At 70.9% G+C, this 48252-nt stretch carries 37 protein-coding genes (1 of these 37 cut by a window edge); 22 read left to right on the top strand and 15 right to left on the bottom strand.

Annotation, left to right across the window (positions count from 1 at the left end; translation table 11 throughout):
* The coding region (locus AB0J90_RS30910) for a S8 family serine peptidase (protein ID WP_363601905.1) at window positions 1–1322 on the bottom strand (1322 nt) is incomplete at its 3' end.
* Window positions 1323–1478: 156 nt separating this feature from the next.
* Here AB0J90_RS30910 and AB0J90_RS30905 point away from each other — a divergent pair.
* Both AB0J90_RS30905 and AB0J90_RS30900 read left to right on the top strand, forming a co-directional pair.
* Entirely contained in the window at window positions 1479–1640 is a 162-nt protein-coding gene (locus AB0J90_RS30905) for a hypothetical protein (protein ID WP_363601903.1), read from the top strand.
* Between the two features lie 81 nt (window positions 1641–1721).
* Window positions 1722–4715: a BTAD domain-containing putative transcriptional regulator gene (locus AB0J90_RS30900; RefSeq protein ID WP_363601901.1), complete on the top strand. Its 2994-nt coding sequence runs from the start codon at window positions 1722–1724 to the stop codon at window positions 4713–4715.
* Between the two features lie 329 nt (window positions 4716–5044).
* On the opposite strand, the gene AB0J90_RS30895 is transcribed toward AB0J90_RS30900, so the two are convergent.
* The gene (locus AB0J90_RS30895) at window positions 5045–5833 is read right to left on the bottom strand and encodes a maleylpyruvate isomerase N-terminal domain-containing protein (protein WP_363601899.1); all 789 of its coding nucleotides are present in this window, start codon (window positions 5831–5833) and stop codon (window positions 5045–5047) included.
* Window positions 5834–6040: 207 nt separating this feature from the next.
* Between AB0J90_RS30895 and AB0J90_RS30890 the strand changes: the two genes are divergently transcribed.
* Window positions 6041–6781: a phosphotransferase gene (locus tag AB0J90_RS30890; protein WP_363601897.1), complete on the top strand. Its 741-nt coding sequence runs from the start codon at window positions 6041–6043 to the stop codon at window positions 6779–6781.
* Between the two features lie 103 nt (window positions 6782–6884).
* On the opposite strand, the gene AB0J90_RS30885 is transcribed toward AB0J90_RS30890, so the two are convergent.
* From AB0J90_RS30885 to AB0J90_RS30855, 7 genes are all read right to left on the bottom strand, one after another.
* The gene (locus AB0J90_RS30885; RefSeq protein ID WP_363601895.1) at window positions 6885–8138 is read right to left on the bottom strand and encodes an MFS transporter; all 1254 of its coding nucleotides are present in this window, start codon (window positions 8136–8138) and stop codon (window positions 6885–6887) included.
* Between the two features lie 490 nt (window positions 8139–8628).
* Entirely contained in the window at window positions 8629–9777 is a 1149-nt protein-coding gene (locus AB0J90_RS30880) for a VWA domain-containing protein (protein ID WP_363601893.1), read from the bottom strand.
* Window positions 9777–10760 carry a VWA domain-containing protein gene (locus tag AB0J90_RS30875; RefSeq protein WP_363601891.1) on the bottom strand — a complete coding sequence of 328 codons (984 nt, stop codon included), beginning with the start codon at window positions 10758–10760 and terminating at the stop codon, window positions 9777–9779. Before AB0J90_RS30875 ends, AB0J90_RS30880 begins: the two co-directional genes overlap by 1 nt.
* A complete protein-coding gene (locus tag AB0J90_RS30870) occupies window positions 10757–11647 on the bottom strand; it encodes a DUF58 domain-containing protein (RefSeq protein WP_363601889.1) in 891 nt (296 codons plus the stop codon). The genes AB0J90_RS30875 and AB0J90_RS30870 overlap by 4 nt, the downstream gene beginning before the upstream one ends.
* Window positions 11648–11650: 3 nt before the next feature.
* On the bottom strand, window positions 11651–12643 hold the full coding sequence (locus AB0J90_RS30865) for a MoxR family ATPase (RefSeq protein WP_363601887.1): 993 nt from the start codon (window positions 12641–12643) through the stop codon (window positions 11651–11653).
* 14 nt (window positions 12644–12657) lie between these two features.
* Window positions 12658–13740, bottom strand: a complete 1083-nt coding sequence (locus AB0J90_RS30860; RefSeq protein WP_363601885.1) for a trypsin-like peptidase domain-containing protein — start codon at window positions 13738–13740, stop codon at window positions 12658–12660.
* 368 nt (window positions 13741–14108) lie between these two features.
* The gene (locus tag AB0J90_RS30855) at window positions 14109–14870 is read right to left on the bottom strand and encodes a sulfite exporter TauE/SafE family protein (protein ID WP_363601883.1); all 762 of its coding nucleotides are present in this window, start codon (window positions 14868–14870) and stop codon (window positions 14109–14111) included.
* Window positions 14871–14953: 83 nt separating this feature from the next.
* On the opposite strand from AB0J90_RS30855, the gene AB0J90_RS30850 reads away from it, so the two are divergent.
* From AB0J90_RS30850 to AB0J90_RS30795, 12 genes are all read left to right on the top strand, one after another.
* Window positions 14954–15862 carry a LysR family transcriptional regulator gene (locus AB0J90_RS30850; protein ID WP_363601881.1) on the top strand — a complete coding sequence of 303 codons (909 nt, stop codon included), beginning with the start codon at window positions 14954–14956 and terminating at the stop codon, window positions 15860–15862.
* Window positions 15863–16008: 146 nt separating this feature from the next.
* Window positions 16009–16506 carry a SigE family RNA polymerase sigma factor gene (locus AB0J90_RS30845; protein ID WP_363601879.1) on the top strand — a complete coding sequence of 166 codons (498 nt, stop codon included), beginning with the start codon at window positions 16009–16011 and terminating at the stop codon, window positions 16504–16506.
* On the top strand, window positions 16499–17344 hold the full coding sequence (locus AB0J90_RS30840; RefSeq protein WP_363601877.1) for a hypothetical protein: 846 nt from the start codon (window positions 16499–16501) through the stop codon (window positions 17342–17344). The genes AB0J90_RS30845 and AB0J90_RS30840 overlap by 8 nt, the downstream gene beginning before the upstream one ends.
* A 201-nt stretch (window positions 17345–17545) precedes the next feature.
* On the top strand, window positions 17546–20146 hold the full coding sequence (locus AB0J90_RS30835; RefSeq protein ID WP_363601875.1) for a carboxypeptidase-like regulatory domain-containing protein: 2601 nt from the start codon (window positions 17546–17548) through the stop codon (window positions 20144–20146).
* Between the two features lie 201 nt (window positions 20147–20347).
* Window positions 20348–21274, top strand: a complete 927-nt coding sequence (locus AB0J90_RS30830) for a hypothetical protein (protein WP_363601873.1) — start codon at window positions 20348–20350, stop codon at window positions 21272–21274.
* 76 nt (window positions 21275–21350) lie between these two features.
* The gene (locus tag AB0J90_RS30825) at window positions 21351–21755 is read left to right on the top strand and encodes a hypothetical protein (RefSeq protein ID WP_363601871.1); all 405 of its coding nucleotides are present in this window, start codon (window positions 21351–21353) and stop codon (window positions 21753–21755) included.
* A gap of 176 nt (window positions 21756–21931) precedes the next feature.
* Entirely contained in the window at window positions 21932–22717 is a 786-nt protein-coding gene (locus AB0J90_RS30820) for an MBL fold metallo-hydrolase (protein WP_363601869.1), read from the top strand.
* A gap of 72 nt (window positions 22718–22789) precedes the next feature.
* Window positions 22790–23596 carry an alpha/beta hydrolase gene (locus tag AB0J90_RS30815; RefSeq protein ID WP_363601867.1) on the top strand — a complete coding sequence of 269 codons (807 nt, stop codon included), beginning with the start codon at window positions 22790–22792 and terminating at the stop codon, window positions 23594–23596.
* Between the two features lie 14 nt (window positions 23597–23610).
* Window positions 23611–24426 carry an alpha/beta hydrolase gene (locus tag AB0J90_RS30810; protein ID WP_363601865.1) on the top strand — a complete coding sequence of 272 codons (816 nt, stop codon included), beginning with the start codon at window positions 23611–23613 and terminating at the stop codon, window positions 24424–24426.
* Window positions 24423–25217, top strand: a complete 795-nt coding sequence (locus AB0J90_RS30805) for an alpha/beta hydrolase (RefSeq protein ID WP_363601863.1) — start codon at window positions 24423–24425, stop codon at window positions 25215–25217. Before AB0J90_RS30810 ends, AB0J90_RS30805 begins: the two co-directional genes overlap by 4 nt.
* A 118-nt stretch (window positions 25218–25335) precedes the next feature.
* Window positions 25336–27744: a LuxR C-terminal-related transcriptional regulator gene (locus AB0J90_RS30800; RefSeq protein WP_363601861.1), complete on the top strand. Its 2409-nt coding sequence runs from the start codon at window positions 25336–25338 to the stop codon at window positions 27742–27744.
* Window positions 27741–30446: an AAA family ATPase gene (locus tag AB0J90_RS30795; RefSeq protein ID WP_363601859.1), complete on the top strand. Its 2706-nt coding sequence runs from the start codon at window positions 27741–27743 to the stop codon at window positions 30444–30446. The genes AB0J90_RS30800 and AB0J90_RS30795 overlap by 4 nt, the downstream gene beginning before the upstream one ends.
* A 229-nt stretch (window positions 30447–30675) precedes the next feature.
* On the opposite strand, the gene AB0J90_RS30790 is transcribed toward AB0J90_RS30795, so the two are convergent.
* Genes AB0J90_RS30790 through AB0J90_RS30780 form a run of 3 tightly spaced genes read right to left on the bottom strand, consistent with a single transcriptional unit; the run spans window position 30676 to window position 35509 of the window.
* Complete coding sequence (locus tag AB0J90_RS30790; protein ID WP_363601857.1) at window positions 30676–31674, bottom strand: NUDIX hydrolase; 999 nt, start codon at window positions 31672–31674, stop codon at window positions 30676–30678.
* 42 nt (window positions 31675–31716) lie between these two features.
* Window positions 31717–34653 carry a CHAT domain-containing protein gene (locus AB0J90_RS30785; RefSeq protein WP_363601855.1) on the bottom strand — a complete coding sequence of 979 codons (2937 nt, stop codon included), beginning with the start codon at window positions 34651–34653 and terminating at the stop codon, window positions 31717–31719.
* A 19-nt stretch (window positions 34654–34672) separates the two neighbouring features.
* Window positions 34673–35509 carry a PHP domain-containing protein gene (locus AB0J90_RS30780; RefSeq protein ID WP_363601853.1) on the bottom strand — a complete coding sequence of 279 codons (837 nt, stop codon included), beginning with the start codon at window positions 35507–35509 and terminating at the stop codon, window positions 34673–34675.
* Window positions 35510–35693: 184 nt separating this feature from the next.
* Here AB0J90_RS30780 and AB0J90_RS30775 point away from each other — a divergent pair, with 184 nt between their 5' ends.
* On the top strand, window positions 35694–36548 hold the full coding sequence (locus tag AB0J90_RS30775; protein WP_363601851.1) for a macrolide 2'-phosphotransferase: 855 nt from the start codon (window positions 35694–35696) through the stop codon (window positions 36546–36548).
* On the opposite strand, the gene AB0J90_RS30770 is transcribed toward AB0J90_RS30775, so the two are convergent.
* The 3 genes from AB0J90_RS30770 to AB0J90_RS30760 all read right to left on the bottom strand — a co-directional run bounded on the left by AB0J90_RS30770 (window position 36545) and on the right by AB0J90_RS30760 (window position 42087).
* Entirely contained in the window at window positions 36545–37267 is a 723-nt protein-coding gene (locus AB0J90_RS30770) for a hypothetical protein (protein ID WP_363601849.1), read from the bottom strand. The genes AB0J90_RS30775 and AB0J90_RS30770 overlap by 4 nt on opposite strands.
* Before the next feature lie 46 nt (window positions 37268–37313).
* Window positions 37314–38924: a hypothetical protein gene (locus tag AB0J90_RS30765; protein WP_363601847.1), complete on the bottom strand. Its 1611-nt coding sequence runs from the start codon at window positions 38922–38924 to the stop codon at window positions 37314–37316.
* A gap of 94 nt (window positions 38925–39018) precedes the next feature.
* On the bottom strand, window positions 39019–42087 hold the full coding sequence (locus AB0J90_RS30760) for a CHAT domain-containing protein (RefSeq protein ID WP_363601845.1): 3069 nt from the start codon (window positions 42085–42087) through the stop codon (window positions 39019–39021).
* A 146-nt stretch (window positions 42088–42233) separates the two neighbouring features.
* Between AB0J90_RS30760 and AB0J90_RS30755 the strand changes: the two genes are divergently transcribed.
* The 6 genes in view from AB0J90_RS30755 to AB0J90_RS30730 are tightly spaced (each overlapping or abutting the next) and all read left to right on the top strand, a layout consistent with a single transcriptional unit that may run on beyond the window.
* Complete coding sequence (locus AB0J90_RS30755; protein ID WP_363601843.1) at window positions 42234–43298, top strand: lysine-2,3-aminomutase-like protein; 1065 nt, start codon at window positions 42234–42236, stop codon at window positions 43296–43298.
* Window positions 43295–44437, top strand: coding sequence for a hypothetical protein (locus AB0J90_RS30750; RefSeq protein WP_363601841.1), 1143 nt, complete (start codon window positions 43295–43297; stop codon window positions 44435–44437). The genes AB0J90_RS30755 and AB0J90_RS30750 overlap by 4 nt, the downstream gene beginning before the upstream one ends.
* Entirely contained in the window at window positions 44434–45171 is a 738-nt protein-coding gene (locus AB0J90_RS30745; protein ID WP_363601839.1) for a class I SAM-dependent methyltransferase, read from the top strand. Before AB0J90_RS30750 ends, AB0J90_RS30745 begins: the two co-directional genes overlap by 4 nt.
* Window positions 45171–46421 (top strand): hypothetical protein, encoded by a 1251-nt coding sequence (locus tag AB0J90_RS30740; protein WP_363601837.1) that lies wholly within the window; start codon window positions 45171–45173, stop codon window positions 46419–46421. Before AB0J90_RS30745 ends, AB0J90_RS30740 begins: the two co-directional genes overlap by 1 nt.
* A complete protein-coding gene (locus tag AB0J90_RS30735; RefSeq protein WP_363601835.1) occupies window positions 46421–46984 on the top strand; it encodes an SET domain-containing protein-lysine N-methyltransferase in 564 nt (187 codons plus the stop codon). The genes AB0J90_RS30740 and AB0J90_RS30735 overlap by 1 nt, the downstream gene beginning before the upstream one ends.
* On the top strand, window positions 46974–48252 hold the 5' portion of the coding sequence (locus AB0J90_RS30730) for a hypothetical protein (protein WP_363601833.1). It continues 527 nt past the right edge of the window; the window shows 1279 of its 1806 coding nt (coding positions 1–1279); its start codon is at window positions 46974–46976; its stop codon lies beyond the right edge, outside the window. The genes AB0J90_RS30735 and AB0J90_RS30730 overlap by 11 nt, the downstream gene beginning before the upstream one ends.

Raw genomic sequence — 48252 nt, 5'->3', positions numbered from 1 at the left:
AGGGTCACGTAGTGCTCGCCGACCGGGGCGCCGAGTTCGGTGCCGGCGCCCTTGGCCGCGACGATCTCGACGCCGGGGGCGGTGATGTCCGGCTTGACGGCGTCGTCGCCGACCCGGGGGCCGCGGCTGGAGAAGTCGGCGAGTTTGTCGTCGCGGTCCACCGCGCCGACGGTCAGGGCGGCGTCGGCGCTGCCCGGCGAGCCGACCGAGGCGTCCGAGTAGTTGTTCCCCGCGGCGACCACGAAGAGCGTGCCGGTCTGCGCGGTGAGGACGTTCACCGCCTCCTCGAGCGGATCGATCCCCGGCTGGTCGGTGCCGCTGAGGCTGACGTTCACCACGTCGGCCCGCTTCTCCACAGCCGCCCATTGCAAACCGGCCAGGATCGCCGACTCGCTGCAGCCGGAGTCCTCGCAGACCTTGCCGGAGACCAGGGTGGCGTCGGGCGCGACGCCCCGGTACTTGCCCCCGGAGGCGGCGCCGCTGCCGGCGATGATCGAGGCGACGTGCGTACCGTGCCCGATCAGGTCCTCGGCATCGGCCGCCTCGCTGAAGTTCCGCGCCTCGGCAACCCGTCCGACCAGGTCGGGATGGTTCACGTCGACCCCGGTGTCGAGCACCGCGACGGTGACCCCGTTGCCGGTGTAACCCGCCTGGTACGCGGCGGGCGCGCCGATCTGCGGCACGCTGTGGTCCAGGGTCAGTTGCCGCTTGCCGTCCAGCCAGATCTTCTCGATCCCACCGGCAGTGGCGGTACGGACACCGTCCCGGCCGGTCGTGACGCTGGCCCAGAAGGCGCCGGCGTGGTCCTTGGCGGCGGTGACCGCGGCTCCGCCGATCGCCGGCAGTTCCCGGGTGACCCGCGCACCCGCGCCCCGCAGCGTGCCGGTGGTCGAGGCGACCGCGCCGGGACGGTGGGTCACGATCAGCGGCAGGTTGTCGCGTGCGGAATCGTGGTAGCGGGCCTGCACCAGCCCGGTGACGTTGAACAGTCGCCGGTCGAGTTGCCCGGACCGGATCAGCGGGGCGGCGTCCCGTGGGATCACGTACAGCCCGTCCGACTCACGGCTGGTGGCGAACTGGATCTTCTCGCGCCCCTTGCCCGGCTGCACCGAAGCGGTCCGCTCGTCGGCCGAGGCGAGCGTGATCCGGTCACCGGTCCGCAGAGTGACCGTGATCGGCCCGGTCTGTGCGGGTCGGGCCGGCTCTGCGGTCGGCGGCTGGCCCGCCGCCGGAACGGGTGCGGCCGCACCGGCCGAGCCGGTGCCCAGCACCAACCCGACCCCCAGTACGACTGCGGTCAGTCTCCTTGTCAGCAGCAACACAAACCTCCCCGTGTCGACATCCGGTGGATGTCAGGTCCTGGTTGGACATCGGCCAGCATTGCATACCGAGTATGCGTCGGATGCCCGTCAAGCTGCCCAAATCGGACCACTCATCGGCTTATCTGGCGGTCACCGTGGGTGATCTACGTTTTCGGCGTGGAGACGTCGGCTGCGGTGGCGTACGCCGGTCAGCGTCGGAAGGGCGAACTCGCCGCTGGCGTCTCCGGTCTGCTCGCGAGGACGCGTAGGAGACGACGCAGGTTCTGGTACGGCCAGCTCGACCTCGACGACACAGACCAATTCCCGCAACGGTTCTAGACCAAATCAGTAGACTCGGTGCTCCGGCCGGAGAAGGTCGCAAACGGACAGTGTGTATAGGTCATCCGGGAGGCGGCAGACGTGGCCGAGCCAGCGCACCCCGTTTGGCGTGACGACGATGACCTGCGGGCCGAAGCCGGTTCGCTGCGCGTACAGATCCTTGGTCCGTTGCGCCTCTGGCGCGGCGGCGTCGAGCTGGACGCCGGCCCCAGACAACAGGCGCAGGTGTTGGCGCTGCTGGTGGCTCGCGTGGGCGAGCCGGTCAGCACGGGCGAACTGATCGACCTGATCTGGGCAGACGACGCCCCCGCAAGCGCGCTGAACGTGATCCAGAAGTACATCGGGACGCTGCGGCGGTTGCTTGAACCCACGGTGCCCGTACGGTCACCCGGTAGGTACCTGCACCGCCGCGGTAACGCGTACGTGTTCACCGCCGGTCCCGACGTGCTGGACCTCGTGTCGTTCCGGAAGCTCCTCGATGCCGCCCACGCCGCTCTCGCCCGGCAGGCTCGCGACCTGGCGCTCGACTGTTATGTCGAGGCGCTCGGTCTTTGGAAGGGCCACGCAGGAGCCGGGTTTGTCGACGGCTCGGCGACTCCGGTACTGGCCGCCCTCGACGACGAGTTCCACACCGTATGCACGGCGGCTGCCGAACTGGCCGTGTCGTTACGCCAACCGGAGCGGGTGATCCTGCCGCTTCAGTTGGCCGCGTCGATGGCACTGTTCCACGAGCCCGTACAGGCCAGCCTCATCACCGCCCTGGGCGCCGCTGGACGGCTGGCGGAGGCATTGTCGGTGTTCCACGCGGTCCGTGACCGCCTCGCCGAGGAGCTCGGCATCGACCCTAGTGCGCCGCTACAGGCCGCGCACCTACGAGTACTGACCCAAACCCCGACGGCGCCGACCATTGCCAGCACGGAGCGTGGGGCCGACCCCACGCTGGCGCGGCAGACAGAACTGGTCGGGCTAGGCGACGAAACGCGCGAGGAACCCGACGTCCTGCTGCACGCCCCCGGCCCCGACATCGTCGAGCCCGTGGCGCCGAGCGTCGTGGCAGCCCGGGTCCGACCCGGCGGGGTACCACGTCAGCTGCCGACCGACGTGAGCCGGTTCGTCGGTCGGGCCCTTCCGCTCAAGCAGCTGGATGGGCTGCTCGCCGACGTGACGGGCGCCTCGGCGGCGGTGGCAACCATTGTGGGAACAGCGGGCGTGGGCAAGACCTCCCTGGCTGTGCACTGGGCTCATTCGGTGGCGGCGAGATTCCCGGACGGCCAGCTCTACGCCAATCTCCGGGGCTTCGATCCCACCGGAGCGGTGGCGCGGCCCGACGAGGTCCTGCGTGGGTTCCTGACAGCCCTGGGCGTACCCGCGCAGAGTCTGTCCGCGACAGTGGAAAGCCTCGTCGTCCAGTATCGCAGTGAGCTGGCCGGCCGGCGGGTGCTGGTCGTCCTCGACAACGCCCGGGACGCCAGCCAGGTCCGGCCGTTGTTGCCAAGCGCCTCGGGCAGCTTCGTCCTGGTGACCAGCCGGGACCAGCTCACCGGCTTGGTCGCCCTGGACGGCGCAGAGCCGATCGCCATCGACGTGCTCGACCCGGACGAGGCTTACGACCTTCTGACGCGCCGGCTCGGACCAGCACGGCTCTCGGCGGAGCCAGAGGCTGTCACGGAGATCATCACCCGCTGCGCGCGTCTCCCGCTCGCGCTCGCGGTCACCGCGGCTCGGGCGGCGGTACGGCCCGAACTCCCACTGGCCGGGCTGGTCGAGGAGATGCGCGAGGCACAGACACCGCTCGACGCCCTCGGTGGGACCGACGCGGCCAGCGATGTGCGGTCCGTGTTCGACTGCTCGTACGCCGCGTTGCGCGAACCCACGGCGACTCTGTTCCGGCGGCTCGGCCTGCACCTGGGACCGGATCTGACCGTGCCAGCCGCCGCCAGTGTCTGCGGGCTAACGGTCGCCCAGGTCCGGCCACTGCTGGCCGAGCTTGCCGGGGCGAACCTCATCGGCGAGCATCGGCCGGGCCGGTTCGCGTTCCACGACCTGCTCCGTGCCTACGCCGCCGACCTAGCCGGGCGCCTCGACACCGCCGACGACCGTCGCCGCGCCACCCGGCGCCTCATCGACCACCACGTGCACAGCGCCGATACGGCGAACCGGCAGTTCGGCAAGGCCAAACACTCGCCGGTCGAGCCGCCGCCGGCCGGGCCGGGCGTGTCCGTCGTCGCGCCGGCCGACGAGCAACTAGCGCTGGCCTGGTTCGATGCGGAGGTGGCCAACCTCATCGCCGTCGCGAGACAGGTCGAGGCCGCCGAACTCGACCGTCACACCATCGCGTACGCGGCGATCCTGGAGAACTACCTGCGGCGGCGGGGCCTCATACGGCTATGGGTGGGCCTGCAGGAGACGGCTGTTCGAGCCGCTGGGCGTCTCGGCGAGCCGGATGCCCTGCGCGCTGCCTTCTCGTGCCTCGGCGGCGCCCTGACGCAGATGGGTGACCATGACGGGGCGATCCAGCTCTATCAGCGCGCCATCGACCTGGGCCCCGACCCCGACCCCGTCCGCCAGGGAGGGATCCACCTCGGTCTTGCCGCCGTGTTGAACAACCTCGACCGCGGTGCCGCGGCGATGGCCGAGATCGAGCGCGCGCTGGCGCTGTTCCGGGCTGGGAACGATCGTGACCGTGAGGCGGCGGCACTCAACGACATCGGCTGGAACCACTACCTCACCGGCGATTACGACCAGGCGCTGGCCGCCTGCACGCAGGCGTTGGCACTGTTCGAGGCGGTCGGCAACCGGTCCGGTCAGGCGTACACCTGGGACAGCCTGGGCCAGGCCCACCACAAGCTCGGGCACGAAGATGAGGCCAGCGCCTGCCATCAACGCTCGTTGGCCATGCTGCGTGAACTTGGCCATCGCTACGCGGAGGCGATAATCCTCCTCCACATCGGCGACTGTCACGAGGCGGGCGGCCGGGGGACCGAGGCGCGGCTCGCCTGGCAGGAGGCGCTGGCCGTCCTCGACGCGCTCGACCATCCCGACGCCGAGGACGCCCGAGCGAGGCTGACCAGGTAGCAGCCCGACCCCGCTGGTTTCGCGCCGCGGGGCCTGGTCCGGGGCCGCGCGCTCTCGTAGCGGCGTGCTCGGCGACGGATCGTCGGGGTGCATCCGGGATGGCGCCGCGGGCCACGGTCGTGGTCATGGTGTGCTTTCCGGTGGACGACGTCGCCCGTACGGTGGAGGCGCTGCCGACGCGGCCGACCGCTCGGCCCTGACCTCCGTCGGGTCACATCGGCCAGTGTCGCAGTCCTCATGGCACCCTCCTTACCAGGCACAACGCCCAGTAGGTCAGGCCGGAAACATCCTTGCGTCCACAGAGCCGCACGGGATGAAAGGGATCGTTGTTACACCGACGGGTCCCAGGCGATGAGCTGGTCGAAGATGTGGCGGTCGCCTTCCAACTTCAGGGAATCCAGCGGTATGCGGTTGTAGAAGACCAGGACCAGGTCGCTGGCCGTGCCCTCGGCGGAGGCGTCGGGGGTGTCCGGGTCCTCGTCGGCAGCGGGCCTGGGGAGGCGGGCGGCCCGTGCGCCGTCGTGGGAAAGCCAAAGGCGCCAGGACCGGCCCTCGGTGGCGTGGTAATCGACGACGGCGGGTTCGTGCGGCCAGGCGACCGTTGTCGAGCAGAGGGTGAACTGGCAGTCGTCAAAACCGTCGAGGGCGACCTCGTCCGGTAGCGGCTGCGGGACACCCACGGTGAGCTGGGCGTCGTAGGTGTGCACCGCGATCTCGTGAAGTTGGCGCCGCGCCCAGGCGCCAGAGGTTTGCGGCGACTGCGAGTCGCCCCACCAGGTCCAACAATCGCGATCCGGGCCGGCCTCGCGCAGCGTGCTCGCTAGTTGCTCGATGGACTCGGTCCACCAGGCGAGTAGGGCGTCGCGTTCCCGAGGCGCACCCGTGCTACCCTCCCACGCAGACTTCTCTGGGGGACCGTCTGCGGGCCCTGCAGCGACGACGGCGGTTGCTTTGCGGCGGCCCATGCCCACGTGTTGCACGAGATCGAACAGCGTCCGCTCGGGATGGGTCGGCACCTGCATGTCGAGGCTGGGCGCTGCGGCGACCGCGACGCGGAAGGCGTTCGACCGTTCGTCGATGAGCCGCAGCTGCTCAGAGAACGTCAAAGTCTTTTGCACTCCGGCTTTCTACCAGTGCGCCCCGACAACCGGACAGCGATTTTTCGCAGCCGACACGACGGGCCCGCGGCACTGGCACCCACCATCCATTCAGCAGGTCGTGCTACCAGCTTTTGAGCCTTGAACCGACTTTCCCGTACGCCGGTGGTGGGCGCCCGGGTGACAAAGCGCGCGCCGCCGCGCGGACTTTCCGCGATACTGGCCCGCGTGGACGAGGTTCAGGTGGTGGTTGCTCACTCCGAGCGGGTGACGCTGCGCGTCGGCGACGTCTTCCTCAAGGTGGACGCCGACCCGGCACGCCTGGACGCCGAGGCCGAGTCGATGGCCCTGGCGCCGATCCCGACGGCCCCGATCCTGTGGCGCAAACCGTCGGTGATAGCGCTCGGCGCCCTCCCCGGCAAGGCCCTCGGCTGCCTCGGCGAGCCGTCGCCCGCCCCGCCTGCCGCCTGGGCCGCCGCGGGTGCCGCCGTCCGCACCCTGCACGATGCGCCGCTACCCGCGCGCTCCGGCCGCAGCGCCGACCCGCTGGTCCGGGCGGAGCTGGAATCCGAGTGTGAACTGCTCGTCGCGAACGGCGTACTCCCCGCCGGGCTGGTCGCGCGAAACCGTGAGGTCGCCGAGGCCGCTTTCCGACCTTTCACCCCGGTGTTCTCCCACGGTGACCTCCAGATCACCCACGTCTTCACCGACGGCGATCGGGTTACCGGGGTGCTCGACTGGTCCGAGGCCGGCCATGGCGACCCGATGTTCGACCTCGCCACGCTGACGCTGGGCCACGAGGACCGCCTCGCCGACGTCCTCGCCGGCTACGGCCCTGCCGCCGACCCTGCCGCCATCCGCGCCTGGTGGTCCCTCCGCAGCCTCCTCAACGTCCGCTGGCTCGCCGAACACGGCTTCGACCCGTTCGCCCCGGGCTGCGAGGTCGACGTCCTCAAATCTCGCATGTGAAAGTGCCCAGCCGGGTGTGGGCTGCTCGACCAGGTCCACCAGATAGTTTGCAGAACACCCGATACGGCTGGTCGACGCCGCGGTGGTCGCCGCACCGGCGTTGTCAGGACTGGTGCGGCACCAGCCCGGCTGGGGACGACGGAGCGACGTCGCTTTCTGCGCGGCGCCAAAGCACAACGGGCAGCACGGCGAAGAGAATGCTCGCAAGCCCGAGAAGGCTGATGGCCGCCGCGACGCCGGTCAGGTCGGCGATCAGCCCGGCGAGGGCGGCGCCGAGTCCGTGTGCGGTGAGGTTCGTGGACGCCGCGATGCCCAGCCCCCGGGCCCGCTGGTCGGCGGCAAGCAGCTCCGCGAACGTGGACACCGAGATGACGATGAGCACCGCCCACGCCGCGCCGCTGAGACCGAAGACCAGCATGATCAGGTACGGGTTTTCCAGCGCCGCGACGGCTAACAGCGGCAGACCGGGCGCGATGCACGCGACCGGGAACGCCTTCGGGTAGTGGGCCGCGGCGACGTACGTGGCGAAGAGCCACAGGACCACCACGGCGAACAGCCCGGCCGAGGCCATGAACAGTCCGACCCACCGCGGGCTGAGGCCCACCTCGGCGGCGAGCGCCACAGCGAGCGCCTCCGGGGCGATGAGGAACAGGGCCGAGAAGGTCATCAGGAAGATCGCGCGCAGGGCCGGCGATCGCCAGATGAGGCGGAACGTCGATGTGACGGCCGTCGGCTGACCGGCCGCTGCGGCAGCCGGGCGGCGTCGGACGAACAGCAGGACAACGAGCGCCGACACGGCGAAGGTGATGCCATCGACGATCAGACAGGTGGTGGGGGCGAAGGCGGTGGCAAGGAAACCACCGGAGGCGAATCCGGCCAGCGTCGCGCCCTGGTTCAACGACTGCCGCAGCGCCATCCCGGCGCCGTACTGCTCCTGCGGCAGGATGTCGCGCAGCAGCGCTAGGCGAGCCGCCTGGTAGGGGCCGCTCAGCAACGCCGACGTTGCCACCAGGCCGCACAGCAACGGCAGCGGGGTTCCGGGAACCGCCATGGAAAGGACGACCACTGCCCGGATTCCGTCGATCACCACCAGGACCTCACGACGGGGCCTACGGTCGGCCACCGACGAGAGCAGGATGCCGCCCGCGACGGTCGGCAGGTACGTCAGCGCGTAGGTCAGGCCGCTGAGCCCGGCGGATCCGGTACGTCCGAAGACCAGCAGGGCCAGCGCCACCCGGGCGAGTTGATCGCCGAGCACCGACAGCAGCTCGGTAACGGCGATGGCGCGGAACTCTCGATTGCGCAGCAGCGTCCGCATGGCGTGGCGTTCCTCCCGGTCCCGGTCTCGGTTCGACACGATGTCGCCCAGACACTGCCACCGCCCACTGAAGAGCCTCTTCCTTCGCGGAGGGCGCCGAGTTCAGTAGCTGTCAACTCGCCGATGGTTGGCTCTGGCTCAGCGCCGATGACCGCGAGGAGGTGGCCGCCATGAAGAAGTTCACGCCGTACTGGTGATCCCAGGTGCTGGCAGGCTGCCCGAGTGACAGGCCTAGGACGGGCAGCCGTGATGACGGCCGGCGGAAGTCTCTTCGGGGGACTCCGCCGGCCGGGTCCTGCGGGGGCAAACGCCGTCGACTCCTCGGTCTTTCGAGGCGCGGCGGCGTTTGGAACCTACTCCGTCGCGGGCCCGTGCATCGCCCGCACGTTGACCGTTTCGGGCACCGCAGACGGTTCGAGGCCGCCGTCGCGATCAGCACGCTCTGCTCGACTATCCGGGTGCTGTTTCGTTGAGCACGCGTACCGGTCAAACCTATCGGCGAGCCGTGGATCGGTGTGCCAGGCGACCGTCACCGCGGCGGATGCCACGGGGCCGGCGCGGCCGCAGCCTGCCCACCTGCTGATGGGGACGCCTCGTCCGGTCGTCGGATCCTCGGCGGCTGTCCCCGGTTCCACCACAGGGAGAGACCGGCGCCAGCGAACACCAGCATCGTTCCGGCGAGAACGAACCAGACCGTGGTCTCGGTCTGCTGCCGGTGCAGGCCGATCGCGCTGGGCAGGCCGGAGAGCACCTCGGAGAGCTGGTCGGCGTCCTCGGCCCGGAAGTACCTGCCGCCGGTGGTATCGGCGACCTCGGTCAGCGCCTGCTCGTCCATCTGGAGGGACTGGCGGAAGCCGGACGGGTCGCGGTATCCGCCGCGCCCGGAGAATCCCGGGTCCGGACCGCCGCGGAACGCGTCGCCGGTGACCTGATCGGGTCTGCACACCATGCGTGTCGGGCTGGTCGTGCCGAAGCCGATGGTGAAGACCCGCAGGTGGCGGGCGGCGGCCTGCTGAGCGGCAGTGACCGGGTCGACACCGGTGGTGTTGGAACCGTCGGTGAGCACGACGATGGTGTCCGGTCGGAAGTCGGTCGGGGCGGCGGGGTCGAGGTCCACGCCGGTCTTCGCGACGTCCGGGTTGTCCTCGGCGATCGCGTCGATCGAGGTGAGTATTGCCTGACCGATGGCCGTCCCACGAGACGTACGGAAGCCGTCGATCGCGTCGGTCAGCCGCTGCTTCTCGGTGGTGGGCGCGACGATCAGAGCGGCGATGCCGGAGAACGCGACCAGCCCGATCCGGGTGTCGTCGTCGCTGTCCTCGATGAACGCGCGGGCGGCGTCGCTGGCGGCCGACAGCCGGTTGGGTGCGACGTCGGTGGCACACATCGACCCGGACACGTCGATGGCCAGCAGGATCGAGGAGTCGGCGCGAGGTACGGCAACCTGCGCGTGGGGGCGAGCCAGGCCCGCGGCGAGGACGAGCAGGCCAGCGAGGAAGAGCGCGACGGGAATCCTGCGTCGCCACGCACTGCGGCCCGGAACGGCGGCGCGGATCAACGCGATGCTGGAGACGGTGACCGCGGTGCGCTTACGACGCCGGTTGAGCCACCAACGCGCCGCGAGCAGTAACGGCACGACCAGTAGCGTGAGCAGCGCCCACGGCCAGCTGAGCGACATCAGACAATCCTTCCGTGCCAGCGGGTGTTCAGGAGGCTGCCGATCACCAGTAACAGCAGTGCGGCCGCGGCGAACGGCGCGGTCAGCTCGATCGGTTCCGTCCTGGTGGTCAGCCGCAGGTCGATCGACCTGGTGGTGTCGATCAGCGCCTCCGTGTTGCCGGCCTGCTGGTACGCGCCGCCGGTGGTCTGCGCGACCGCGGTCAGCAACGACTCGTCCAGGGCGGTGCCGAGCTGATAGCCGTCCACCTCCACGGTCGCACCCTCGGCGGTGCCGACGCCGACGGTCTGTACGCGTACGCCGGCTCCCGCCGCGAGTTCCGCGGCCTGCGTCACGTCGGGGCCGCCGGTTTCCTGCCCGTCGGAGAAGATCACGATGGTGGCGGACGGCCAGTAGCCGAGTTCGTTGGCCGGGGCCGCGGTGTCCGGGTCGGCGTCTGCATCGGCGGGCAGGCTGACCGGCTTGCCGGTGATGGCACCCAGTCCGACCAGGATGGCTTGGCCGAGGGAGGTGCCGCCGCTGGCCGTGGCCCGGTCGATCGCTGCCTGCGTGGCGAGTCGGTCGTCGGTGGGAGCCTGGGTGAGCAGCGCCTGTTCGCCGAAGAGGAGTACGCCGATGTCGACCGACTCGGGTTGCCCGTCGACGAACTGCTTCGCGGCCGTCTGCGCGGCGCCGAGCCGGCTGGGGGTGACGTCGGTGGCTTTCATGCTGTTGGACACGTCGAAGGCGAGGATGACGGTGCCGGAGACATGCGGCACGGAGAGCTCGGCCGCCGGTCGGGCCAGGCCGGTGAGCAGGATCGGCAGGGCGGCGAGCAGCAGGACGTACGGGAGGTGGCGTCGTGTACCGCCGCCCGCGAGCCGGCCGAACCCCGCCGCGGCGAGTGCGGCCGTGCGCCGCCGCTGGAGCACGACGTAGCCGGCGACCGCCGCCGCGGTGACCAGAACGGCCGGGATCAGCACGAGGGGATGGCCGAAGCTCACCGGGACCTCCTTCCGGATCGACGGACCAGGTCGAGCAGCGTCGCGGGCAGGTCCTGGTCGGTGGTGATCCGATGGGCGTCGACGCCGGCTTGGCGCATCCGTTCGGCCAGATCGGTCTCGCGCGCCGCGACCTGCTCGGTGAGGCGGCCGCGCAGCAGCGGGTCGCTGGTGTCGACCAGGAGCTGCTCGCCGGTCTCGGCGTCCTCGACCAGTATCAGGCCCAGGTCGGGCAGGTCCAGCTCGGCGAGGTCGGCGATGCGGAGCACCACAACCTCATGCCGGTGCGAGAGCAAGCCCAGGGGGTGTTCCCAGCCCGCGTCGCCGAAAAAGTCGGAGATCACGAAAATCAGGCTGCGCCGCTTGGCGGTGGTGGCCGCGGCCAGGCGCAGCATCGCCGACAGATCGGTGGTGGATCCGTCGCCGCCGACCTGCGGCGACGGCTCCAACAGGTCGCGCGCGATGCGCAGCACCTGGTTCCTCCCGGTACGCGCGGGCACGACCCGGTGCACATGATTGTCGAAGAGGATCGCGCCGATCCGGTTGCCACCCGTGGTGATCAGCCGGGCCAGACTCACCGCGAGTTCGGTGGCGGTGCCGGCCTTTCCGGTGTCGCGCCCGGTGCGCATCGAGGCGGATCGGTCGACGACCAGCCAGGTGGTCATCTCCCGGTCCTCGGTGTACTGCCGGACGAAGGGCTCGTCGAGGCGCGCGGTGACGTTCCAGTCGATGTGCCGGACGTCGTCCTGCGGGGTGTACACCCGCAGGTCGGTGAAGTCGATCCCGGCACCGTGCCAAACCGTACGATAGTTGCCCTGTAGTCGTCCGTCGAGACGACGGCTGAGCCGCCATTCCAGACGCCGCAGCAGGCGTTCGGGAGCCCCGGGCATGGGTCAGCGACCTCGACCGGCCGGCTCGGGTACCGGCGTGTTCGCCAGGATCTTCGCCAGGATGTCGTCCGGGGTGAGGTCGTCCGACAGCGCCTCGTAGGAGAGGACCAGCCGGTGCCGTAGCACGTCCAGGGCGAGGTCGGTCAGGTCTTCCGGGACCGCGTACTCCCGGCCGCGGACGTACGCGAGGGCGCGTGCGGCGAGCACCAGGCTGATCGACGAGCGCGGGCTGGCACCGAACGTGATGTAGCGCGTCAGGTCGCTCAGGCCGACCCGGGCGGGGTCACGGGTGGCGTGGGCCAGACTCACCGCGAACTCGATCAGTGACGGGTCCACGTACACCCGGTCGGCGGCCTGCTGGAGGCCGGACAGCGTTTCCGGGTCGATGATCCGCTGCAGCGCCGCGCCCGGGGCGAGTGCCCGCTGGACGACCACGAACTCCTCGCTCTGCGTCGGGTAGCCGACCAGCACCTTCATCATGAACCGGTCGACCTGCGCCTCGGGCAGTGGGTAGACGCCTTCGTTCTCGATCGGGTTCTGGGTCGCCATGACCAGGAAGGGGTTGGGCACCCTGTGGGTCTCGCGGCCGATGGTGACCTGGCGCTCCTGCATCACCTCCAGGAGGGCGCTCTGTACTTTGGCCGGTGCCCGGTTGATCTCGTCCGCGAGCAGCAGGTTGGTGAAGACGGGCCCGACTTGGACCTGGAACTCGCCGGTCGGCTGGTGATAGATGCGGGTGCCGACGATGTCCGCGGGCACGAGATCGGGAGTGAACTGGACCCGATGGAACTGCCCGCCGATCGCCTCGGCGAGGGATTTCACCGCGAGCGTCTTGGCGAGGCCGGGTACGCCCTCGACCAGGATGTGCCCGCGCGCCAGCAGAGCCACGATCATCCGCTCGAGCAGCAGGTCCTGGCCCACGACGGTCTTCTTGACCTCGTACAGCACCTTCTCGATCGGGCCGGCCGAAGCAGGTAGGGCGTCATTGCCGTTCATCCGAGCATCCTTTTCTACAACGGTGGGCCGGCAGGGCCGTTGCCCTCTCGGCCAGCGGCGATTGCGGTGCCGATCGGAACGGCGAAGCCGATGCCGATGAACGTGCCGGCGTCTGTCGGGTTCGCCAGGGAGACGACGATGCCGATGACCTGACCACGGTTGCTGATCAGCGGCCCGCCGGAACTGCCCGGGTTGACCGCCGCATCGAACTGGATGAGGCCGGGTGTGTCGCCCACCTGCCGGTTCAGGCCGGAGACGACACCGGCGCTGGTGCTCATGGACAGCCCGAGCGGATTGCCAATCGCGACCACCTCGTCACCGACGGTCGTTGCGCCACCGAGTACGGCGGGTACCAACGTCTCGGGAAGCTCCCGTGGCGTGAGCGTGGCAATGTCGGTCGCCTCGTCCGCGTCCGCCACCACCGCGGTCGTCCGGCTGCCGTCGGCGTAGCTGATCTGGATGGTGGTGGCGGAGGCGACGACGTGCGCCGCGGTCAATATGGTCCCGTCCGCGTTGGCGATCACCCCGGTACCGACGGCCGACTCCGTCATCCGCGACCCACTGGACGCGCTCGGCTGGCGGGTGGTTTCGATCCGTACGACCGACGGCAGTAACGTCTGGTAGATGTCAGCGCTGCTCAGCGGCGCGTCCGACCGGGACGGGGAGGCCGAGGGCGCCCCGACGGGTGGCGGTGACTCATTGACACCGCCGCGCCACAGCACCACGATGGTGATCGCCACGGCCCAGAGCACTCCGGTCGCGACGAATGCATGGCGCCGCGTACGTTCCCGTCGTTTGCGTGGCTGATCAGCCGTGCTGCCTCCGCGGACCGGCTCTGCCGCCGCAGAGCCGGTGACCTCGAGGTCGATCATGCTTCCGACCCTACCGAAAGCATCGAGAAAGAAAACCGAGAGCGCCGGCCCGTAAAGGGGCATCCCGGGCGGTCGCACAGACGACATCAAGGCGAGATCGACCACAAGGGGCTGCGAGCGCGACGCGGACCGTAAGGGTTCGCTCGCGATGTGTGCCGGCAGATCAAGGCGGGCCTGGCCTGGCGACACCGCCAGCGGGCCGGTCTGTGAACGGATCTGGTCCACTTTCGGCAGTGACGCTCCGTAGCGACAGCCCAGGTGAGGGTATGCCGCTGGCCCCGGCACTTCGGTGCCTTCCGGCCGTCGCCACGGAAGCCTGTCCTTCAGATTGCTGCGCCTTTGCCCCAACTGCAGCAATCTGGACAGCGAGGCCGCCCAGCCGGATGATCCGCCACTCCTGCGACCACCGCAACTGAGCCAAGCCATTGTTCTGGCCGTCCCGCTCCGGGACCCGACCATCCGCGGCGAGCCGCGCTGACGATGCGATGTCGGGCGCGCGTGCACCTGTCTCCCGGATCAGCGCGTGGCGGACGACGGCTCAAGCGACCTGTTGCCGAGAGCTCCTCGGCGGCAAGACGGTCCCGGTCCGGCGATCAGCCGCGCAGGAAGTAGAGGACGGTCATCGTCGCGGCGGTGGTCAGCACGACACCGCGCAACAGCGGCGCGGGAAGGCGGCGTGCGAGGTGGGCGCCGGCGAAGCCGCCGACCACCGCGCCGACCAGCATGGTGAGGAGGGGAAGCGGGGTGTCTAGGACGTCCGAGGCGAACAGGAAGAGCGCGGTCGCGGTGAGGTAGATCGCGGCGACCTGGGTGATCCGCATCGGGTTGCTGATCGCGGTGTCCAGGCCGAGCCCGATGGTCCAGAGCGCCAGCATGAGTATGCCTACGGCTCCGCCGAAGTAACCGCCGTAGACCGCGAGGAGAAACTGACCGATCAGTACGGCGGGTGGGTGCAGGATTACCGACCGGCGCAGCGCCGTACTCAGGGCTCGGGAGATGCCGCGCCCGAACGCGAGCACCACCGTGCCGAACGCGAGCAGCCATGGCAGCGCGGCGTCGAACGAGGCCCCCGGTAGCGCCAGCAGCAGGCCGGCGCCGAGCCCGCCGCCCAGCACGCTCGTCACGGTGAGCGCCGTCGTGGACGTGGCCTCCAACGGAGTGAGCTCGCGTCGGTAGACCCAGGCGCTGGCCACCGAGCCGGGTACGAGAGCGACGGTCGCCGTCGCGTTCGCGGTTACGGTCGGCAGGCCGACGGCGACCAGGGCAGGCAGTGCCACGAAGGTGCCACCACCGCCGACGGCGTTCAGCGCTCCGGCGGCAAGCCCGGCCAGCAGTACGATCATGATCTCCGGCACGCGTCGAGCATGGTGGGCCGAGCACTGGCCCACAATGCGCGGTAGCCGTAGCCAGCCTATTGCTGGGGCATAGGCTGGACCGGGTGCGGTACGACTTGGACGACCTGCGGCTTTTCCTGCACATCGTGGCGGAGGGCTCCATCACGGCGGGCGCCCGCCGGATGCACCTGAGCCTGCCCTCGGCCAGCGCCCGGGTGCGCTCCCTGGAGCACCAGGCCAAAGTGGCGCTGCTGGTCCGCGGGCGCCGGGGAGTACGCCCCACCCCGGCGGGAGCGACCCTGGCCCGCCATGCCCGCGAGATCCTCACCGGGACGGCTCGGCTGGACAGCGCCGTGGCAAGCTACAGCCGGTCCCCGACTGCTCCGCTGATCCTGCTCGCCGGGGGCTCCGCGATGCACCGACTCGTGCCGCAGGCCCTGATCTCGTTCCTCCGCGAGCACCCCGACGTCGACGTCACCGTTTCCGAGCGCCGTACCCCGCAGATCGTGCGGATGCTCGCCGACGGCGACGCGGACCTGGGAATCGTCCTCGACGACGAAGGGCTCGACCGGGGCCTGGAGACCGAACCCCTCGGCGACGACTCTCTCGTGGTGATCGGCCAGGCCGACGGGATTCTCGCGGGGCGAACGGCGTTGACCTACCGCGAGGTCGCCGAACACCCTCTCGTCGGGCTGGACGCCGAGTCCTCGCTGCGACGCTGGATCGAGAAGCACGTCGACCCCCAGACTCCGGTTCCCCGGTACCGCACCAGCGTCGCCAACCTCAACATCCTGATCGCCCTGGTGGCCGCCGGCGTGGGACTCGCCGTCGTACCGCGTCGGGCTGTCGACCCGGGCCAGCCGCTCGACGTCTGCGACCTCCAGGACCCCTGGGCCCGCCGCCACCACCTGCTGGGCTGGGGCTCCCGAGCCCAACAAGCCTCCCTGGCCGCTGCGGCGCTCGCCGACCACCTGCATCGCGCGGCCCGGCTCGGAGTGACGGCCGCGGAGTGACGGCCACGCACGGCAGACGGAACTGCCGGCTCTGACGGCCCCTAAAGCCAGCGGCCGGTCGGTCAGGGGTTTGGTGTGCGTTGCCCGGCAACCTGTTCCCGGCGCCGTGCGTGTCCCCTTGTATCGACCGAGCGGAGGTAGGTGCGTTGGCGGACGGCGCCGGGTTCGACGAGTTCTACCAGGGGAGCCGGCAGCGGCTGCTCGGGTACGTCTTTCTGCTCACCGGCGACCTGGCAGAGGCGCAGGACGTGGTCCAGGAGGCGTACATGCGGGCCTGGCAGCGCTGGTCGACCATCCGTGGGTACGACGATCCGGAGGCCTGGATGCGGACGGTGGCCCGCCGGATCGCGGTCTCGCAGTGGCGGCGGATCCGCGGCCGGGCGCGGGCGTATCTCCTGCACGGGGCGGCCGACCCCGTACCCGCGCCCAGCCTCAGCACGGTCGCGGTGGTCCAGGCGCTGAGCCGGCTCCCGGCCGAGCAGCGGGTGGCGATCGCGATGCACTACCTGCTCGGCATGCCGGTCGTCGACGTCGCGCGGGAGACCGGCGCGCCGGTCGGCACCGTCAAGGCCCGGCTGCACCGCGGCCGAGCCGCGCTGGCCGAACTGCTGGCCATCGATTCCGGGGAGCCCGCCGATGCCTGAGCTGCATGACCTCATGGACCACGTACGGGACGACCTGACCGTCGTGCGCTGGCCGGCCGGCGACGAGCTGCGCCGCCGAGTCGGTCGCCGACGGCAGCGTGTGATCGCCGCCGCCGCGGCGCTGGTGACCGCGATGACGGTCGGTGCGGCTAGCCTGGGCCGGCCCGACCGGGAGGCTCCGTCGCCGACCGCGACCTCGCCGACGGTGGACGCCCGCCCGGTGGAGATCCGCCGGTCCGCCCTGCTGCGGCCGGAGGACGTCGGTGCCGGGCCGGACACCCAGGCCGACGGGGAGAGCGCGTTCCAACCGATCCGGTTCGACGTCATGCTCGACCTCTGCTTCGGCCAGCGCGCCCCCGAACTGCTCGCCCTCCGTTCGCTCTATTCTCACCGCCAGACCCTTCTGCTGGGAACGGAGAGCGACCGCCCGGCCCGGCCTTTCCTCCTCGGTCAGGCGGCGTACCGCCTCACCGCACCGGAGGCCGCGGCCTTCCTCCGCGACCTGCGCTCGGCGATGGAGTCCTGCGACGGCTTCACCCAGACCGGTGAGATCGAGCGTTCGGACGGCAAGGTCAAGACGACCGGTCGGTACAGCTGGCCGATCGCGGCGAGCGGCTTCGCGGGCGACGAGTCGATCCTGGTACGGCACGACGCCCTCATCCGGAACGCGGCGACCGGCGAGGTGATCGGGGAGTCGAGTGAGCTCTCGGCGTACCTGCGAATCGGTGACCTGGTCACGGTGCTGAGCCCCAGGGCCGGCACCTCCGCCGACGACCTGCGGCAAATCGCCATCACCGCTGCCGAGCGGCTGTGCCCGAGCGCGAATCCCCCATGCTGACTGACGAACCGCTCTCCGCACTGACGGATGGTGGCCGCCGGTGGTGGCCCACGGCCCGGGTGCAGTCGTGGCCTCGGTGTTTTTCCGGGAATGCCCGCACCCGCGATCGTCTTCCGTTCACCCACAGACTCTCCCGGCAGGCCCGATCTCCGCATAGGCTCGCGTCCTCAGTGGATCAACACTCAGCGGGGTTTGACACGCATGCTCAGAAGACTCTTGCCCGCCGGCCTCCTCGCCGTCGGTCTGATCCTCGTCGTCCCGGCCACACCGGCGTCGGCCGCCCAGATCTCCGGCCCACTCGAGCCGCAGACCGGCACGGTCCGCGGCGTCTTCACCGACCGCTCCGGCAACCCGATCGTCCACGCATCGGTCTCCACCAGCAGCCTGACCTACAACCACTGGCAGCGTTCGGCCTACACCGACGCGCAGGGGCGCTACGAGATGGACGACGTGCCGGCCGGCCCGGTCACGGTCCATTTCTCGGACGGCACCATCTCGCAGTACGCCCCCGGCAAGCCGAACGCGGACGGAGCCCAGCGCTACACCGTGGTGCCGGGCCTGGCCACGGTGGTCGACGAGCGTCAGGTCCCGACCGGCACGGTCCAGGGCCGACTCACCGACCAAGCCGGCAACCCGGTCGCGCAGGCGTCGGTCTATCTCGACACCGAGCCGTACTCCTATTTCGCGCCGGGCGCCACGACCGACGCCGACGGCCGCTACTCCATCACGCATGTGCCGGCCGGCGAGGTCACCCTGCAGTTCGTGAAGTTCCCGTTCCGGGTGTGGGCACACCAGGAGCACGGCCAGGCCGCCGCCAAGAGGTTCACCCTGCGCGGCAACCAGACGCTGACCGTGGATGAAAGCCTCCTGCCGACCGGCACCCTGACCGGGCTGATCACCGACGCGGAGGGCAACCCGGCCCGCGCCAGCGTCGTGGCACACGAGGTCGACGGCGACGGCAACTACGACACCAGCACCGGGGCGGACGGCCGGTTCTCGCTCACCCTGCCCGCCGGGCGCTGGCGGGTCGCGCTCAATGCCCGCCAGTGGGTGCCCGGAAAGATCGACGAGGCGGCGGGCAAGATCTTCCGGGTCGCTTCCGGAGAGTCCGTCGAGGTGGACGACTCGCTTCGGCCCACTGGCGCGTTGCGCGTCGAGCTTCGGGACGGCAGCAGCAGGGTCGACCAGTACTCGTTCGCTCTCTGGCACGGCGGCACGAAGGTCGCGTTCGCGAACGGCACCAACGTCGGCTTCCGTACCTTCGAGGACCTCCTGCCGGGCGACTACCTGTTCAGCTACGACGAGTACTTCGCCCCTGGCACGCTCCGGATCGAGGACGCCGTCCCGGTCACGGTCCGGGCCGGACGGACCAGGACGCTGGAGGTGACGCACCCGGCGCGGTCCACGCTCTCGGGCCGGGTGACCCTGCCCACCGGCGAGCCGGCGCCCGCGCTCTCCGTGCAGGCCGACGTGATCGCCGACGGTGTGCACCAGCACCACACCGTCCAGACGGGTACGGACGGCGAGTGGCAGATGACCGGCGTGTTCCCGGAGTCGTACCGGATCACGCTCATCAACTCGACCCGTGAGCTCACCCAGGACGGTGGTGAGGTGACCGTGGCAGCGGGCGGTTCGGCGTCGGTGAACTCGACGTGGCACACCGGTGGCTCGCTCGTCGTCACCGCGGTGGACGCGACCACCGGCGCCCCGGTCGGCAATTACTGCGTCGCGGTGGTCGCGAAGTTCGACGACTTCTGCACCGAGGGCTCGACGGTGACCGTAGCGGGACTGGCCGCGGGCCCGACCTCGGTCACGCTCAACATGCCGGACGGCAGTGACTACCTCGGAAAGAAGGACGTGCCGGTCACCATCCCGGCCGACGGGCGGGCCACGCTGACCATCCCGGTCGAGATCGGCGGCCGGTTCAACGCGCGAGTGGTCGACCGTGCCACGGGGACGACGGCGGGTGAGCGTGTGTGCTTCTACGCCGTGCTTCCAGGCACGGGTGGCACCAGCGAGCGCGCATCCGCCTGCACCAACAAGCAGGGCATGGGCACCAGCGGCACCTTGCCGCCGGGCACCTACCAACTGTTCGTCGAGCCGCCGGACGGCAGCGCGTACGGGGCGCAGTGGTTCACGCCGCAGGGCGGTACCGGAGACCAGAGGCAGGCCGCCAAGATCAAGATCAAGCCGGGCAAGACCACTCGGCTCGGCACGATCCAGTTGGACCCTGCCGGGTCGGTCACCGGTGTGGTGCGCGACCCGGCCGGCCAGCCGGTGGAGCACGTCGAGGTCGGTGCCACGGCCTTCGAGATCCCCCGGTCGGAACTCTTTCCCGAGGGCACGGACGAAGGGGGCAGATACACGGTCAGGAACCTCGGGCCGTACGCGTGGCCCCTGCTCTTCACACCGATCGCCGATCTGCCGCGACAATGGTCCGGCGCGACCGGCAGCCGGTTCCAGGCCGAGACGGTGCCGGTCACCAGCGGCGCGACCAACACCTATGACATCACGCTGTCGGCGGGTGCCAAGGTCACCGGTACGGTCACTATCACACCCGGCGACACCGCCTGGAGCGGCGGCCGGCTGAAGGCACGCGACGTGACCAGCGGCGACCTGCTCGCCGTCGGTGACGTTTCCGGACAGGGCGGCGCCTACGAATTCCGGGTGGTCGGCGGTGGCCCGGTGAACCTGGAGTGGTACCTGGCCGATCCGGTGACCAAGTCGACCGGCTGGTACGACGGCAACCCGGTACGGGTACCCGCGAACGGCCGCAAGCAGCTCGACCTGACCATCGGCTGAGTCGCGGGGCGGGCCGGCGACGGAGCTCGCCGGCCCGCCCCCGCCCTGGACCATCACCCGCCGGCCATCGTGCATACCGAGGCAACCCGTGGACCTCGCGCGGTCAGCGCTGCCGCGGCCCGGCGTGTTCCACCGAGGCCGAACCCCTGATTGACTGCTCAGTGGTGTCGAGAAGGGCCAGCGAATCAGATGACGTGGCAGATGCAGCTCCAGTTGAGTGTCGAACGGGCGGCGGACGATCGTCACACCGCTCGGCTCCTACGGTCGTGGTTCGGCGGGGCGTTCGAGGCGATGGGTGGCCGGCTTCGCGAGTCGCTGCTGGTCGCCGAGCCGCTCTCCGATGACGTCCTACGTCGGCGTCCGCGACATGACCCGTATGGGCGTCCCGGGGAGGTCTGGGGACACAGCATGACCGGCGTTCGAGGTCCTCGCGGGCTGCGACACGATGCCAAGGCCTTCTCGCTGAGATCCTGGACCGCGTTCCTGCAGGGTTTGGATGACGTCCCCTTCACCGCCGACCTCAACGTGGTGACGCTCGATCGCGAGGGATTTCCCAATGCGCTGCCGATGTTCACCGTGACGTCCGCACTCAACGAGGAGTTCGCCCCGCAGATGCGGGAGCACGACGGGCGCTGGCTGTTCCTCAACGTTGGATTCGACCCGAACTGGCTCGCCGATCCGGCGTACCAAAAGGCGACGCTGGCCTTCGTCCGTACGGTCGCCGACGACTGTAATCCGGCGTACGGCGAGATATCCTACGACCGGGGAAGTGGTCGAACGGCGTTCGAGAATGTCTTTGACGGCCGGCCGAGCAGAACCGTCCTGGAGAGTCGGCGGACGTTGCGGGGCTATGCCTGGTTGACGATTTGCCCGGAAGAGGTCGGTGACCGGCTCGGTGGTGTGGACGGCCTGCGAGCCGGTGGGGCGTTCGTCGAGGTGGACAAGCTTGCCGGTGGCGGTTATTGGCTCCTGGCCACCGAGGATTTCCGGGACTTCGATCAGGAGGCGGCGGAACGGATCTTTCCGGTGTTGGCGCCGGCGCTGCGGGCCGGTGATGCGTACGCCGACATCCCTGGGGACCCCCCGTATTACGTCTCTCGTCGCAACGCGGCGGAATTGAAGGGTTAGCCGAATGGGGTACACCGGGCGGATCGTGGTCGCACGTTCGGTTCGGCCGCTGTCGGAGTTGGCAGCGGTCCAGGGGGTGGACACCCTGGAGGAGGGGGTGTTCGCAGGCGGCTGGCGGTCCGCCACCCTGGACGGCGATGCCCGAGGTGCGCTTCGGGAATTGGTGACCGAAACCGGGGCGCCTGCGCTGTCGGCCTATGTCCTGGACAGCGACCTGGCGGATGTAGCGGCGCTCACGCCGGCCGGAGTCTCGTGGCGCGCATATCTCCACGAGCAGACGGCGATTGGATACGGCGCACCGCCGATCGCGCAGCCGCTCGACGAGGTGGTCCGGAGGGCGCTTGCCTGGTCCGCCGAAGCGCATCTCACCGCATCCGAGAGTGCCATCGGCGGGGCGTTCGTCGCGCAGAACGTGTTCGTGGAGGACACCCTGGACGAACTGCTCGACGCCCTCGGTATCACGCCGGCTCCATCCGTCTGACTGGCGGAGTCGGGGCCGCGCCGCCACCGGTGCTTTCGCCGACGTCCCTGCGCGCCTGGGACGGGCGAACTACGACGACGCAGTCGTCCAACGGAAGCGAGCCATCGTGTGTGCGTGCACCGTCGGTGGCATCGCCCCGCGGACCGCGGGCCTGACGTACACGAGGACACACACCGATGCACGACGTGCGAGTGACACACATCGGGGGACCGACCGCCCTCATCGAGGTAGCCGGCTGGCGGATCCTCACCGACCCGACGTTCGATCCGCCGGGCCGCCGGTACGCGTTCGGCTGGGGAACCAGCTCGCGGAAGGTCGCCGGCCCCGTACTGCGACCCGAGCAGGTCGGGCCCGTCGACGCCGTACTGCTGAGCCATGAGCACCACGCGGACAACCTCGACGAAAGCGGACGGGAACTGCTCAGCGGCGTTCCCGTCATCGTCACCACCCGCGCCGGTGCGCGCCGTCTCGGCGGCCGGGCGCGGGGCCTGCGACCATGGGACGAGACCGTCCTCGCGGCTCCCGGTCGGCCCTCGATCACGGTCACCGCGACGCCGTGCCGGCACGGGCCGCCGCTCAGCCTCCCCATCGCGGGGCCGGTCGTCGGGTTCGCGTTGCGGTGGGACGGCCAGGAGCACGGCGTGCTGTGGGTCACCGGTGACACCGTCATGTTCCGCGGCCTGCGGGAGGTGGCTCGGCGGCTGACCGTCGGCACCGTCCTGCTGCACCTGGGCGCCGTCAGGTTCCCGCTGACCGGTCGCCTGCACTACAGCCTCACCGGACACGAGGCCGTCGAACTCTGCCGGCTCGTCCGGCCACACACCATCATCCCGGTGCACTACGAGGGCTGGTCGCACTTCAGCCAGGGCCGGGCGGCGGTCGAACAGGCGTTCGCGGCCGCACCGGACGGGCTCGGCGACCGATTGCGGTGGCTGCCGCGGCAACCACCGTCAACTCACTGAAGCACCGTCGGGGCGGCATCCCGCAGCGTGGTGGGGCAGCACATGCAGCCAACGCCGAAAGGGTTCCATGACATGCCGACCACCCGACGTACCCTGATCGCCGGCTCCGCCGCGGTCGCCACCGGAGCCCTCATCGCGGCGCCGGCGGCGACCGCACACACCAGGCCGGCCAGGCCGAAACCGACCGTCGTGCTGGTGCACGGCGCTTTCGCCGACGCGTCCGGCTGGACCGAGACCGCCCGCATCCTGCAGCGCGACGGCTACCCGGTCCTCGCACCGGCGAACCCGCTGCGCAGCGTCTCCGCCGACGCCGCCTACCTGGTCAGCATCCTGGCCGCCGTGCCCGGACCGCTGGTCCTGGTCGCGCACTCGTACGGCGGCATGGTCATCACCAACGCGGCCCTGGGCAACCCGAACGTCAAAGCCCTCGTCTACGTCGCCGCGTTCGCCCCCGAACAGGGCGAGACGCTGCAGGGTCTGCAGCTCAAGTTCCCGGGTAGCAAGCTCGGCGAGGCGGCGCTGGACTTCCGCCCGTACCCGACCGCCGACGGAGCCGGCAGTGTCGACGGCTACGTCAAGACCAGCGTCTTCCGCGACGTGTTCGCCGCCGACCTGCCCCGCGCCACGACCGACGTCATGGCCGCCACGCAGCGGCCCGGCGACGTGCACACCCTCCTGGAGCCGTCCGGCGCCCCGGCCTGGAAGCACATCCCCACCTGGTACCTCGTGGCCCGCAACGACAACCTCATCCCGGCCGCGGCGCAACGTTTCATGGCACAGCGGGCCGGCGCCCGGATCACCGAGGTCAACGCCTCGCACGTGGCGATGATCTCGCAGCCACGGGTCACCGCCGACGTCATCAAGCACGCTGCCCGCTGAGAGGACCCACCATCATGTACGTCACCACCGCCGACGGCGCGTCGATCTTCTACAAGGAGTGGGGTGCCGGCCGCCCGGTCGTGCTGTCGCACGGCTGGCCGTTGAACGCCGACAGCTGGGAGGCACAGGCGCTCTTCCTCGCCGAGCACGGGTTCCGGGTCATCGCCCACGACCGGCGCGGGCACGGCCGGTCGACGCAGACGTGGCACGGCAACGAGATGGACACCTACGCCGATGATCTCGCCACGCTCCTGGACACCCTGGACGTGCGCGAGGCGACCCTGGTCGGGTTCTCCACCGGCGGCGGTGAGGTCGCCCGGTACATCGGGCGGCATGGCACCGGTCGGGTCGCGCAGGCTGTGCTGGTCTCGGCGGTGCCGCCGTTCATGCTGCAGACACCGGACAACCCCGGCGGGGTTCCGGTCCAGGTGTTCGACGCGATCCGGGCCGGATCCCTCGCGGACCGCTCGCAGACGTACAAGGATCTCGCGGCCGGGCCGTTCTTCGGTGGGGCAGTGTCGCAGGGCGTGCAGGACGCGTTCTGGCTGCAGTCGATGGCAGCCGGCCACCGCAACGCCTTCGAGTGCATCGCCGCGTTTTCCGCCACCGACTTCCGGCCCGACCTCGCCGCGATCGACGTACCGACCCTGGTCATCCACGGCGACGCCGACCAGGTCGTGCCGTTCGAGGTCGGCGGCATGGCCTCCTCGGCGCTGATCAAGGACGCCCGGCTCGTCGTCTACGCCGGTGCACCGCACGGCATCACCGACACCCACAAGCAGCAGCTCGGCAGCGACCTGCTCGCGTTCCTGAAGGAGTACGACGCATGAGCACCATCGTCCTCATCCACGGCCTGTGGGTCACCCCGCGCAGCTGGGAACACTGGATCCCGTACTACGAGGCCCAGGGTCACACCGTCGTCGCGCCCGCCTACCCCGGCTTCGAGGTAGACGTCGAAGCGCTGCGCGTCGACCCGACCCCGATCGCCACGGCCACCGTGCCGGGGACCCTCGCGCACCTGGAGAAGGTCATCACGGCGCTGCCCGAGCCGCCGATCCTCATCGGGCACTCGTTCGGCGGCACGCTGACGCAGCTATTGATGGACCGCGGGTACGGCGCCGCGGGTGTGGTCATCGACTCCGCCCCGCCGGAGGGTATCCGGGTCACCCCGCCGTCGCAGATCCGCTCCCTGTTCCCGATCCTGAACAACCCCGCGAAGCGGCACCAGGCGGCCGGGTTCACCCCGGCGCAGTTCCACTACGCGTTCACCAACACACTGCCCGAGGAGGAGGCGCTCGCCGCGTACGAGCGGTACGCGATCCCCGCCCCGGGCAGCTGGGTGTGGGCCTACGGGCTCACCGCCAACTTCACGCCCGGGCATCAGGAGACCTGGGTCGACTTCCGCAACGAGCGGCGGGCCCCGCTGTTGTTCATCGCCGGCGGCGCCGACCACATCATGCCGCCGTCGGTGAACAAGTCCAACGCCCACCACTACAAGGCAGCCGGCACCGTCACCGACTACCACGAGTTCCCGGGCCGCTCGCACTGGACGTGCGCCGAACCTGGCTGGGAGCAGGTCGCCGACTACGCCCTGAACTGGGCGTCACAGCACCTCCGGTAGGAGCACGGCGGCGGGCGGGCGAGCCGGAGCCCGACCGCCGCCGGCGGCTGGTGCGTCCGAGGCTCTCGGGCGATACTGGCGTCCCGGGGCATGGACGAGCACGACAAGAACGGAACCGATGGCAGCGGCACGGCAGGCGGACCTCGATTCGCGCGGTGCCGGTCGAGCCGCGGCGCTGCGAGAGCTTCTTGCCTACCTGCGTGACGATTCGTCCGTCGTTTCCGGTGTGTACCTGCAGGGAAGCGCTGGCGTCGGCATGTCGACGGTGCTGTCCAGCGTCGCGGCCCGGGCGCGGCGTCGCGGTCACCGTCTCGTCGTGATCAGCGGGTCGCACGCGGAGCGTGACGTCGCGTACGCGGGACTGCACCAGATGCTGCACGCGTGCCGGCGCCTGCCCGCCGCCCGTCCGGCGATCGACCTGGTGACGGCAGCCCTCGGCAGCGGGACTGCCGCCGCCAGCCTCGATCCTGCCGCTGGCGTCGACTCGGCTCTGGCAAGGGCCGTCGGGGCGCTGCTCGCGGCGATCACCGTGGACGCGCCCGCGCTGGTCGTCGTCGACAACGCCCACCGCCTCGACGCGCGGACGTCCGCGACGATGGCGTACGCGCTCGCCGGTGCACCCGTACCCGGCCTGGCCGTCGTCCTGGGCGGTCACCCGGCGGGCGCGCGGGCGTGGCCGTCGCTGCGAGCCCGGACGCTGCCCGGCCTACCGCAGGCCGCGGCGCGGCGCCTGCTGCTCGCACGGGCGCCGGGACTGGACCGGTGGCTCGCCGACCGGATCGTGTACGAGGCCGCGGGCCGCCCGCTCGCACTCGTCGAGTTGCCGATCGCCTGGCGCGACCGGTACACACCCGGCGCCGACCTCGTGGAGCAGCATTCGCCGCTGACGACACGACTCGCGCAGTCGCTGCTGGAAGAGGCCACCGTGCCGCCCCTGGACGGCGCTCTCGACTTGCCGGACGTCTCGGAAGCCGGCAGCAGGCGCACCGATCCGCTACTGGCCGCCGCGCTCGCGCAGACGGCAGACCCCACCGACCCGCCCGTGACGTACCCGGATTCCGGCGACCCCATCCGACGCGCCGTGGCGGTGCAGCGATCCGGGCAGCGGGACGAGCAGGCCGGCCGGGCCCTCGTCGAGGGCGCGAGTGCCGCCGCGGACCTCGGCCGGTTCGAGGTGGTCGCGGCGCTGCTCGACGACGTGCCGGAGCGGATCAACCCGATCGACGCCGTCCGCCGCGACCTGCTACTCCGCCGCGTCGGCGACGGGACATGGCCACGGCTGCCGTCGGCGGAGATGCTGTGCACCATCGCCGACACCTGCCGCGGCGCCGGCAACCCCGACCTGGCCCTCGACCTCCTCGCCGCGTTCGCCGAGACAGTGACCTGGACCGACGTCGACGAACCGGCCCGCCGACGGCTCCTCGTGTCGCTCGGCGACCTCGACACACACCGCGACGACCCACGCCGGCTGCTGGTCGCCGCGACCCTCGCCGGTCACCCAGGCGGTGTCGGCACCGGCCGGCAGGCGGGGTTGGCGCTGCGGCGGCTGGGCCGTCTCGAACCCGCCATCGCGCACCTGGAACCCGTCGTCGCGGCGCTGAACCGGCAGCGCCGCTTCGGGTTGCTGGTGCCGGCCGCGGCAGCCCTCGCCGACGCGCAGCTGTTCCTCGGCCGGTGGGACGACGCCGACCGGCACCTGCGGGCCGCGACCGACGCGGCGGAACGTACCGGACAGGTTGTGTGGCTGGCGTACCTGCAGGCTACGGCGGCGCTGCTGCTCTCCTGGCGCGGCGACCTCGACACCGCCCGCGGTGTCGCCGACGCGGCCGAAATGGCGGTGGGAGACCGGCCGCTGTGGCCGGTGCGGCTGCGGATCGCGGCCGCCCGAGGGACCGCGCTCATGACCGAGGAGCGATTCGCCGAGGCGTGCGTGGCAATGGAACCCGTTCTGGTCGGTCCGAGCGTTCGCGCGTACGCGATCGACCTCGCCGTCGTGGCAACCCTCCACGCGGAGGCCGCCAGCCGCGGCCGACCACGACCCGAGCGCCAGTTGCCGGACAACCTGTCACCCGACGGCGAGGCGCACCGGCTGTACGCGCGGGCGCTGCTGCAACCAGACGAGGCGGCGTTCACCGACCTGCTCGAGCGGACCGGGCGGCTGCCGTGGCTGCGGGCGCGGGTCCAGCTGACCTACGGGTCGTGGCTGCGGCGGGAACGGCGCATCGGCGAGGCACGCGAGCAACTGCACGCCGCCGGTACCGCGTTCGCCGCGCTGTCCGCCCGGCACTGGTCCGACCGCACGGAGCAGGAGCTGCGCGCGACCGGCGCCGACCAGCGCGGCGGGCTGCTCACACCGCAGGAGCTCGCGGTCGTCAAGCTCGCCGCTACCGGCCTGTCCAACCGGGAGATCGGTGCGCGGCTGCACCTGTCGGCGCGCACCGTCGAATCGCACCTCGCTCGGGCCTTCCCGAAACTGTCGATCAGCTCCCGCCATCAGCTGCCCGCCCGGCTGTACGAGCTGACATGACCGACCTGTTCGGCAGGGCTCACGAGATTGGTGTGCTCGACGGCCTGATCGCCGGTGCGCGCCAGGGCGGCGGGTCGCTGCTGCTGCGCGGTGACGCTGGCGTCGGCAAGTCGGCGCTGCTGCACGCGGCCACCATGATCGCCGACCGTCACGGACACCTGGTGCTGACCGCTGGCGGCGCCGACGGTGACGCCGCCCCCTACGTCAGCTTCCGCCGGATGCTGCCACCCCAGATGATCGACGCAGCGGACCTGCCGCCCGCCCAGCGCACCGCGCTGCTCGCGGCGACGCGCACGGACGACCCCGCCGTGGTGCCCGAGCCGTTCCTGGTCGGCATGGCCGCCCTGACCGTCCTCACCGACGCCCCCGAGGACCGGCCGATCACGCTCGTCGTCGACGACGCCCATTGGCTGGACGCGCAGTCCCGCGCCGTGATCGCGTTCCTCGGCCGCCGGCTCGCCGCCGACCCGGTGCTGCTGATCGTGGCGACCAGACCCGTCGACGACCCCGCCACCGCCCTCGACGCGACCACGACCCTCACCGTGCCGCCGCTGCCTGCCGACGCCGCGACCGCACTGCTCGACTCGGTCGCCGCCGGCCTGGACCCGTTCGTCCGCGGCCAGATCCTGCACGCCGCCCGTGGCAACCCCTTGGCACTGACCGAACTGCCCCGCACCTGGGCCCGCACGGCACCCGCCGCCGCGACCGTCCCCGTCGGTGACCACATCCGGACCAGCTTCGCCGGCAGTTACCGCCGCCTGCCACCGATCAGCCGCGACGTCCTGCTGATCGCGGCCCTGGACGAACACCGCGCCATCACGGAGATCCTCCACGCGGCCGAGATCTTCGCCCGCCGACCGATCCCGCACGGCGCCCTGAGCCCGTCCGCGTCGGCGGCCCTGATCACGGTCTCCCGCACCGACGTCGTCTTCCGTCATCCGTTGGTACGGGCAGCCGTCATCGAATCCGAAGACGCCGAACGGGTGCGGGCCGGACACCACGCCCTCGCCGTCGCCCTGGAACGCTCGGACCACCGCCGCGCGCTGACCCACCGGGCCCAGGCTGCCCACGGCACCGACGACATCCTCGCCACCGACCTCGCCGCCGCCGCCGAGGAAGGCCGCCACCGTGCCGAGACGACGACCGCGATCTGGCTCATGGAACGCGCCGCCGACGTCACCACCGATCCGGGTCTGCGAGGCCACCGGCAGCTGATCGCCGCCACCTGGGCGTACGAACTCGGCGACCGCCGCACCGTCGACCGGCTGCTCACCCACGCCCGCGCCGAGCCCCTGGCCCCGCTCGACCAGATCCGCGCCGCGTGGCTCGCCGAAATCTTCACCGGGCACGGCACCGACATCCTTGCCCTGCACCGCGACGTGCAGCTCGCCTGGCACGGCGGCGACCTCGAACTCGCCTGGGACATCCTCATGTCCGTCGCCTCCCGCTGCTACTGGACACCACCGGACGAGCCGACCCGGCAACTGCTCGCCGCCACCGCGCAGGCGCTGCCCGTCGCCGGGTCCGAGTACCGCCTGGTCTTCGCCCTGTCCGGCATCGACCAGGTCAGTCACACCGCCCGCATCCTCGCCGAATGCCGCCGCGCCCTGACCCGGGACGTCCCGGACGCGAACGCCCTACGCATGTACGCGATGGCGGCCGTCGTCGTCGGCGACGCGCTCGTCGCCCGGACGTTCGGCGACGAGGCCGAGCGCCTGCTGCGCGCGCAGGGGCGCCTCGGGCTCCTGCCGCACGTCCTGCTCACCCGCATCCAGGCCGACTGGTCCATCGGCCACTGGGACCGCGCCCGAACCGCACTCGACGAGGGCCGCCGCCTCGCCGCCGAGACCAGCCAACCAACCTGGCGTAACTCGGCCCGGCTGAACGAGGCTCGCCTGGCCGCCCTGACCGGCTCGTTCGAACACCTTCCACAGACCTTGGCCGAGATCGACGCCGAGGCGCTCCGCCAGGGCACCACCAGTTTCCTGCCCCGCGTGCAGGTCGTGCGCGGCACGGCGCTGGTGGCCCGCGGCAGGTACGAGGACGGGTTCGACGTCCTCCGGCGCGTTTTCGATCCGCAGGATCCGTTGTACGACCCGCGCAGCACGTTCCCCGCGATCATGTTCCTGGCCGACGCCGCGGTGCACACCGGCCGTGGTGTGCTCGCACTGCAGCTCGTCGACGGGGTACGCCGGCTGCTCGGCCCGACCCCACCGGTCGACTTCCGGGTCGTGGACGCTTACGCCGACGCGGTCCTCACCGACAGCGAAGCGTCCTTCCTGAGCGCGTTGGAGGGGGAGGCAGCCCACTGGCCGTGGGTGCTGGCGCGGCTCAGGCTGGCGTACGGCACGTTGCTCCGCCGTCGTCGTAGGGACGCCGACGCGGTGCCGTACCTGCAACTGGCCCTCGCCGGGCTGTCTCGGATGGGTGCGCTGCCCTGGGTCGAACAGGCCCAGCAGCAACTGCGCGCCGCAGGCGCACAGACCTCCCAACCGGGCGTGGTGCCACAGCAGGTGCTGAACGCGCAGGAGCTGCAGATCGCCACGCTGGCCGCGACCGGCCTCAGCAACCGCGAAATCGGCACACAGCTGTTTCTGTCGCCACGGACGGTCGGCTCCCACCTGTACCGCATCTTCCCGAAACTCGGCATCACCTCCAGGGGACAGCTGACCGCCCTGCTGAACACGACGCCAAACAACTGACGTTCACGTCCGGTGCGGTGCGGCGACCAGGGCGAGCCGAGATCAGGGGTCCGCGGTGTTCGAAGGCGCGTTGCCCTCCCGGCTCGACAGCCCGATGGATCGAGCAACGGAGGCCCGTTGAGGCGCCACATCGGATTACGTGGTCATCGTGGACCATGCCGTGGGGCGGGGATCAGATCATGATCGGTGGCCAGGAAGCCGCACCAACAGGAAAACACGGTCAGGACGACTAGGGGGCGAGTGCGAAGAACGCGACCGAGCTGATGAGGCCGAGCACAGCGACCACGAGTCCCCAGAACTCCAGCGGATTCGCCTGTGCCGTCGCGATCCACCACCTGCACGGCTGTTTCGCGTCGAAGCTTGCGCCGAGGCCGGGCACACCGCGAGGTAGCCCCTGGTGCAGCCGGTGCAGCCCCACCAGGTTCAGCGTCTGCCCGGCGACGGTGGCTCGGGGCGTCAACAGCGTCGATTCGCTGATCCACCGTGCCTGTGGCCCGCCCCCGAGACTCGTGCGCGTCGACCTGAGGTGGAAGAACGTGATGGTGTAAGCGGTGGCGACACCATAGGTCCGGGACACCTGAGTGGTCCGCACGGCGCCCAGCTCGACGAGCTGGTCGCGTAGGGGGTCGAAGGTGAAGTTCGGTAACTCTTCCTGTAGCTCGCGTACGGCGACTTCGTGCAGGTTGCCGTCGCCGCGGCGCCGGTGCCCGCCGGGTAGCTGGTACTGGCGGGCGGCGGCGTCCCACAGCACCAGGCAGGTCGTACCGCCGCTACGCGAACGCGTACTGATCAGCACTTGAGCGACGTCGGTGCGACGCAGCGCGCTGGCGTGCGGGTCGGCACCGAGGCGCCGTCGTTCGAGCAGGTACAGAAATTGCGGACCGGACAGCACCTCGTGTTCGCTGTACGGCGGATCGGCCGTGCCCAGCCGCGACCAGTTCTCCAGCAGCACCCTCCCGTCGGCGAGATGCTCGGCGAAGCTGCGCAGGAACATCAGGGCCGCGGGACTGTCCGCCTTGACCAGCGGGGAGCTTTCGTCGTCCTCGATCTTCCGGAGTACGCCGAAGCTTTCGAGTAGCCTGGTCAGCAGAAGACCGGCGAGAGCGGCCGCGTCCGGCTGGAACCCGGCCCGTAGGCACAGGTCGTCTACTGGCGCAGGGCTCTCGTCGTCACCGGGAATCGCACGGATCGCCGTCACCAGCATTTGGGTGAACCGGTCGGCCGTCATTCCTTCCCCCCCTGTCGGCTAGTCGCCCACATGCTTTGTCGGCTAGTCGCCCACGTGCAGGTACGCCGCCCAGACACGTGGGTTGTCCGGATAGCGCTCGCGCAACCGAAGCACGGTGAGGTGCACCGCGAGGGCGGGCGATCCGGTGATTTCCCCGTACACCGCTCGGGCGACCAGATCGGCCACCTCGTCCCCGACCTGCCACAGCGTGCCGATCACGTGCCGGTAGCCGGCGAGTTGGAAAGCCGACGAGATGTGGATCGCCTCGTCCACCAGGTCGGTGCCGCCGAAAGCGGTCGTGCAGGCCGACAGGTACGCCAGGAACGCGCCTTCCACCCGCAACGAGAACAGCTCGCGTACGGGCAACGGACCATCGTGGAGCACCAGGTGGCTGTCGGCCGGGTTGTCCGCCGCGGTCGCGTGACAGGCGAAGTGTGCCCAGCCGGCGGTGGACAACCGGGCGAGCACCTCGGCTCGGGTCGCCGCCGCCCCGATGATCGGTGGGTGTGGCGGGTAGCCGGTCTCGGCCAGCCGCGCCGCCACCCACCGTGCCTCACGCTCCGCCGCCGCCAGGGCGGTGTGTCCCGGCGCGTCGGGCACCGCCACCACGAGCGAGGTGGCCCGATGGGTCGGCACGGTGTCCCGGACCAGGGTGTTGATCGTCGCGGCGTACGACGACACCACCCGGTCCAGCACCGAGCCGCCCGACGGGTCCGTGCTCATGGCGGCGTGCAGCGGGATCACGGTCAGCGGGCCGGTCGGTATCCACCACACCCGGGTCTGTGAGCCGGCCAGAGCCTTGCGCTCGTCGAGGTGGTCCAGGATCGGGCGCATGATCGTGTCCCAGGCCCAGCCGAGCACGACGCGTACCCGGTCGTTGGTGGTCCAGTCGTCATCGGCGATCGCGCTCAGCACCGCGTTCGCCCGGGTACGGGCCTCGTCGTAGCTCAGCTTCTCCAGCGCTAGCCGGGTGACCCTGCCGTCGATCACCACGAGCGCGTCGCAGCCGGCGCGGGCGACGTTCACCGCGACCGTCACGCCGGGCAGACCGGCCGGGAGCGGTCGGTCGACCGGCTCGAGGAACCGGTCGAACCCGGGCATGCTCCGGATCTGACCGAGCAGCCGGCCGCGCTCCTGCTCCCGGCGCCGGCGCAGCCGTGCGTTCGCGAGATCACCGGTCACCTCGGCGGCTGCCGCCAGCGCCCGACCGAGGTTGTCGAAACGATCGGCCAGGTCCGGGTGGTGCCGGCGCAGGTCCGCGAGCTCGGTCTGCTGGGCGAACGCCTGTGCCAGCAGTACGCCTCTGGCACGTTCCAGCAGCCGGAGCGCCGTCTCCGGGGACGCACCGGCGCGTAGCGCGGCAGCGGCCGCTTCCGGCCCGAGACCGGTGAGGCGGGACAGGCCGTGTTGCCGGTCGTCGTGCTGGAGCTGATGATCGACGGTCGCGCTGAGCATCCCGATGGCGAGTTCGAAGTGCACGGTCGCCGCGGCCCAATCGCCGGTTTCGACGGTCAGCACGGCCGCGTCGTAGCTGCTCATCGCGCGTACCAGGGACGGGGCAGTTTCGACCGCGGCGGAGTCGGCGTAGGCACGGACCGCCGCTCGGGTGTCCGCCTCCTGCCGGGAGGAGGTTCCGGCTGCGCCCTGCCCGGCACGGCGTCGCAGCGCCAGGCCGAGATTGGCGAGGACGGTGGCGCGTACCGGGTCGTCGGGTTGCGCGAGATCGGCGGCGGCCCGCTGGGCGTCGACCGCCGCGTCGAGTTCGGCTGGGTCGTCGGTGGCTCGGTAGCGGGCGGACAGCGCGGCGCCCAGGTTGGATAGGCAACGTAGCCGGACGCCGGGCGGGCCGGTCGCGGCATCGGTCGCGGCGCGGCCAGCGGCGACGGCGGCGTCGATGTCGTCCCGGTTGCCGGTGGCGGCGAACCGTACGCGCAGGGCGGTACTCAGAGCGGACAGTTGCCCGGCCCGGTCCGGGTGCCCCGGTGCGGTGGCGTCGACCGCCTCCCGTAACAGCCGTACCGCATGGTCGATGTCGGCCGGCTGGCCGACGCGCTGGAACCGGGTACGCGCCGCGAGGGCGAGGGCGACAAGCATCCGGGTTCGGTTCCGATCGTCCGGAGCCGACTCCTCGACCGCCCGCTGGCCACAGTGGACTGCCTGGTTGAGGCTCACCGTGTCGCCGCTCATGGTGAACCGCAACATGAGGGCGCTGCCCAGGTTGCTCAGGTATCCCGGCCTTTCTGCGTCGGTGGCGCCGTCGACCGCGGCCCAGAACTCCCCGATGGCGCGATCGAGGTCTCCGGTCGCACCGCTGTGGTTGAACCTGCTGGCCAGCGTCGCGGCGAGGTTGGACCGGCGACCGGCCAGGTGGGCGTCATCGGGACCCGTCGCCGCCACACAGCGGGTTGCCGCGTCCACCGCGCCGTCGAGCAGGGTGGTATCGCCGGTCGCCTCGTAGCCGCCGACGTATGCCATGGTGAGCTGGCCAAGCGTCGGCGAGATGTGCTCGGGAGCCAACTGTCCGCTACCGAGCACGAGGTCGAGCAGGTACACGGCATCGGCGTACAGGTCGGGCAGTGCGAATCGTCGAGGGTCCTGCTGCAGATTTGTCGCCCGGATCCGCCAGGTCTCGACGTCCTCGGCCGACGCGGTCCAACCCCTGGCGACGATCTCGCGTACGGCCTCCGGTACCAGGTCGGGCGCCTGGCGGAACAACGTGCCGAAATGCCCGAGCGCAGCCGCCGCGTCGTCCACCCCGTCGAGCGCCGGCAGGTTCGCGATCAGCCGGTAGTGGTGGAACAGGCCCAGCGAGTAGGTGACCGCGAGGTCGGCGACCGATCCCGTGGCCAGGGCACGAGCTAGGGCGAGCGCGTCCGGACCGTCGAGGGCGGCGCGTTCGTCACCGACGAAACGGTTCAGCCGGTCGTCCAGCATGGCGAGCAGGCGGGAACGGTGGTCATCGGTCGGATCTGGGCCCAAGGGGCGCTTCTCGCTCACGCTACTGACGTCTCCACAGGTCGTCGCTGTGCCCCGGACGGAACCCCGCCGCCTCGGCACACTGCGCGGCGGTCACGAAATCGCGGGCAAGGTCCGCTGGGTCGTGCGCATCGCTACCGAACGAAACGCTCCGGCCGCCGCAGTCACGCCACCAGGTGAGCAGCGTGTACGCGGCCGGGCCGCGCGTATTGATCTCCAGTGCGCGATCGGTGGCGGCCAGGGCCTTCAGCACCGCCCGGAATTGTTCCTCGAACCGATCCGGTGCGACCGGCCCGGCCGAGGCGGGCCACGCCCGCAGCGGATAGTCCAGGTGCCCCAGTATCTCGAAGACATCCGTCGACTCGACCATGCGCAGCGCCTCGTTCAGGTAGCCGCGCACGACGTGGTCGGCGTCGTGGGTGCCGAACGCGCGGTCCACCACCAGGAAGGCGCTACCGTCCACCAGGCTGTGCAGCGATCCGATGATCCGGTCGAACGGGTACCCGTCGAGCAGCGACCGCACCTGGGCCGGATGCCAGTGTGGCTCACCCAACTCCGCCCCGGACATGATCCGCAACTGTGGATATCGCGACCGGCACCGGTCGATCGCCTCGGCGTACCCGGCGACGTCGAACGCGGGGGCGTGGAAGCGCCCGTCGTCGCCGATCATCGCGCGATACCTTGCTGGCATCGCCGCGATCCCCTCGGGCGGGATCGTCCACGGGGTGAGGTCCACGTGCTCGGTGAACGCGATCGCCGGCACGCCGAGCGCGTCGGCCCTGCGGCAGCTGTCCTCCATGGAGCCGGACAGCGCGTCCCACGACCACTGCGAATGTACGTGACTGTCGGCTGGCAACATATTTTCATGTTCCGCGTGGCGGGCCGGGCCTGGCAACGCGATCGACTGGACGGACCTGTACGACCTGTACCTCGTACACCCGAGGTGTGGGTTTCCGCGGCCCGGTGGCCCTAGCATCCGTTCCATGCAGGATGCTGCTGATCGAGTCACAGGGATACTTCGGCTGGCCGCGACACGGGGACTCGTGCTGCGACCGGACACTGCCGTACTGGACGACACCGGCTGGGACTTCCAGGTGGTGCGCGTCGATGCGGAGGACGGCGGCGAGTGGATTCTGCGGGTGCCGCGCCGCGCCGAGGTCGCGGACGCGGCACAGGCCGAGCGTCGGCTGCTCGCTTTGCTGCGCGGTCGCTTCTCGGTGGCAATACCCGACTGGCGCGTCGCCGACCCGGACCTGATCGCCTATCCCAGGCTCGCCGGTGAGCCGGCGGCGAGCGAGGACACCAGCACCTACGAGCTGCACTGGCGGATCGACGCGGTTCGCCCGCCCGCCGCCTACGTGCGGCGGCTCGGTGCGTTCATGGCCCGGCTGCACGCCACCCCGCTCGCCGAGGCGGAGGCGACCGGTATCCCGGTGCGCGACGCCGACGGGGTACGGGCCCGCTTCGCCCGCCAGGTCGACCGGGGGGTGCAGGAGTTCGGCATGCATCCGAGTTGGCGAGACCGGGCGACACGCTGGCTCGATCGCGACGACCTGTGGGCCAACCGCAGCGTGCTGATCCACGGAGACCTCCACCCTGGGCATACCCTGGTCGATGGTGCGGGAGCACTCGTCGGCATCCTGGACTGGACCGATGCCGAGATCGGCGACCCGGGCCAGGAGTTCGTGGAGGCCGCGCGGAAGTTCCCGCCGCCCGTGCTCGACGACCTCATCGACGCGTACCTGCGGCACGACGGGCCGGGCTGGCCAGGACTACGCGGTCACGTGGTCGAGGCGATCGCCTTCGCACCCCTGGGACTGGGCACGCTGGGGTTGGAGGCAGGTAAGCAGCGCTACGTCGACCGGGCCAGGGACTACTTCGGCGTGCCGACCACCTAGGCGCCCTTGCGACACCGTGCGTTGATCCGCGCGCCGACGTCGGGTTCCAGGGTCTGCCCGTCGACCCGCAGGCCGAGCCGCCGGGCGAGGTGCGCCGCGTAGAGGTCGGTGGCAGCCTCACCGAGATCGGTGACGGTCGCCGCCGCTGCCCGCCCAGACCGCACCGCCCGTACCAGGGTCAGCACGGCCAGGCCGGCGATCGGCCACCATGCCACCGCGGTGACCGCGTACACCAGCGACCATGCGGCCCAGCGGGTGGCGTCGTGGAAGGTCTGCTCGGCCCTGCGCAGTTCGGCTCGCGTCGACTCGGGTAGCACCAGCCACAGGCGCGGCCACACCGACGCAAGGTCCAGTCCGTATTCGTGACGGATCCGCGACTCCAAGGCCAACCTCCGGTCGCCGATCCAGGTCGGTGACCGGGGTTCGGCCAGGGCGATCCGGACCCGGTGACGTGGGCTTGCAGCCTGCCAGCGCCTGGTCCGCCATCGGCGCAGCAGTCGGGACATCGGCCCCGGCAGACAGCCGCCCAGCCACAGCCGGCGCATCGGCTCGGTGAGCACTTCGGCGAGCAGTGCGGCGGTGAGGGTCGCGGCGGCGACCACGCCGACCGCCGCCGGCCAGTCCTCGCCGGCCGCCTGAAGTGCGGTCCGCCACCGGTGCGGCTGCCCGAAACGTACGGCGGTGACCGTTGCCACGGCCCACAACAGTGCGGCGAGCATGGCCCGCCACCATGGCGTCCTGGTTGGTTCGTCGAACAGCACCCGGCTATCCGAGACTCGATCGCATGCGCCGTGGTTGGTCGCGGGTCAGATGACAGACCGGCACGGGACCACCCGGTGGGCGCTGCTCCCGGCGCGGACACAGCTCGATCGGGCACAGGTACGCCTCGTCCACCGGCTGCCCCTCGCTACCGGAGGTGCCGAATCGTGGGTCGGGCGTGGGCCCGCCGAGTCGCCGGACGAAGTCGGTGAGGTCGTCGGTGCGGTCCAGCCCGCCGAGGGCGTCGTCGCGGAACTGTTCGGCCTCGTCCTCCCAGCCCCTCAACCCGGCTGCGGTACGGACGTGCGGGTACTCGCGACACAGCCAACCGATCCAGGCAACGCGTCGGGTGCCGTCCGAGGGCCGACCGGCGTCCGAGTCCTGGCCCGCGCCGGTGGGGCGGGCCCGACGGGGTTCGGTGTCGGCGAACCGTGCCACGGCCCGCGCCGCCAGCCGTAGGAAGAACGGCTTGTCCTTCTCCGGCGTCGAGGACCGGCCGAGGAACAGCAGGGCGCACGCCGCGATGGACAGCAGGGTCTGTGAGCGCCATCTGTCCTCCAGCCCACTTGGGCGGACCCAGGCGATCGCCTCCGCGTCGGTCTGCCGCACCAGCATGGCGAGCCATCCCGGCAGGAGGTGGGCCGGGCCGCTCGGCGGGTCGAGGAGCAGGTCGATCAGCGGCGCGTGCTGGGCCGGGGCGATCGCCTCCATGGACCGGGCGATGACGTACAGGACGAAGTGGACCGGGTCGCGGGTGAGCGGGCCGGAATCCTCGTACAGGGCGGTGTCGATCAGGTAGAACGCCGACGGTTCGATGGTCGGCCGGACCTGGATCAACGCGTTGTCCGTGTGCAGGTCGCCATGGGTACGGCCGATCAGCGGACGCACGACGACGGCCGGGTCGAAGAACTCGCCCCGGGCGACCGCGAACGGGTTCGGCAGCAGCGTCGACTCCCCGGGGAGCGAAAGGTACGACCCCTGGTGCCGGTCCGCCCACCCGTGCAGGCGCCCACCCTCGTCCATTTGGTCGAAGATGTGCTGACGGAAGAAGTGCGGCAGGTCCCATGTCTCCCCCGGTGGGGTGAATGGTGGCCCGGCCCACTCGTTCAGCACTCCACGTACCACCCGGGCGCAGGCGGCGGCGAACGTGGGCGGATCGCAGGTGAGCGGGGCAGCCTTGGTCGGCTCCGGGTCGGTCGAGATGCCCAGCATCCGCCGCAGCAGGACGGTCAGGACCTCGCTGTTACCAAGCGTCTCGCCGGCCACGCTCTGGAAGGTGATCCAGCGTTTGGTGCCCGCCGGGATCGCCTCGTGGACGAACCGGCTCAGATGCCGGGCGAAGCTCCCGGCCTGCTCGACGGCCCGCAGGTGCCGGCCGTACTCGAGGTCGCGGATGCCGCCGCTGCTCACGGTGAGCACCTTGAGCACGAGCTGGGCTATGGCGACACGGCGGAGATCGGTCTCGGTCACCACGGCCACCGGTGCCCGGCTGCGCCCGTTGACCAGCCAGTAGTCAAGCTGGTAGTAGCGATCGTGCAGTTCTGCCCAGGCGCCGAGGACGTCGGCCACTTCCGGGCCGAGTCCCTCGGCGAGGTCCGGGTCGACGTGGTCGGTCATCGGTGCGTCCTTTCCTGGCGGTGGGTGTCGGCGGTCGCCTGGCGGGGCACGACGGTGCATCGCCGCGACGGGCATCCGGTGGGGGAGACGAGAGTCATCGGTCCGCGCTCTTTCGGCCGGCGGGAGCGGGGCGGGGCCGATCGCCGGTCGGTTCCTTTTCGGGACCGCTGTGGACGAAAGCCGCCCACTCGTAGGGGTTGTCGCGGTACCGGTCCCGGGCCTGCCGCGCGGCGAGATTCACCGCTCGCGCGGGGGTGTGTGTCGCCAGAGCCGCGTAGGTCGCCGTGGCCATCTCCGCGGTCGGTTTGTCCGGCACCCGCCAGAGCGTGCCGATCACGGTGGGGAACCCGGCGACCTGGAAGGCCGAGGAGAGGTGGATGGTCTCGTCGGGCAGCCGGCCGCTGCCCAGCGCCGTGGTACATGCGGAAAGGTAGGCGAGGTCGCCCCGGGGTACGCGCAACGCGGCGATGTCCCGGATCCGCAGCGGTCCGTCGGCGAGATCGAGCCGGCTGTCGGAAGGGCTGGCCGGATCGGTTCGGGCGTGGCAGGCGAAGTGCGCCCGCCCGGAACCGGCGAGTGCGTGGACGACCTGGGCGCGGGTCGCGGCAGCATCGGTCAGCCGGACGACCGGGGCGGTGAGTGCCGCCGCGACCGCCTCCGCCTCGGTCCGCACACTGGCGAGCCGGTCCGATGGCGAGTCGACGGCGACGACCAGGGCAGGTGCGCCGTCGGAAGGTCGCTGGTGCTGGACGTGGGCGAGCAGCCGCAGCGACGGCGCGTACGAGCTGGCCACCCGGTGCAGGGCGGACCGGTCGTCGCCGTCGCGGCTGCCGTGGTGGCCGGCGGCGTGCAGCGGCAGGACGCTGAGCGGACCGGTCGGCACCCACCACAGGTACGGCAGCGGTGCACGCGCCGCGCCGAGCAGGTCGAGATGATCGAAGACCGGTGCGGTGATCGTGTCCCAGAGCCAGGCCAGGGTGTCGCGGATGGTGTCGTTGGTTCCCCACGTGTTGGCATTTACCGCCGCGACGAACGTGTTCGCGTGCCTGGTGGCGGCCTCGGCCGTGAGGTCCGGTAACGGCACCACCAGGGTCGACGCGGTCGTGGTCAACAGGGCGTCGCACCGTTGACCGGTGACGTTGACCGTGACGATCGGCCCGGCCGACGCCGCCGGGCGCAGCGCCGCTACGTCCGGTGCCAGCAGGAATCGCTTCAACCCGGGACGGGACCGGATCCGGGCGAGGACCTCGTCTCGCCGTACCACCAGCGGCTGTCGGTCGAGAACCGCCCCGGCTGCCGGGGACCGGTCGGTGAGCGAGCCCGTGGCCAAGTCGATCGCGTCGTGGACGTCGCGGAGTTCGTCCGCCAGGTCCGGCGACTCCCGCCGGAGCACCTCGTCGTCGCCGCGTACGTCGAGGATCTGGCCGAGGAGGACCCCGCGTCCCTGCTCGGAGACGGCCAGGGCACGGTCGGGGTCGCCGACGGCGATGGCGCAGGCCGTCGCGTCTCGGCCCAGGCCGCTGAATTCGACGAGCTGGCGTTCCTGATCGTCACGATGCAGTCCGCGCCAGGCCACCAGGTCCAACCGCTCCAGCGCGGTCGTGAAGGCGGTCAGGGCGGCGGCCGGATCGTTCCCGAGCAGGTGCAGACGGCCGAGATGCGCGGCAGCCGTGGTGCCCATTCTGGCCGACGCGGTCGGTGCCTCGGCGGCGACCGTGAACGCGTCGATCGCGGCCAGCCGTGGCTCCTCCGGGTCGCCGTGTCCGAGTCGGGCGAGGTGGGCCAGACCGAGGTTCAGCGACGCGTCCGCAGCAACCGCCGGGTGCGTCGCAACCTGGGACAAGGCCGCGACGGCATCCGTGTAGATGGCCGGGGACCACTCGAGGTCCAGTTCGCTCACCAGTACGGCGCCGAGGTTGGCCAGGTGCATGAACCGGTCGGGATGCGCCGGGTCGACCGTTGCCGCCGCCTGCCTGAGCAGGTCGGCGGCCTCGGCCAGGACCTCTGCGTCCCGTTCGTGGGTCCCCAGCCGATGCAGTACGTTGGCGAGATCCGCCAGCCACTTCACCCGCTCTGGATGATCGCCGGACGCGTCCCGGACGACCTCGTGCAGGAGGTCCCGGGCCTCGTGCAGTGCGGCCGGCTCCGGCTGGTGCTCGAACCTGTTGCGCAGGGACAGGGCCAGGTCGGCCCGGAACCGCAGCCGGTCCGGGTGCGCGGCGGGCAGGAACATGATCGCCTCCCGTCGTCGCGCTATCGACTCCTCCAGTGCCACGGTGTCACCGGTCCAGGCGTAGCTGACACGCAGTGCCTCCGCCAACTGGCTGCGATAGAGCGGCCCGTCCGGATGCTCGGCCGGTACGTCTCCCACTACGGTCCGCAGTGCTCTGATCGCCTCCACCAGCAGCGCGGTGTCACCGGCCGCGACGGCGGCGGCGGAGAGCGCGTAACCGAGCCCGGCGGCACAGCCCGCCGCGTGGGGGTGCTCGTCCGGCACCAGACGCACCGCGTCCCGGAACGCCTCGACCGCCTCCCCGAGCAACTGTTGGTCACCGGTGCAGCGGAATGCCACCATCCGGGCGGTGCCGAGATTGGCGAGCATCGCCGCCGCCGTCGCCGGTGTGCCGCGGACCGTACGCACCGCCGCGGCGTGTGCGGCTATTGCCGCCTCCGCGCTGGCACGGTCACCGGTCCGCTCGCACCATCGGGTCAGCGCCAGACCCAGGTTGGACTGGTAGGAGGCGTGCTTCGGATGGTCCGGACTCGTCGCGGCCACGCTCGCCCGAAGCAGGTCGACCGCCTCGGCGAGGTGGTCGAGATCGTCGGTCTGCTCGAACCAGCGGGTGAGACAGAGGCCGAGGTTCGACCGGCGGCGGGGATTGTCCGGCTCGTCCCGCAACGCGGCCCGATGGGCGGTGACAGCCCGTCGCAAGGCGTCGACGTCCCCGGTGAACTCGAACTGGTAGGTGAACGCGGCTCCGAGGTCGGAGGCGTACAGGCCGCCTCGGCCCGGATCGAGGCGGGCCGCCCGCAGCAGTAGCCCGACCGCCTCGGTGAGTGGGCCCAGCCGCCCGCTGTCCGCCGCGGCGCCGATCAGCTCGATCGCCTGCCGCCGGCAACGGTCGGCGGCGTCGGACGGGTCTTCCTCGGTCACGGGTGTCACTCCAATCACCTGCGGTCACCCTAGTCGTCCGACGTAGACCGCGGTTGTCCGAACAAGTACGGGCTTGGCCGAGCCGCTTCCCCCGCCTTCGGTTGGCCGCTTCCCTGGTTACGGGACGACACGACTGGTGGGAAGGGTGCTGACCGATGGGCGACTCACGAGGGACGATCAGGACGGTGGACGGGCTGGTGGACGCCGGCCTGGTCGCGGACGACGACCGGTCCGAGCTCGGCCGGATCGCCGAGAGGTACGCGATCAGTGTCACGACGGCGATGCGTGGCCGGATCGGGGCCGCGGACGATCCGGTGGGGCGGCAGTTCGTGCCCGACCGCCGGGAACTGCTCGGCACGCCGGAGGAGCTGACCGACCCGATCGGTGACCTGCCCTTCACCCCGGTGCCCGGTATCACCCACCGCTACCCGGACCGGGTCCTGCTCAAGCCGCTGCACATGTGTCCGGTCTACTGCCGGTTCTGCTTCCGTCGGGAGATGGTCGGTCCCGAGCACGGTGTGCTCGGCGACGAGGACCTCCGCCGGGCCATGGACTACATCCGGGAACGGCCGCAGATCTGGGAGGTGATCCTGACCGGCGGTGACCCGCTGATGCTGCCACCAGCCCGGTTGCGACGCATCGTCGACGAACTCGACTCCATCGCGCACGTCGGTGTGGTCCGGGTGCACACCCGGATACCGGTGGTGTCACCGGAGCGGATCACCGACGCGATGGTAGGGGCACTCACCGGCGACACCCCGGTCTGGGTGGTGGTGCACTGCAACCACCGCCAGGAGCTCGGCGACGCCGCCCTGACCGCACTGCGTCGCCTCGCCGACGGCGGACTGCCGCTACTGAGCCAGACGGTGTTGCTCAAGGGTGTCAACGACACCGCCGACGCACTAGAAGACCTGTTCCGCACGCTGGTATGCAACCGGGTCAAGCCCTACTACCTGCATCAGAGCGACCTTGCTCCGGGTACGAGCCACTTCCGGACGAGCATCGCGAGCGGTCAGGAGATCGTCCGGACGCTGCGTGGTGCGGTGTCCGGACTCTGTCAGCCGACCTACGTACTGGACATCCCGGGCGGGCACGGCAAGGTGCCGATCGGCGCCACCTACCTCGAGCCCGACGGCGACGGGTACCTCGTCACGGATCCGAACGGGCGCCATCACCGGTACCCGCCGGGGTCGGCGCCGGCCGGGACGGAGGCCGCGTGAACGCCTCACCCGCTCTCGTCGTGGCCGATCCCGGCGGACGTTGCGCGCCGGTCCGGTGGGCGATCCCCGAGCTGACCGTCGCCACCGTGTGGCGCGCGGCGCGCAGCGCGTTCGCCGCCGAGGCCGACGGCCGGTTGCCGCAGCACGTCAAACTCGTCGTCGACGGCGACTTCGTGACCGACGCGAGTTGGTGGCCGCACCGCGCTGGTCCGGCGGCCGACGGTCCACAGCGGTGGCTCACGACGCTGGCCACACTGACCGGCGGCGGCCCGTTCTTCCTCTGGGCACGGGCCGTCCAGCAGCATCATCGGGGGCTGTTCGAGGCGCTGGTGCACACGTTGGCGCCCTACCTGGCCCGGCACGGGGTGCCTCGCGGTCCGGTCGAGGCGGAGGCGTTCTTCGGCGACTACCGCTGCACGCCGGGCGGCATCCACCGCGAGTCGTGCGCCAACCTGCACCTCGTCGTCGAAGGTGCCAAGAGCATGCACTTCTTCCTCGCCGATACCTGGCCACCGGCGGACGCGCCGATGCGCGCCGACGCCGCGCCGGACACCGGCACCCGGGAGGAGTACCTGCCGACGCTGGACCCGGCCGGGCTGCTCGACCAGGCCCGCACGCTGACCGCCGGGGCGGGTGAGGGCTTCCGCTGGTCGGTCGGCACCTGGCACGTCGCGCAAACCCACGGCCTGGCGATGGCCCTGAACATCGCGATGTACGAGCATGGCCTCGACCCGATCGCCGGCCTGCACCCGTGGAACGGCGATCTCGCGGGCGCGGTGCCGCAGGAGTGGCTGGCCCGGTATCGAGCCCATACCGGCTTCACGGGCGACACCGGTCGGCTCCTCGCCCAGCTCTCCGGGTTGGCCATGCGCCCGGCGCCCCCGGACCGTTCGACGCGGGTGGTCCGGACGGTGGTGCGGCGCGGCGCGGCACCCCTGCTGTGGACCGCGGAGCCGAACACCGACGCGCTGCTCGTCGCCGGAATGGGTGCGGTCATCCGCACAGCTGACACGGCCGAAGTCCGGGCCTGGCTGAGCACCGTCCTCGGGGCCGCACCGACAGCGGTGCCGCACTCCTGCCAGGCCACTGCCGCCTGGCTGTACCGACAGGGAATCCTCGACCAGGTGGAGGCGTCATGAACGGCACCGAACCCGAGACCTGGCAGGCTAGCGACACCGATGTGTTCGTGCGGTACGGCGACGCGTTCGTGCCCCAGCGACGCGCACAGATCGAGAGCATCTGCGACCTGGTAACCCCGCTTCCGACGCCGGAGATTCTCGACCTCGGCTGTGGTGACGGCAAACTGACCGCCGAACTGCTCCAGCGGTTCCCGACGGCGCGGGTCACCGCCCTGGACGGGTCCGCACGGATGCTGGAGCTGGCTGGTCGCAGGCTTGCCCCGTTCGGCACCAGGGTCCGCCTGCAGCGAGCGGCGTTGGAAGACCGCGGTTGGCGCAGTGGCACTTATGGCGCGGTGGTGACCTCGCTTGCCGTGCACCATCTCGCCGATCCCGACAAACGGCAGCTCTACCAGGATCTGAATGCGATGCTCGTACCCGGGGCGGTCTTCGTGATGGCGGACCTCGTCCGCCCGGCCACCCGAGCCACGACGGCGCTCGCGGCCCGCCGCTGGGATGCCGAGGTCGCTCGTCAGTCGGTGGCCATCCATGGCGGCCCTGCCGCCGCCGACGCGTTTCGTGAAACACGGTGGAACACGTTCACCCACCCCGATCCCGTGGACCGGCCGGCGACCCTGGTGGAGCACCTGGACTGGCTGCGTGCAGCCGGATTCGTCGACGTCGACGCGTGCTGGATGCTCGCCGGACACGTGCTCCTGACCGCCAGCCGGGCTGCCGCGACGGAGGCGGTGTGATGGCCGCCGACAGCGCCCGGACCGTCATCGCGAACCTCGTGAACGACGTCATGATCGACACTGCGCCGCATGGTTACGCGCGGGTGATGGCCGCGGTCACGCCCCGTAAGCTGTGGCAGGCGAACCCCGGCGACTGCGTGGTCCTCCTCGCCCCATGCGACCACGGCTTCCGTGACTACGTCGAGCGGACACTCGGGCTCGACCTGACCCAGGTCGACATCGTCGCCCCTGAGCAGATCCGGGGCGTCCACGCTCTCGACGTCGTCGCAGACCTCGACGCGGCCGACCGGGTCGCGGCGCGTCCGACGCTCGCGCCGTTCGTCGTCGATGCCGCCGTCACGGCCTTCGCCGCGGACCGGGACCTGCGGGTGCACCCGTACCAATTCGGACCCTCCGCGGCGACCCTCGCCGCCATCCGCGACATCAACACCAAGTCGGGATTCCGGCGGATCGCCTCCGGCCTCGGTCTCCCGATCGCCGACGGCGGGCACGCCCGCACCCCGGCGGCGCTGACCAGGCTGCTGGAACGGTTCCTGGCCGATCATCGGGCGGCGATCGTGAAGGTCGACCGCTCCTCGAACGGCAGCGGCACCGTCGTCATCCACGCCGACGACCCGGTCCCGCTCGACCGGCGTGTCCACGAACTGGCGGGGGAGCCACCGTACCGGGCCTGCGGTTGGGTCTACGAGGAGTTCCTGCCGTTCGACGCCGCTCCCAGCATGGAGATGCTGGTCGAGGAGAGTGGGGTGAGCGAGTTCTACACCTGCGACCAACGCACGGTCGACAACGCGTGGACCGGGATGACCACCCCCGCCGCCCCCCGCCCGCCGTACGACGACCTGTTGCTGGCCGCGCGGCGGATTGGTGACTGGTTGCACGATCGCGGCTACCGGGGGATTTTCGACCTCGACGGTGGCGCCCTGGCAGGCGCCCATGTGGTCACCGAGGCCAACGTACGTCGTACCGGTGGCACCTACCTGCATGAGCTGGCCCAGCGACTGCATGGCTCGGCGAGTCCGGTGAACTGGCGGGCCGATGTACGGCGCGGCGCGACCCGGATGGACTTCCACTCCGCCGCCGCGGCCGTGGCCCGCGCCGGTCTCGCCGACCCGGCCGCCCCGGCCCGGGTCGTCCTGCCCGTCGACACCCTCGACGTGGACGGCAAGTGGCGGTACCTCGTCACCGGCACCGACGCCTCGTCGGTCGCCGCTGCTGAACGCGAGCTCATCCGGATCCTGGAGCTGTGCTGATGTTGCACTCCGCACTCCACCCGGGCTACAGCCGCATCCACGGGGTTGGTGTCATCGCCCTGCGTGACATTCCGATGGGCACCGCGCTTTGGTGGCCCTGCCCGAAATGCAGCGTATTTTCCGAACGTGTCCAGCGCAGGACACCCGAAGGCGTCCTGCGCTGGCTCGGCGAGTTCGGCTACCGGCGGGCCGACGGCGGCCTCATCACACCCTGCCGTGGCGCACACCTGCTCAACCACTCGTGTGCGGCGACAGTGCTCGACGCCGGCCTGTCCGTCGGGATCGCCGTGGTCGACATCCGCAAGGGAGACGAGGTCACCTGCGACTACCGCACGTTCCGATACGACGACGCCTGGCACTTCACCTGCTCATGTAACGCGCCCGAGTGCATCGGAACTATCGCATCCGCACCCGGCGGGCCACCGGCAGCAGTCAGCGCCGCCTGGCGACACCGGGTCAACACCGCGCTCACCGCCGCCGCGACCGTCGCCCAGGAGACCACGGTGCGCGCCGGCGACGTCAACGGCGTACGAGCCGCAAGAGGAGGGGACCGTGCACGGTGACGAACCACATTCCCCCGAGCCGACCGCCCGGGACCTCTTCGCACAGATCCGCGCCGACGCCCGCGCCGACCAGCCCGCGTACGTGGCACTCGCTCTCCTGCTGACCGTCGGGGGCCGGGTGCCCTACCAACATGCCGTCGCCGGGCTGACGGTCGAGGAGCGAGCGTTGCTGCATCTCGTCATGGGGGTGCCGGACCTACGCCTGGAAACCGTCGCCGCCGAAGAACCCGCCAGTGATCGCGCCCTCGCCCGGGACGACGTGCTGGTCGCGTACTCGCCACAGGGCAAACTGTCGCTGTTCGGCCCGGCGGAGCGGCATCTTGCCCGGCCCGATGACCTACTCGGACGGATACGGGTGGGCGAGTCCATCCTCGAGCAGGTCGAGGAGGAAGCCGCCGACTGGCACATCACCGAACGGCACGAGCAAGCGCGGCTCGACCGGATGCTGCGGTCCTGGGAAGAGGCCGGCGACCTCGGCGACCGGGTACGTCAGGTCGCCGACTGGATCGACCGGGTGGAAACCGTGCTCGTCTACTGCGGGCGCACTGTCTTCTCCCGGTCCGATGCCGGCACCAGCAACCTGCTCCGCGAAGGGCTGCTCTGCCGCCTCGCCGAGCTACCACTGCACAAGTGGCGCACCGAGGAACGCCTGTTCACCGCCGCCGCGCACCTGCTCTTCGCCGCCGGACGCGCGATCCGGTTCGAGGAGTTCAACGGCAGACAGTTGACCGCCACCAGCCTGTTCGCCTGGCTGGTGTCGACCCGAAATCGCTACGCGCACGCCACCGGCGCCGACCGGCCCGTCGGCACGGCCGAACAGGACATCGAGGCACTGGCCCGCGAGGTTGCCGAACTCGGCATGCTGGTCGACAACTCTGGCACTGTCAGGTTCCGCCGCATCTGCGGACTGACCTTCGCCAAGCAGGAGGTGCTCGTACCCCTCCCGTACGCGGAACGCCGGCACGGCACCCTCCCTCAGCCGGTGCGGGCCTTCGCCGAAGCTTCGCTCGGCCTGGACGTCGACCGGCGACTGGACGGTGAGGATGCGGTCACCCGGATCGTGGCAGAGATCATCGCCCGGCCACCGGGCCAGGCGGGGCCGTTGCTGGAGCGAATGCTCGGCACGATGGTGCTGTCTGCGGTCGTGGACCTCGACGCCGACTACGGCATGTCGAGCGCGGTTCGTGACCCGCAGCGGCTGGCCAGCGTCGGTCCGAACCGGGTCGCGTCCGCCCTGACGCTGCGCAAGCCGGACTTCTTCTGTTGCG

It is taken from the genome of Micromonospora sp. NPDC049523 (assembly GCF_040676775.1).
Taxonomy (GTDB): Bacteria; Actinomycetota; Actinomycetes; order Mycobacteriales; family Micromonosporaceae; genus Micromonospora_G.
The sequence above is the reverse complement of the archived record's forward strand: the minus strand, read 5'-3'. Positions and strand labels throughout refer to the sequence as shown.

Coding starts and splice junctions, on each gene's coding strand:
- AB0J90_RS30880 (WP_363601893.1), bottom strand. CDS start 9,777: ATGTCGCTCAGCTGGCCGTGGGCGCTGCTCACGCTACTGGTCGTGCCG.
- AB0J90_RS30870 (WP_363601889.1), bottom strand. CDS start 11,647: ATGCCCGGGGCTCCCGAACGCCTGCTGCGGCGTCTGGAATGGCGGCTC.
- AB0J90_RS30865 (WP_363601887.1), bottom strand. CDS start 12,643: ATGAACGGCAATGACGCCCTACCTGCTTCGGCCGGCCCGATCGAGAAG.
- AB0J90_RS30840 (WP_363601877.1), top strand. CDS start 16,499: ATGCCTGAGCTGCATGACCTCATGGACCACGTACGGGACGACCTGACC.
- AB0J90_RS30835 (WP_363601875.1), top strand. CDS start 17,546: ATGCTCAGAAGACTCTTGCCCGCCGGCCTCCTCGCCGTCGGTCTGATC.
- AB0J90_RS30830 (WP_363601873.1), top strand. CDS start 20,348: ATGCAGCTCCAGTTGAGTGTCGAACGGGCGGCGGACGATCGTCACACC.
- AB0J90_RS30820 (WP_363601869.1), top strand. CDS start 21,932: ATGCACGACGTGCGAGTGACACACATCGGGGGACCGACCGCCCTCATC.
- AB0J90_RS30815 (WP_363601867.1), top strand. CDS start 22,790: ATGCCGACCACCCGACGTACCCTGATCGCCGGCTCCGCCGCGGTCGCC.
- AB0J90_RS30810 (WP_363601865.1), top strand. CDS start 23,611: ATGTACGTCACCACCGCCGACGGCGCGTCGATCTTCTACAAGGAGTGG.
- AB0J90_RS30805 (WP_363601863.1), top strand. CDS start 24,423: ATGAGCACCATCGTCCTCATCCACGGCCTGTGGGTCACCCCGCGCAGC.
- AB0J90_RS30800 (WP_363601861.1), top strand. CDS start 25,336: ATGGCAGCGGCACGGCAGGCGGACCTCGATTCGCGCGGTGCCGGTCGA.
- AB0J90_RS30795 (WP_363601859.1), top strand. CDS start 27,741: ATGACCGACCTGTTCGGCAGGGCTCACGAGATTGGTGTGCTCGACGGC.
- AB0J90_RS30790 (WP_363601857.1), bottom strand. CDS start 31,674: ATGACGGCCGACCGGTTCACCCAAATGCTGGTGACGGCGATCCGTGCG.
- AB0J90_RS30780 (WP_363601853.1), bottom strand. CDS start 35,509: ATGTTGCCAGCCGACAGTCACGTACATTCGCAGTGGTCGTGGGACGCG.
- AB0J90_RS30770 (WP_363601849.1), bottom strand. CDS start 37,267: ATGCTCGCCGCACTGTTGTGGGCCGTGGCAACGGTCACCGCCGTACGT.
- AB0J90_RS30765 (WP_363601847.1), bottom strand. CDS start 38,924: ATGACCGACCACGTCGACCCGGACCTCGCCGAGGGACTCGGCCCGGAA.
- AB0J90_RS30755 (WP_363601843.1), top strand. CDS start 42,234: ATGGGCGACTCACGAGGGACGATCAGGACGGTGGACGGGCTGGTGGAC.
- AB0J90_RS30745 (WP_363601839.1), top strand. CDS start 44,434: ATGAACGGCACCGAACCCGAGACCTGGCAGGCTAGCGACACCGATGTG.
- AB0J90_RS30740 (WP_363601837.1), top strand. CDS start 45,171: ATGGCCGCCGACAGCGCCCGGACCGTCATCGCGAACCTCGTGAACGAC.
- AB0J90_RS30735 (WP_363601835.1), top strand. CDS start 46,421: ATGTTGCACTCCGCACTCCACCCGGGCTACAGCCGCATCCACGGGGTT.